The sequence below is a fragment of the Actinomyces sp. S4-C9 genome, from assembly GCF_000758775.1.
Taxonomy (GTDB): domain Bacteria; phylum Actinomycetota; class Actinomycetes; order Actinomycetales; family Actinomycetaceae; genus Gleimia; species Gleimia europaea.
Genome location: NZ_JRMU01000001.1, coordinates 173,014 through 230,621 on the forward strand (window position 1 = coordinate 173,014; position 57,608 = coordinate 230,621).

Consider the following 57,608-nt stretch of genomic DNA (forward strand, 5'->3'; position numbering starts at 1 on the left):
TGCTTCGGATAGCCCACTCCAGGCTTCGTCTCTACGTTGTTAAACCAGACGTACTCCATGCCCTCACGGTTAGTCCACGCCTGCTTACAAGTAACCGAACATGTGTGACACCCGATGCATTTATCGAGGTTCATCACCATTGCGATCTGAGCCATAACCTTCATTAGAAGTCCACCTCCGTGGTGCGGCGACGAATAAGAGTTACTTCATCGCGCTGGTTACCAGTTGGGCCAATGTAGTTAAACCCGTACGTCATCTGCGCGTGACCACCAGCCATATGAGTTGGTTTTAATAGGATCCGCGTCAGCGAGTTGTGAATACCACCGCGGATACCTGACTTTTGTGAAACCGGTGTTCCCGCAACCCGCTCTTGCGCATGATGCATATACACCGTTCCCTCGGGCATCCTGTGCGATACCACCGCACGAGCCGCCACGGCACCATTGCGGTTGTACGCCTCAATCCAGTCGTTGTCCTTAACGCCAATCTTCTGCGCATCCGCAGGCGACATCCAAATGGTTTGACCCCCTCGCCCAAGCGTCAACATGTGTAGGTTGTCGTAGTACTGCGAGTGGATCGCCCACTTGTTGTGCGGCGTCAAGTAGCGCACAGCAACCTGAGCTACCCCCTCGTCCTTGGAAAGCTCTCCCACAACCGCATCACCATAAATGCGTGCGAGGTCAAGCGGCGGACGATAAACAGGCAAAGACTCACCGATGTCAATCATCCAGTCGTGGTCAAGGTAGTAGTGCATGCGTCCGGTAAACGTGTGGAACGGCTTGCGATGCTCAATGTTGATAACGAACGCCGAGTATCGCCTACCCCCATGCTCCGAACCTGACCATTCGGGTGACGTAACCACAGAACGCGGCTGGATCGTAATCTCGCGGAAAGTGAGGCGCTTTTCCTCATCACCCAAAGCGAGCTGCGAAAGCTCCTGGCCTGTCTGCTTCTCATACTGGCGGAATCCCTGCACAGCCATACGTCCGTTAGTGGTTCCCGACATTTGCATAACAGCATCTGCGGCCTTAACCGGCGTGTCCAACAGAGGACGCCCCGCGCCAACCCCGCTCGTTGCGGTTCCGTTCATGCGTCGCAGAACATCGACTTCCTCATCAGGCTTCAACGTGATGCCTTTTATCGGCAAGCCAAGTTTTTCAACGTTCGGGCCGAGCGTGGTGAACTTTTCGTAAATCTGCGTGTAATCACGCTCCACCGGAACGAACTTAGGCAACGTCTTACCCGGAATCAGCTCGCGCTCCCCCAACGCCTCAACGATGCCGTGCGGCAACGCAAGCTCGTCAGGCGAATCATGCGCGATTGGAGCCATCACCACGTCGTTTTGTGTCTTGAGGTGCGTCTTAGCCATCTCGGATACAAGATAGGCGAGATCCTTGAACAGTTCGAAGTCCGAACGAGCCTCCCATGGCGGCTCCACCGCCTTATTGAACGAGTGTAAGAACGGATGCATGTCCGTAGACGAAATATCGTACTTCTCGTACCAAGTTGCCGCCGGTAGGACGATGTCCGAGAACAACGTTGTGGACGTATTACGGAAGTCCGCGGTGAACATCAGATCCAGCTTGCCGATGCCCGGATTATCACGCCACTTCATCAGCTTCGGACGCTTACCCTCCGCAAGCTCTGGTGCCGATACTGCGTTGTCCGCACCGATCATGTGGCGCGCAAAATACTCCGCACCCTTCGCAGACGAACCAAGCAGATTCGTTCTCCAGTTCGCAAGGATCCTCGTAAAGTTACGAGGATTATCCGGATCCGTACACGCGAAGTTCAACCGGCCAGCTTTGAGCTCTTGCACCACGTATTCGCCCGGAACCATTCCGGTCTCGTTCGCACTTCTACCAATCTCAATAGAAGACCGGTCAAACTGCGGGTAAGACGGCATCCAACCACGCTGCGATGCTTCCACGAGCGTGTCTGCGTTTGTGAGCCCCTTCCAATCCGCTAGCGGAGAACCCACCTGGCCGGCGAGTGAACCGTCGTAACGCCACTGATCCGTTAGCAGGTACCAGAATCCGGTTGAGATCATTTGGCGAGGCGGGCGCGACCAGTCAAGTCCCATCGCGTACTGCTGCCAGCCTGCGATTGGACGAACCTTTTCTTGACCCACATAGTGCGCCCAGCCGCCGCCATTAACTCCCTGCGTTGCACACATGGAGGTGAGAGCAAGGAAAGTGCGGTAGATCGTGTCAGAGTGGAAGAAGTGGTTTGTGCCCGCACCCATCACAATCATGGAGCGGCCCTTTGAGTCGATAGCGTTTTGTGCGAACTCTCGGGCAACACGGATCGCTGCGTTCATCGGCACACCCGTGTGTTCCTCTTGCCATGCGGGGGTGCCCGGCGTTGAGGCATCCTCGTAATCCGTTGGCCATTGCCCAGGCAGGCCGTCCCTCCTCACCGCATACTCTGCCAAGAGCAGATCGTAAACCGTGGTTACAAGCTCCTCGCCCACCTTGAATGCGGGCACCCCGCGGCGAACCAATCCTGCCCCGATTGCCATGGTCTCAGATTGTGTTGCGGGAAGGTCAAAACGAGGAAGCACAACCTCAACCCCCTTGGCATCACTTCTACTAAACGCAGACATTGCCGGATTCACACCGTCGAGTGCCAGGTTCCATTTTCCGTCCTCACCTCCCCAACGATCCGCAACCGTTCCACCCGGATCCTTAATCGTCCCATCCTCGTCGAGAACGAGCGGACGGTGCTCTGAGTGCGGCCTGCTCTTAATGTCGCCCGCGAGCGCATCCGGCAGGTCCACAGCCGTGAGGAATTTGCCGGGCACAAGCCCCTTCTCGGTTTGCTGAAGTTTCACGAGGAACGGGGAGTCCGTGTAGCGCTTCATGTAATCTAAGAAGAACGGCTCTTGCCGCTTAACGTGAAACTCTGAAAGGATCACGTGCCCCATTGACTGCGCGAGGGCACCATCCGTGCCCGGATTTACCCGCAACCACTCGTCGCCAAACTTCGTGTTATCCGCGTAGTCAGGAGAAACAGCTACCACTTTCTGACCGTGGTAGCGAGCCTCCGTCATGAAGTGCGCGTCGGGCGTGCGCGTGAGAGGAATGTTTGACCCCCACATGATCAGATACTGCGCGTTGAACCAGTCGCCGGCCTCGGGCACGTCCGTCTGATCTCCAAACACTTGCGGCGAGGCGGGCGGAAGGTCTGCATACCAGTCGTAGAACGAGAGCATCACACCGCCGAGCAACTCGTAAAAGCGCGACCCTGCACCATACGATATCATCGACATTGCGGGGATAACTGAGAACCCGGCCATGCGGTCCGGACCGTACTCTTTAATTGTGTACACGTGTGCTGCCGCGAGGATCTCGTTAACTTCATCCCAGCCCACGCGAACCATGCCGCCTTTGCCACGCTGCGACTTGTAAGCCTTCGCTTTCGCTTCGTCCTCAACAATCGCACCCCACGCCTCAACTGGATCTTTACCCGAAGCGCGCTGCTCGCGATACATGTCTAGCAAAACGCCTCGAATATGCGGGTAGCGAATGCGCGTTGGCGAATACTCATACCAAGAGAACGCCGCGCCACGAGGGCATCCGCGCGGCTCATACTCAGGCATATCCGGGCCGGTAGACGGGTAGTCTACTGCCTGCGACTCCCAGGTGATCACGCCGTCCTTCACGTATATTTTCCAGGAACACGAGCCCGTGCAGTTCACGCCGTGTGTCGAACGCACAATCTTGTCATAGGACCAGCGCTGGCGGTAGAACGAGTCTGCGTCGCGTCCTCCCTCTAGGAAAATCTGGCGTGCGTCACCTGAAACTTCGCCGCGGCGCAACTTTGAGCCGAGCGCGAACACGCCGGAAGCAGATTCGCGATAGCCCTGCTTAGTTGAATCAGTCATGATTTCCTCCAAATCGGGGCCGTTTAACCTGGGAACGGCGCGTTCTTGCGTGCGTAACGCATCCAACAAATCACGGAACAGAAGATGCAGTAGATGGCCGCAGCGAAGAAGAACGTGGAGGCCGCCATCATCGACAGGCATACACCTACAAGGAACGGGCCAAGCGCTGCCACTGCCGCGGTGAACCCAATCGCGCCGCCTGCCTGGCGCTTCGGCATGATCATCGGCATCTGCTTGAACGTACCCGCATTGCCGATACCTGCAAAGAAGAACATGATCAGCATCGCCCACAAGAAGCCTTTGAAATCTGCCGAAGAGGACGGGTTGATCAAGTAGAAACCAGTAACCAGCAGGGTAACGGCCATTCCAACGCCCGAAACGAATGTCCAAATGCCACCACCAAAGCGGTCACACAAAGGCCCCCACGCGACGCGAACAAGCGAGCCGATCAGCGGGCCGAGAAACGCATATGTTGCACCCTGCACTGCGAGCCCCAGGCTCGACTGGGCACCGTAGTTGTTATTGATTAGGAGGCCGAACTGAGCGGATGCACCCGAGAAAATGCCGAACGTCATCACGTAAAGGAGCGTCATGTACCACGTGTTCGAGTTCGAAAAGATGTCGAGCTGTTCGCGAACATTTGCTTTTACGGGCACGTCCTTCAACATCGCGAAAGACAAGATCGCTGCGAGTATCGCCCAGGGGACAAAGAAAATTGCGGGATTCGAAACCCAAATCGGGTTACCCGCCGAATCGGTTTGCGGCGCGATCCACGTCATTCCAAACAACGCTGACCCCATGAGGACGGGAGCGGCGAGTTGGATAATGGACATGCCCAGGTTACCGATGCCCGCTTGCAAATTGAGCGCGGTTCCCGCTAAACGCTTTGGGAAGAAGTAGCCGGTTGAAGGCATATAACCCGAGAAAGAACCGCCACCGATACCGCACATGAACGATAAAACTAATAGCCACCAAAACGGCGTAGACACGTCTTGGACGGCAAAGAACCAGCCAAACATCGGGATGGTGAACAGTAATGACGAAATACCTACCAGCTTGCGCGTACCAATCATGGGCGGCAAGAACGTGTAGATGAGGCGGATAAGACCACCCGAAAGGCCCGGCATCGCGGCGAGCCAGTACAGTTGGGCCGGCGTTAGTTGAAACCCGATCTCGTTTAGTTTTGGAGCAAGCGCCGACACGAGGAACCACACGCTAAATGCGAGGATCATCGAATAGGTGGAGATTACGAGGGTTGTCCACGCAATTTTTGAGCTCCACTGATCTGGGTTTTCAGGATTCCAATTTTTTAATACGCGCCCGGAGGCGTCGAGTTTTGCGACCTCGTCGGCCATGATTCTCCCCTAACCGGTGTGCCACCGTTGGCATTGCGTTTGCGTAATTTGAAACTAACACCGCGGGAATACTTTTAAAGGGTTTAGACAGTTTAACTGGCGAAAATGCACGAAAACCGCGAAACGACGCGGCTTTGTAAGAATCTGGCTTTGAGACAAATTAGGTCAATGTTTCCGCTAAAGCACCCAATTAGAAAAGACTCATTGCGTTAAAATGGAAAATACCGGTTTTAAATAGGAGGCGTTGTGACTGATTTGAAACTCCCCGGCATCACCGCTGCGGTTATCACCGTTGATTCGCGCGTGGTTTCCGGCGTTAAAGAACCGAAAGGCGCTCAGACTGCCGTTTCGATTATGGAAGATGCCGGGATCGAAGTTGTGCGCGAGGTTATTATCGACGACCTCGCCGCTCCTCTACGCGGCGAGTTTGACCGCGCTCTCGAAGCTGGTGCCCGTTTAATCATCACTATCGGCTCAACGGGGATTTCTGCGCGCAACATTGTTCCCGAAACGACGCTGGCAGTATGCGACGTTGAACTTCCCGGAATTGCAGAGCAGATTCGTCAAGAAGGCCTAAAGAACACGCCGCTTGCCGTGCTTTCACGCGCCGTGGTTGGAGTAACATCCAGAACTTCAAAAGGAGCAGTTATCGTGAACTGTCCCTCCTCTTCGGGCGGTGTGAAGGATGCGCTCGCAGTTCTGCTCCCACTACTGCGTTACATTTACGAGCAGTTAGACCAGACGGAAGCCTAAACGCACAGCCATTTCTTTCGCATCGGCCGGCGTGTCCACGTCCATACAGTACCGGTTTACGTCGGGAACAGTCGCGGGCCTAATCGCAGAGAAACCGCGCCGAATCGACGTGTCGCGCGAGGCTGGGAGGCCTCGCAACGCCCCAAGGCGGTAGCAACCATGCAGGAACTGAGGCCACGCTTCCGGGTCTGCCGAGACGGGAACGACAGCCTGAGCCTCAGAAATCTTGCTACATAGTTTTTCCCAAAGCCGGGGCGAAAGCGGCGCATCGCACGTCATCAGCGCAACTACCGCAGTATCCGGCAAATCCTTGAGGGTGGCAATGCCCGCACCGATACCGGCGAGAGGACCTCCGTGGGGCGGGTCTTCCAGTGTTAGCTCCACACCGTCTCGCACGTCCAACCGGCTCGGCGCGATCACAATGATCCGGCCTTCGAAACCGGTGCTGTCGATTTCTGCTAGTGCAATATCTATGAGGCGGGAAGGACCTATCTTATAGTCGGGCTTGGACACTTTCCCGAGGCGCTTGGCAGTGCCTCCGGCGAGGATGAGTACGGCGTGCGGGAGTCTTTTTTGCACCTGACTATCACGCGACTCCAAAGGTGGCGCACAGGCAGCCATCCAGCCTCCTCCAGCAAAGCATCAAACAAACGAGCTGCACGCAGAGTATCACCTGAAGGCAACATCACAGCCCGCCGTATTTACCTCTATTGTCCGCCCTCGCCTGAAGTCGAACCTTCCCCTCCTACGCCTCCTGCTGCAATAGGCGAACCGTGCACGTCCCGCATCCAGCAAACGGCGTCATCTCAACTTCCACGCCCTCACTAGCACTATTCGAAGACAGCAATTCTTCGATCATTCCCCCATGGATCTGGCAAATCGCCTCTGGAATAACCCCATCAGCCGGCAACAACGGGCATCGATGCAAGCTCACCACATCGCCCTTGACCGTCGGAGCAAAACCCAACTCAGCCATATGCGCAATCACTGTATCCAGCGGGGAATCAGCTTTGAAGACCTCGCCCGATTCGAGCAACAGCCGCGCCCAAGCGCGCCCCCACTCGCGCGCAAACTCCCAATTCGAATCCTCACCGTGCAACGCAATCCCAGCGTTCACAAGCGAAATAAAATGCTTCGTAATCGCATCTGTCGTAGGTACCAGAGGAATATACAGCAGTCGCGGTCTACCACTACCCGAATAACCCGGCGCCCTCTCGCTACGCACCAGCCCCTTGGCTAAAAGCACATCCAAGTGCTCACGTACCGTATTGACGTGAATCCCTAATTCTTTTGAGATCTTCGCTGCCGAAAGCCCCTCTGGCCTCGAAACCACTAAATCAAGTACGCGCGATTGCTGAGGAGTAAGCGACTTTGATGTCTCAACCAACTCACTCGCTGGCCTCGGCCCCCCAGCACTCACAAGAACCACCTCAAAACGCGAACACGGACAACCTCAGTCTAAACAACACAGCACCGTACACCAACAGGAACACCACCTCCTCAAAATATTAAACCGGCATTTTCCGTTTTAACTGTTAGACTTACTTTCGCGGTACTGACCGCGCAGTTCAACCAAAGTTTTGAAGCGGCAAACGCGCTTCATCACCAGCGAAATGGAGAAACAATGACAAACTCCCTGCCCGTCACCGAGAAAAACGCCTGCCACTGCGGATGCGGATCGCAAGATCTACCCGTCCTGGACGTACTATCCATCCCCGCCCCAATCCGCCACGCCGCGATCCTCGGCACTCTAAAATTCCTACCCAGCGGCGCATCCTTTGCTATCAAAGCCCACCACAACCCAACGCCGCTACTAGCCCAACTAAGAACGGAATTCGCTAACGAGGTAGACGCGGAATACCTCCAGGAAGGGCCAGAAAACTGGATCGTCAAACTCACCAAAGTTAGCTAGAACCTACAGTGGGAAGAACCAATGTGACCCGAGTACTAAGAGATCAAACAGCAATCATCTGGCTAGTTGCGGCCATCATCATCGCGATCGGGCGCAAATGGGTACCCGACTCGGCGTGGCTCATGGTCCACCTAGTGCTACTCGGAGCCCTCAGCCACTCCGTGATGGTTTGGTCCGAACACTTCACCAAAACTCTGCTCCGCGCTGCCAAAATTGAGCACCAGACGGGCCGCTACGGGCTATTCATACTCGGGTCACTTACCGTTTTCATCTGCATGCCCCTCAACTTTTGGGCCGGCGTGGTTGGGGGCGCCACCCTGGTTACCATTGCCGTAACCTGGCACCTCATCACCATCCTGCGCCTCTATCGGCGCGCGCTACCCTCCCGGTTCCGCGACGTCACCCACTACTACATGGCCTCCGCCATCTTCCTGCCCCTCGGCGCAGGTTTTGGTGCAATCCTCGCATTCGGCCTCGAGGACACATGGCATTCACGCCTTCTCGCCGCACACATAATCTGCAATCTATTCGGCTGGATTGGTCTCACTGTAATCGGCACACTCGTCACATTCTGGCCCACCCTCCTGCGAGCGCGCATAGACGAACGCGCCGAAAAACTAGCCGCAACAGCCCTCCCGATCCTTATCGTCGCCATCACAATCGGCACAGTCGGAGCGCTCTTTGGCACACGCCTGCTCATGCTCGCTGGCCTCCTCGCATACCTAACGGGCCTCATCTGGGCCGGCCGCGCCATGATCCACCCCCTCAAGAAACGTGGAATCACCGAGTTTGCACCCGCATCCGTCGCGGCCGCACTCACCTGGGCAATCATCGGCATGACCTACATGAGCGTTACGCTCGCATCCTCATGGGAATCCTTCGCTGACTCCGTCTTCAAAATCGCGACAATCTTCGCCATCGGATTTGCCCTGCAAATGCTATTCGGAGCCCTCACCCACCTATTCCCACTCGCCATCGGAGGCGGCCCCGCCGGCTCACGAGCCGCCCTAACCGAACTCACGCGTCTATCCACCTGGAGGCTCACCGTCACAAACCTTGGCCTAGTCCTCCTCTTACTTCCCCTCCCGAAATGGCTGCACACAGCCGTTGCCGCCCTAGTTGTAACAGCCCTAGCCACATTCCTCCCGCTCCTCTTCCGCAGCCTTCTGGCCGCCACCCGCGCCAAACGCACCCAAGCAACCGAGGGCGACAACCCTACAGTTCCGGCCACCTCGCCCACCCGCCCCACCCCCACCCTCATCAATCCCGGACAGCTCGTTGGCGCCGCACTCTGCCTAACCATCGCCCTCAGCATTGGCGTGGCGATCGACCCGGCTGCACTCAAACTCGCACCCAACCAAACCACTGTCACCTCCGCCACGCCAGCCGCCGCAACCGGAGAAACCACGCAAGTCACCGTAATCGCCAAAGACATGCGTTTCACACCCTCTACAATCGACGTGCCCGCTGGAAATCAGTTGCTCATCACCGTAGTGAATGAAGACACCGTTCACTCACACGACCTCGTGGTTCAAAATGCACGCACCAAACGCCTCCAACCCGGCGAAACCGAAACCCTAGATGCCGGCATCATCACCACCACAACCGAAGGCTGGTGCTCTGTTGCCGGACACCGCCAAATGGGCATGACCCTCACCATCAACGCAATCGGAGCGAGCGAATCCGCCGTGAGCGCAAAAGGCCACTCAAACCACCACAGCGCAAAGATCATGCCCGACCCCGACGCCCTCCTTAGCCAAATCATCGACCCGAAACTACCGCCCGCAACCGATCAAACCATTCACCAACTGACCTTCGACGTCAGCGAAGGCCCCCTCGAAGTTGCGCCCGGAATCTGGCAACAACGCTGGACTTTCAACGGAAGAAGCGTTGGCCCCACGCTGCGCGGCAAAATCGGGGATACCTTTGAAATTACACTCATCAACAGTGGAACAATGGGCCACTCCATCGACTTCCACGCAGGAGAGCTCGCCCCCGACGAGCCCATGCGCACCATCGCTCCCGGTGAAAAACTCATTTACAAGTTCACCGCCCAACGCGCCGGCATCTGGCTCTACCACTGCGCCACCCACCCCATGGCCACCCATATCGCCGCAGGCATGCACGGCGCAGTCATTATCGAACCCGACCACCTCGAACCAGTCGAACACGAATACGTGTTCACACAATCCGAGATATACCTCGGCGACACATTCGACAGCAAAGAAAGCGCAACCGAAGTAAATGCCGACAAAGTACTCGCCGAATCACCCGATTTAATGGCATTCAACGGCATTGCTGACCAGTACGTTCAAGCACCTATCGAAGTGCCTGCGGGCGAACGCGTGCGCATCTGGCTCATGGACGCCGGCCCCACCCGCGCTTTCCCGTTCCACATCGTAGGCACCCAATTCGACACCACCTGGACAGAGGGAGCCTACCAACTAAAACGCGGTCAAGACCCCTTCGGCTACACGGGTGGAGGCGCACAAGTGCTACCCCTCCTAGCAGCGCAAGGCGGCTTCGTCGAGCTCACCTTCCCCGAACCTGGACACTACAGTGCCGTGAATCACGCCATGATCGATGGCGAAAAGGGCGCTCGCGCCATCTTCAAGGTAGTTGAACCATGAAACCGGACCTCGTAAACCTACGCCTTGCATTACTTGCCCTCGCGGGTGCCTCCCTGTTAGGAGGCCTTAACGCTGGGCTCGTAGCCCTCGGAGTGTGGGCACCCGTTCGCGCGCCCCGCTTCGCCGACATTCACGGCATCGTCATGAGCCTCGGTTTCATGGGTACCGTCATCGCCCTCGAACGAGCACAAAGCCTACGCCAAACCTGGGCATACCTCGCCCCCGCCACCATTGGGGCCGGATCAATCGCCCTCATCCTCGGTTACACTGCACTTGGACAACTCCTCCTAATCCAAGGCACCGCACTATTTGTCCTCACCTACATTGCCCTCTGGAAACGCGCACCACTACCCCTACTCGTAATCCAGATAGCCTCAGCTCTTATGGTCATGCTCGCCTCTACATTCTGGGTTCTCTACTCCATCGAGGAACTCATTCCCCTGCTTGTCAGCTACATCGTGCTCACCATCGCATCCGAACGAGTCGAACTTGCCGCCCTCACTATGAAAGGCGCCAGCCATATCCTCGCGATCTTCACCCTCCCCCTCACCCTGCTACCCATCGGCACACTCATATGGCCATACGCCGTGCGCCCATTTGGAGCCACCCTCACGCTTCTAGCCATCTGGCTACTCAAAGCCGACATCGTAAGAAAAACCATTCGCACCACCGGCCTATACCGCTACAACGCTGCCGCCCTAGCTACGGGCTACATCTGGCTCATCGCCGCCGGCCTCACCTGGATCTGCGTTGGAAAAATCACTAGCGGAGCCACCTATGACCTCACCATTCACGCGACATTCATAGGCTTCGGCATGTCCATGATCATGGCGCACGCGCCAGTCATCTTCCCCGCCGTCATCGCCAGACCCCTCCCATATCACCCAGTGCTCTGGGCCCCCTTAGCCCTTCTACAACTAGGCCTCATCATCCGATTCGCCGGCTACCTCACAGCCAACAGCGCTGCCTGGCACCTGGGGGCCATCATCAATATCGCCGCTATCCTCCTATTCGCAATCACCAGCGTCAGCCTCGTTGTCCTTGCGGGTCGCATCAAACTTCAACACGGCGCCAAAACGCAAACCTCGCGCCCACATAATCCAACCCACACCGCAAAACGCTAGGTGGAGGAAGCCAAGCTCAATTCTCGCAAAATAGTGGCTTAAATGGAGAGATGTTGCATAAAAAGAGCTCACAACTAGACTCTGCCACCATATTTTGAACAATAGAAGTATGGAAAATAGCGAAAATCGAGACACGCAACATACGAAACCAGAGATAACAGATACACAACCAGCGGAAAATACAACCACCGCAACCTCTGAACTTGCGGCGCTACTCTCCGAAGAAGAACACATCAACGCGGCAGACCTGCAAGAAAAGCCCGTTGAACTAATCTCTGAAACTGAAGATCAATCCATCAGCTGGCCGGTAGTTATACCCGCCATGCTACTCATCCTCGCAATCGTAGTTTGGGGCCTCGGCAAACCAGCCAACTTTGAAGCCACCGCAAACAACATGCTCACCTGGGTACTAACCAACCTCGGCTGGGCATTCGTACTCTTCTCAACCATCTTCGTCATCTTCATCATCGTCATCGCCGCCTCCAAATTCGGCAAGATCCGCCTTGGAGCCGCAGACGAGCAACCCGAATTCTCCAACGCATCATGGATCGCCATGATGTTCGCAGCCGGCATGGGCATCGGCCTCATGTTCTACGGAGCGTCCGAACCCCTCGCCTTCTACCGCGACGGCGTACCAAACCACGCCCCGCACGAAGTAGGCACAGCCATGGCATCCGCCATGTTCCACTGGACCCTCCACCCCTGGGCCATGTACGCCATCGTCGGCCTGGCCATCGCCTACTCCACCTACCGGATCGGCAGGCGCCAGCTCATCTCATCCGCGTTCACCCCACTGATCGGTGAACGCCACGCCAACGGAGCCATCGGCAAAACCATCGATGCCCTCTCCATCTTCGCAACCGTATTCGGAACCGCATGTTCACTGGGCCTCGGCGCCCTCCAAATCCGCGCCGGCCTAGAAGTTGCCGGCCTCGTCGAAGATCCCGGCACCGGCCTCATCATCACAATCATCGCAGTGCTAACCCTTGCCTTCCTCCTCTCCGCAATGTCTGGAGTTGGCCGAGGCATTCGCTACCTGTCTAACGTCAATATGATCCTCGCGGCCCTACTAGCACTCGCAGTGTTCGTGCTCGGCCCCACCATTGCGCAGTTGAACCTACTGCCCGGCTCCATCGGCGCATACCTATCCCAGTTCTTCGAAATGGCAGGCCGCACCGCAGCCTCCGCAGACGGCACCGCCGGCCCCTGGCTATCCGGATGGACCATCTTCTACTGGGCATGGTGGATCTCCTGGTCCCCCTTCGTGGGCATGTTCATCGCCCGCATCTCCCGTGGACGCACCATCCGCGAATTCTGCATGGGCGTAATGCTCGTGCCAGCCGGCCTATCGACCGTCTGGTTCGCAATCTTCGGCGGCAGCGCCATCTTCCTCGAATCCAAAGGCCAATCAATCTGGGGTGACGGCAGCGCAGAAAGCCAGCTGTTCAACCTGCTTCACCAGCTACCCGGAGGCTTCTTCTTCGGTATCATCGCCGTACTCCTCCTAGGCACCTTCTTCATCACCTCAGCCGACTCGGCCTCCACCGTCATGGCATCCATTTCACAAGGAGGGCGCTCCTCCGCCTCCCCGTGGCTAGCAGGCATCTGGGGCCTACTCACGGCCTCCATTGGCCTGACCCTGCTGGTCTCCGGAGGCGACGGAGCCCTTTCAAACATCCAATCCGTAACCATCGTTGCGGCCACGCCATTCCTGTTCGTGGTTGTAGCGCTCATGTTCGCCATCGTTAAGGACCTTCGCAACGACGTGGTCTACCTAGATCAGCGCTCGCAAGAAGCGTTCCAACGCCAGCTCGCTATTGAGCGCCGCCACCGCCGCGAGCGCGAAGAGATTCGCCGCCGCAACAAGGCCATCCGTCACGCCGTAGGCGCAGACAGGGCTCGCAAGGACAGATAACAACGCGGCGATAGTCAACGACAAGGGCGCGGGAGTTACCTCCCGCGCCCTTAATCATTCAGAACCTAACGAATCCCCTTAGCGAACCTTTGAATCTCGCGTTGAGCCTCGCGCTTATCCTGCGCTTCGCGAAGCGCCTGCCGCTTATCCCACTGCTGCTTACCCCGACCAAGACCAATCAAGAGTTTTGCTCGGCCCTCAATGAAATAAAGCTCCAGCGGCACAATCGTGTACCCCTTCGCCTGAGCCTTCATGCCCCAGCTCAAAATCTCACTGCGATGCATCAACAGTTTGCGCTTACGCGTCGGCGCATGGTTATTCCAAGTACCCTGAAAATACTCCGGGATATTCGCCTGCCTCAGCCAAGCCTCGCCCTCATAAATCTCAACCCAAGCCTCAGTAAGCGAAGCTCTGCCCATACGCAGCGCCTTCACTTCCGTGCCCGTCAGTACAAGGCCAGCCTCAAGCCTGTCCTCGATGAAGTAATCATGCGTCGCGCGCTTATTGCGAGCAATTACCTTCTTAGCATCCGCCTGCGCCTTAGCTTTTTGCGCAGGCGTCAACTTCTGCTGCCCAGACTTTGCCATAACAGCCTTCCTCAAAATCAGACCCACTTGCAACGGGGTCTGCCATATTACAGGTAATTCGCCGGATCAACATTGGTACCGTTAAGAACCACTTCATAGTGCAAGTGGCAACCCGTAGAGGCACCCGTGCTACCCACGTAGCCAACTACCTGACCGCGCGAAACCGTTTGTCCAACCGAAACCGCGACGCTTTGCAAATGCAGGTAGTACGTCTGATACGAATTTCCACCAATCAAACCGTAGTTCAGCGACAAATAATTACCGCCCGTCGGCGACCACGTCACCAAGCTGACCACACCATTAGCCGTAGCAAGCGCCGGCGTTCCACACGGAGCCGCAATATCGGTACCCTCATGCAAACGCCACGTTTGGTAAACCGGATGCCACCTATAGCCAAACGGCGACGCCAACGGATAGCGCTGTCCCAACGGATAACTCAACACACCAGAAGTTTGCACCCCTCCGCCAGTAGCCGGCGGCGGCGTTTGGTTCTGCTCCCACTCGAGCTGCTTGCGACGGTTCTCCTCATCAATGCGCGCGATGTTCTGGCGGGCAACCTCATACTCACGTTCCGAGGCCGCTAGCTGACGCTTAGCCTCTTCCCGCACCTTCGAAACATCATCCGCCCGCTTCGCTTCCGTCTGCTCCAGGGACTGTAGCTCGCCAAGCTTGTTTTCTGCGAGTGTCTTCGACTCAGACGCAATCCGCTCCGCGTTCTCCGCCTTCGCCTGAAGCTTGCCGATACGATCCGTGAGAGCCTCCTGACGCGCCGAACGGTTACGCTCCACTGCCAAACTATCCTGAGCGGCAAGCAGCGCGCGAGACTGGGCAACAGCCATCGTCTCGGCCCCAGCTGCCCTCCTCGTAATATCCGCCGTAGACTTCGACGTCATCGCAATCATCAACGGTGAAGCTGCAAAATCTCCAGAACGATACACTTCGCGGACCATCAGCGAAATACCCTGCCGAGACTGCGTTGACTCCGAACCAGCCTTCGCGATCTCCTCGTCAATACGCGCCCTATCTTCCTTAGCCACGTTCAGGCGATCCGTCACCTGTTCCAACTCGCGCTGAGCGCTCGCATACTGGGCCTGAGCCTTATCCAACTCATCCTTAGCTACCGGCAGATCCTTACGAACATCTTCCAGCTTGCGGTACATCTCCTTCAGATCATCATCGAGACCCGCAATTTGCTCTTCAAGATCCGAGCTTTCACTCGCAGCCTGATCGCGCTTATTAACCCAATCATCACGCTCCGCAGCCACAGCGGACACGCCAGAAAGCGCCAACACCGCGCTAGTGAAAGCCGCAATCGCAAATCCAAAACTACGTCGCATGACCTACTCCTTACGCCTTCGTGTACTTTGCCAACGACACTGCCGAAGCAATAACTGCCAACAAAATAGCCATCACAATCAGGCCCGGAGCCACAATCAAAAGCTCCCTCGTACCCACAAACCTCGTCCATGAGAACGTACTTGCAAGCCACGAATTCACAAACAGATGTAATCCACCCCAAAGCGCTGCCACCGCACCAATCGCGCCCAGCAGAGCAGCCAGCGCACCTTCAATCATGAACGGCAATTGAATAGTAAGACTCGACGCGCCAACGTAACGCATGATCGTCGTTTCCTTCTCACGCGACATTGCCGAAAGACGAATCGTGGTGGTAATCAGCAAAATCGCCGCGACCGTCATAATTCCAGCCAGACCCAGCGACAGATACTTCGCGTTATCAATTACCGCGAACAGCGGCTCCACAATCTCACGCTGATCCTTTACCTCCGCAACGCCCGGAGCACCCGAGAACTCCTCCTCAAGCAGGCGATACTGCTGCGGATCCACCAGCTTCACACGGAAAGACACCCACATCATGTCCTCCGTCAGCCAATGCGTAAACGGCGTGCCCTCGTAAAGCTCCAAGAAATTCTGGTACGTGTCTTCCTTCGACTCGTAGTAATACTCCGACACGTAACTAGACAGTTCAGCAGACTCCAACTTCGCACGGACGGCCTCAACCTCCTGCTCGGTGGCCTCCTGCTGATTACACGACGCCACCAGGTCATCCTTCGCACACATGTGGATCGACACCTCAATCTTGTCGTACCACTGCGACTTCATCGTGGAAACCTGCATCTGTGCCAGCGCCGCAATACCCACAAACAATAGGGACACGAACGTCACCAGTACAACGGAAATCGCCATCGCCTTATTACGCGACAGGCCCTTACCGACCTCAGAAAAAATAAAACGCGCTCTCATTTACTACCCCTGCGTCCCGTATACGCCGCCCTTTTGATCACGAATCACGTGACCATCCGCAAGCTCAATCACGCGCTTACGCATCTGATCCACAATATCGGCGTCGTGTGTTGCCATCACCACGGTTGTTCCCGTCGCATTAATACGCGTAAGCAAGCGCATAATGCCCAGCGACGTCTCTGGATCCAAGTTACCCGTAGGCTCATCAGCTAGTAGCAACTGCGGGCGGTTTACCATTGCGCGCGCAATCGCAACGCGTTGCTCCTCACCGCCCGAAAGCTCCCAGCGCATGCGGCGTTCCTTGCCATCCAGACCCACAAGCTCCAAAATCTCTGGAACCTGCGTCTCAATCTGGTGGCGCGGCTGGCCCAGCACCTGCATAGCAAACGCCACGTTCTCATACACGTTCTTGTTCTCAAGCAACTTGAAGTCTTGGAAGACCATGCCGATCTGGCGACGCAAATGCGGTACCTTCCACCGCGACAACTCGCCCACATTCTGACCGAGCACCCACACATCCCCAGACGTTGGACGCTCCTCACGGAGCACCAGCTGCAAGAACGTGGACTTACCCGAGCCGGACTTACCTACCAAGAACGCGAACTCTCCGCGCTCGATCTCAAGGCTCACATCATCAATCGCGGGCATAGCACCGCGAGTATAAACCTTTGTTACCTTGTCAAAACGAATCATTAGTTCACCTACTGCTCTTGGCCGGCCTCAGAATCTTTACGCCACCGAATACCAGCATTAATGAAATCGTCGATCTCACCGTCGAACACGGCCGCCGTGTTGCCATTTTCGTGACCAGTTCGAAGATCCTTCACCATTTGATACGGCTGGAGGACGTAGCTTCGCATCTGATCACCCCATGAGGCCTTCACATCCCCCGCGAGCTCCTTGCGAGCCGCCTGCTCCTGCTCGTGACGCAGTTGCAGCAAACGCGACTGCAAAACCCTAAGCGCCGCCGCGCGGTTTTGAATCTGCGACTTCTCATTCTGCATCGATACGACAATGCCCGTCGGAATGTGCGTCATGCGCACAGCCGAATCCGTTGTGTTAACCGACTGGCCACCCGGACCCGACGAGCGGAACACATCCACCTTCAAATCCGAATCCGGAATATCAATGTGGTCCGTCGACTCAATCAGTGGAATAACCTCCACCGCGGCAAACGAAGTCTGGCGCCTACCCTGATTATCAAACGGACTAATGCGAACCAGGCGGTGCGTGCCCGCCTCCACCGATAACGTGCCGTAAGCATACGGGGCATTCACCTCGAACGTGGCGGACTTAATTCCCGCCTCTTCCGCATATGAAGTGTCCATCACCGTGGTCGGGTACTCGTTGCGTTCCGCCCAACGCAAATACATGCGTAGCAGCATCTGCGCGAAATCCGCGGCATCCACGCCGCCCGCGCCCGACCGGATAGTGACCACCGCTGCGCGCTCGTCATAATCTCCCGACAGCAGAGTCCTTACCTCAAGATCCGACAAGTCCCGCTGGATCTTCTCTAGCGAAGCTGCCGCCTCTTCAAGGAGAAGCTCGCGATCCTCGCCTTCTTCTTCACCCGCCAGCTCAACAATCGCCTCGAGGTCATCAATGCGCTCCCCCATTTTCGTAACGCGCGCAAGCTCAGACTGCACGTGCGACAAGCTAGACGTCACCTGCTGCGCCTTCTCTGGGTCATCCCACAAATCAGGTGCCGCCGCCTGCTTCGACAGGTCCGCGATCTGCTCACGCAACTGATCCGGGTGCGTAACCGCCACGATATTCGCGAAAGTTAAGCGCAAACTCTCAATTTCCTCGGGGAACTCAATACTCACGCCTCCACCTTATGGCATTAATGCAATTTCGCCGACGCCACCACACGGACAGTCAAAGGTTGATTAATGAAATCCAGCACGCTACCAAACACGGGCATCGCCGGATTCATCGCGAGCTCCACGCGAACCTCTCCCCCGCTCGCCGTTGCGCTTTCCAGCCATGCGGCTCTGCCCACGTCGCAAGAGGTTGTGCGCAATTGGTTGAACGTGGCCGTTGCGCGGTCGGGCACGCTGGACTGAATAACCTCGGCAAAGCCGTCCTCGTAATAACTGGAAGCAGACGCTACCCCCGCTACCGATAGCGCCACCCAATCTGCGCACGAAAGCAACTGCCTGCGCTGCACGTGCACCGTCGTTGCCGCAATCGATGCCAGCACCAGCGCCACCACCAGCAGTGATAAGCCGAGCACCAACAGCGTGATTCGCCCATCCTCGCCGCCCGCGCCTTCAGCTGTCCCAGGTGCGGGCTTTCCTAGCCTCACACGCCCTTGTGTCATCCGCACTACCTCACCAGCTCGATCCGATTCACCGGCACCTGCGCGCTTGAAATTATTGGAACAGTTGGATTCAAAACTCTTGCCATGGCGTCCGGAATCAAGGGCAACGCCACTTGCGTGCGAACCTCAATGTTCACGAACTTAGCCTGACTGCACGGCGTTGGGTCACACACCACTTTGAGACTGTGGCTACCGCTCACGCCATAGTCGGTGAAAATCTGATTCACCTGCCGCTCCACGTGCACGTGCGCTGCCGGATCATTCGCCAGCAAACGGCCGCTCTCGCGCGTGGCAGCGTCCGAGGCGAACACCGCAGCTTGCAGTGCCGCAACCGTGAAGATGAAATATGCGACCGGGATCAAGATGATCACCAACATCGCCACAAACTCCACGGTTGCCTCCCCTGCGTCCTCCCCGCGCGGCGATATCTTGCGCAACTTTGCAGTTACATGATGGGGCGAGGCCGCCGAACACACCGCTTCGAGCTGAGCTGTTTCACCGTTGCAATGCCAAAACCTACGGAACACGCTCGCGTTCCTTCCACGAAGACGCCGATACATGCAACGTGTTTGCAAAACCGAATGGGCCTAGCAAGGGTAACGTTGCATCCACCTCGACGCGCACTACCGGCTGCCCATCCACGGCCGTTTCAAACACACGAACATCGCGCGAAACATCACTTCCGAGGGCAGTGTTCAGCAACTGCGAAGTACGATCCGCGCCCTCGGCCAGCGTTGCCCCCAACAGTGACGCCCTCCTTGCCCCCTCCGATGCCGCATCTACCGCAACATTGCGGGTGTGCAGAGCAAATGCCAACTGCAACAAACCGAGAACCACGAACACGACCAGCACCTGAACGAGCACGTGCCCCACAATCTGCGAGCCGTCCTCCCCCTGCGCATTCTCGTGGATTCTTCTCATGGCTACGGGCCGGTAACACCCGCGATCGCGGTTTGGAACAAGTTCGACAACGTGGGTGAAGCAATTGCCCAAATCGCGGTAACTAGGCCAGCAGTCATGAGCGTCACGAGCACCCAACCGGGAACGTCGCCACGCTCTGATTCTTCGTCTGTGAACCACAGGTAAATGAAAGCGAGGATTGTATTCATGGGATTTTCCTTTCAAGATTTCTAGAAGCGGAGTGCAACTAGACCTGGATAGAGAGCAAAAACTACTGTCACGGGCAAAATGATGAAAACCACGGGGAAGAGCATTGCTACCTCGCGTTTTCCGCCCGATTCCATTAGAGCTCGGCGAGCCTCATCGCGAAGATCTCTGGCCTGCTCGCGAAGCGTTGTTGCCAGCGGGGCACCTCGCTCCATGGACGCGACGAGGGTGTCAAGCAGGCGGCCAAGCTGAGGTGAACGCGTGGTGCGGCGCATCTTTCCAAGTGCCCTCGTCACTGACGCTCCATTATCAATGTCCTCAAGCGTCGCACCCAACTGCGTGGCAAGTTCAGGGCCGACGATTTGCTGCACTCTACGCAGCGCTGCTGGCACAGACTCGCCGGCTGACACCGAGAGGGCAAGCAGCTCGGCCGCATCCGCAACTTGGCTAGATACTTTTCGCGAAATCGCGTTCACCCGCACCGTCAAAATACGGTCAAACACCATGGCGCCGGCAACGAAACCTATCAGCATCATTACGATCCACTGCAATATCGACACCGGCCTAGCCGCCGCGATTGCAAACGTCACGAGCGTCATGGCCGTCACGCCTGCTATACCAGCTAAGAACTGTTGCAGACGGAAACGCTCTAGCGTCGTTTTTGACGAGAGGGCATCCAAGCGGTCCGTCACCGACACCGCGGTCGAACCAAGCTTTTCCCACAGCGGGGAAATCCAACCAAGCTTTGGACGCGCCCTACGATCATCACGCCCAGACGCGAGAACTCGAACCACCAGGCGTTCACGCGAAGCCGCCACCGCGCGCGCCGTCATCAGCACGCCCAGACCGAACATGCACCCAGTCAAAAACGCCCAAGACAGCATCTACACACCATCCAACCGGCCAATGAGCCTCATCAGCCCATACGCGATCAAACACACCAGGCCGCCACCAAACAGCACCAGAAGACCCACTGGCTTCGTGTATGCAGAAGCCGCATCGAGCCTCGTTGAAATCATCACCAGCACAACCCAAGGGGCAGCCACTGCCAGCCTCGCCGCGTTCACCGTCCAAGACTGGCGCGCAAGTAACTCACCGCGAACCCGCACGTCATCGCGTAGCACCGCCGACAAGTCGCGCAACAAATGGCCCAGCTCAGAACCGCCCACCTCGCGCGCCAACTTCAGCACCTCGAACAGGCGTGTAGCTCCCGGATCTGACAGGTCGCACTGCACTCCCTCAAGCGCGTCGATAAACCTGCCACTCGCCCGGTACTCGCGCGCAAATCTTTCAAAGTACGGGCGCGTTACCTCCGGACCGTTGTGAGCCAACTGCACCACCGACTCCGGGAGAGTTACGCCCGCGCGGATGGAGGCCAGCACCGAATCCACCACGTCTGGCCACGCTTTACGCACCACGTCCGCATGCCGTTCAATGCGCGCATACAACCAGGCCGGAGCCAACGAAGAAGCCGCCAGCGCCACCGCCAGCGCCACCGGCCACGCCCTCGTAAGCCCAATAACCAGTAGGAATACAACTAGTGGAACCGCAACAAGGACAGCGCCAAACACGTTTGTTTCAGATTCGGACAGGCCCGCTCTAGCTCCCAATGCGGCAAGTTTTGAACGTGATCTTTCTTTGCGTTTTGGCATGGGTGTGCTGATAGACCAGTAGATAAGGAGGATGCCCAGGGCAAAGGAGGCTCCAAGAATCATGCTCACGCGAACGCCTCCTGGAACTGGTTCGTTGCAGGCGATAGTTTCTTAGAAACCAGATCACTCCCGTTCCATTCGAAAAGTGTGGCCGCTGAGATAACGCTTCCGTTAGCACCTTCAACGCGCACGATCTCTTGCACGTGACGCCTGCCGTCCCCATCTCGCACCACGTGTACAACCAAATCGATAGAGCTACCAACCGTCGGAATCACGAACGCGGAAGTAACATTCTCACCCGCGAGTAACGGCAACAGGCAAAGTTTGCGTAGCGCCTCGCGAGCCGTGTTTGCGTGAATAGTTGAAAGCCCTGGAATACCGGCATTCAAAGAGAGGAGCATGTCGAGCGCTTCAGCGCCACGCACCTCACCCACCACGATCCGATCTGGACGCATACGAAGCGACTCGCGCACCAGGTCTCGAAGCTTCACCTCGCCGTGGCCCTCAATGTTGGCCGAGCGGGTTTGCATCGCAACACAGTCTCGGTTGGGCAGGTTGAGTTCGAATACTTCCTCACACGTGATGACGCGCTCTCGCGGCGGGATTTCTCTGGCGAGTGCGCGCGCAAGCGTTGTCTTGCCCGCCTGGGTTGCCCCAGCGACCAGCACGGTGGCGCCATCTTGGACAGACTCGGACAGAAACCGCGCGGCCTCTTGCGTGAGGGAACCAGCTTCTACCAAATCCCACAGCGAACGGTCCAGGTGCAGATGCTTACGGATGTTGAGCGACCATTCGCGACCCGCAACTGGAGGGATCACCACGTGCAGCCTCTCCCCACCCGGGAGCATTGCATCCACAAATGGAGCAGACAGGTCCAGCCGCCTACCAGAATGGTGCAGCATCCGTTCAACGAGGTCCTTCACGTCCTCGGAACTTAATATCACGGGTGTCAGCTCAGACTGTCCGCGTCTTGCCACAAACACTTTTGACGGCGAGTTTACGTAGAGCTCTTCAACCTCGGGATCATCAAGATACTTTTGGAGCGGGCCGTAACCGCCAATATCGGCCATAAGAGCGGTAGTTACGGCTTGGCGTTCTTCTTCATCATCAACGGTGTAAACATCAAACGAGCGGTCCACAATGCTACGAAGCATCTGCGAGTTCGTAACCGGGTCAAAACCGGCGTCAGCAACCGCCCGGCGTACCCACTCACCCCGTGCTCCCTGCGACATTGCGGCCATGCGTCCTCCACCTGTTTTGGTAGACATAAAGTACCTGATAGCCAACGGTAAATACACATGCCCGATCAAAATGTGGATAACTGGGTGTTAGGGCCTTACGGTAGTATTTGTGAGTTCTCAAATTTCCCCTCTCGTTCTTGCCGCACACGCAACCGCAGCAATGCCCGACCTCAAGATCGTTGGTTTGACCGAGCCGTACGACAATGACGGATCGATGGCACGCCAGGGCGTGGTTGACACGCAGGGTAATCGTTGGGTGATTTGCACACCTCTGACTGACCAAGCAGGGGCAGATATTCAAGCCCAATCAACACTGCTACGCATTCTGCACCGCTCTTACGAGAAGGGCTTCTTACCGTTTGATGCTCCTGTTCCCGTGGCAAACAAGAACAGCGCGGACGTGCGCGTGATCGTGCACCCTCAAATGCGGGGCAAGCCGGGTTCTTGGGAAGACATGGAAGACTCCCAAATGCTTGTGCGTTCCATGGCTAAATCCATCGCGGCCCTGCACAACCTGCCCGCTGAGGCTATTGAGTTCACCGGGTTGCCCGTTTATTCAGCCGCAGAAGTACAAGCGCGGCTACGTCGCCTACTTGAGGAGGGCGTGGCAGCCAGCACGCTGCCTCCAAATCTGTTTGAGCGTTGGGACAACGCACTGAACGATGAGAGCTTGTTCCGATTTGAGTGCGTTCCCGTGCACGGAGATTTGGGGCCCGATTCTTTCCTCTGTTCGGCCAACACGGTTTCTTCAGTTTCCGCATTCGCTTCAGCCCATCTGGGCGATCCCGCTGAAGACCTGGCATGGATCCTGTCTGCATCTGTGCAGACGCAAGACGAGTTCTCGACTGCATACCGTGATTCACGCAAAGGCGAGTCGGACCTGCATATTTTGACGCGCGCCAGCCTGTGGGCAGAACTTGCCCTATTACGATGGCTGTTGCACGGCAAGCGGACCGACGACGAAGCCGTGATTACTGACGCCAAGCAGATGCTGAAAGATTTAGCGAACGAAGTTGGCGATGACGCTTTGGTGCCTGGGCACGCTCATAGCGCCCAGGAGGACACCCCGTTCGACCTGCGGGTAATTGACGAGGTGTTGCCAGCTACCACGCAGGTCGATCCGAACGCTCCTACGGTTAATCTCAGTACTATTTTGAATCGCGAGGATGAGGACTAAAACTGTTTACAAGCTGGTCCCATTGCTGCTCGAAGTTGTAATCTCCGAGGAGTTTTTCCAGGTCCTCTAGACGGAGTATCCGCTCGCTCGGCTTCGTGCCTGGGCCTCCGAGGAAGACCAAAACAGCATCTACTTGCGACTGGTCCACGCCCTTTTGTTTAGCCAGAGCTCGCCGGTAGATCTCAAGCTGCGTGGCGTACTGGCGCAGATACGGGTTTTTAGCTCCTAGTTTAGGTGGAGCACCGGTCTTCCAGTCAAGGACCACCCATTTGCCATCGCGGTTAAGGACCGCGTCGTAACGACCACGGATAGTTATCCCGCTCTTGGTGTAGGCAAAATCCGCCTCAACAGCGTGAACGCCTTCGGGGTCGTCCCCCAGCACTTCCCTGGCACGCTTAGTGAGTTGCTCGAGCAACTTTTTCTCAGCTCCAGTCAGACTCTGCATGTCGCCACTGTCACCAGTGTCCGCTACCGAATCGATATCTGTTAGCGGCTTGTTAGTTGTGGGCTCAAGAGCATCGTCGAGTTGACCTGCTTTGGCCAGCCACTGCTCAGCCCAGTTGTGGAATGCCGTTCCAATTTGGGTGGCCTTGCTTGGCTCATGCGGGATGGGCCGACGAACCTGCATCGCGTAGCGGTAAGGATCGTCCAGTAGTCCAAACGCTTGCGTGGCATTCAGCCGGTCTATTTCGATCACAGGAGCCGGAGTGCGAGGGCTATTTTGTCGTGCGATTGCGTCTCGCACTGAGTGAACAAGTGTTGCAATTTCACCGTTATTGCCGCCCGCTCCGCTTTCGACAGTTTTTAGGAGATCGTCAATCAGCGCATCAAAATCAGTGTTCTCATCTGACTCTTGATCGTACATTTCCATAGCCCGATTCACGGCTTGTGCCGCGCCGGTAATGAGCTGCCGCGATTTAGAAGGCATGACCGGGAAAACAGCCTGATCCGCGAGGCTTTCTTCTGGCTTAGCGGCATCTTCTAGCTTCAACACCACCGGCTGCGGGATCTCTTCTCCAGCCTCAGCTGCGAGGTCTTCTACAGTAACTGGAATGGCCAGCGGCTCTGAAGCTCCGGATTTACCCTTCACCATTTGCATGAGGTAACGCGAAGGCGCCAACTGGGTTTGACCCGCATACCAGGAGCCCGACAGCACAAGCTCATCTGATGCTCGCGTCCAAGCGACATACGCGAGGCGGCGAGCCTCAGCCAGTTCATGCAGGCTTAGCTGCAGACGATATTCGTCGAAGGTTTCCTCTACTCCAACAACATCTAGGCCCGTCATCTCGGGAAGGGTAGGCAAAATTACCCTGCCCTCATGAGTACTATCGAGGCGCAGACTGTACGGGATCTCTCCCAGCTCCGACGTCCAGCCACTGGATGGTTGGATAGCGGGCAACGGTCCGTTTAAATCAACGGTTTGTTTAAGCGCAGCATTTCGGGCATCGACAACGCCGGGGAAATCTGATTCTGTTAGGCCAACCACTACAACCTTGTCCCATTCCAAACCTTTTGCTTGGTGAATGGTTAGCAGTAGCACTACCCCTTCATCGGGTTCGCTAACAGGCGCTTCCAACCTCTCTTCTGTCTCGAGGGTAGTGTCTATCCATTCCAAAAAATTCTTCACCGAAGCATACGGAGTCTCGGATTCGTAATTGGCAGCGAAATCAATGAACGCGTCTATTGCGACTTCACCCTGGTTGTCGAACGGATCAGACGCAATGTCCAGGTCGAGGTCAAAAATCTTAACCACCTTCGAGATGAGTGTGGTTATGCCGGCATCCATGTGTTCGCGGACAAGGTCGAGGTGTCTAGCTAGGAGGCTCACACGACTATGCGCTTCAGAGCTGAACCCTTGTGCACCACGCTTTTTCCATCCAACCGTTGGAGGTGTCAGGACCGCGTCGAGCAAAAACTCAACGCGCAGATCCGCGCCCGCATTCGGTTTGTCAGTGTTGGCCTTCGCTCTGTCCACGTCACTAACAATGGTTTCGGGATATCCAGCATCAGATATTCGCTGTTTGCCTTGTTCTCTAGCCCAGTCCCACAGGATCTTTATATCTGCAGAAGACAGGTCAAGGTTTGCAACCAGACGCATCACAGCCGCACCATTGTCAGGCACTGCGAGGGAGCGCAGGACAGCAACAATGTCAGTTACCGCCGGCTCTGTTAGAAGGCCCCCAACACCCACAATCCGCGCGTTCACGCCCAGCTTTTGAAGCTGAGCATAAAGGGGGGCAAAGAACTTTCGTTTACGCGACAAGATCGCAATCGATGGCTGTTTCTGACCGGCCGGCACGTTTTCTTGCCAGCGCTTAACAAGACGCGCAACCATTTCGAACTCCTCGTCGCGCGTGGATGGGAACATGTACTTCACTACGCCGCGCCCCGGGTGTTTTGGATTGGCACGCAGGCTTTGCATTTCGATTTGGCTTGCCAAATCCATGTGCGCAAAGGCTTCTTCTCGTGCTTGGGTTTCAACCTTGTCGGCACTAGAAACCACGTTTGCGGCTTCCAAAATGGCAGGCCAGTTACGCCAGGCATCGCGAAGCTCGAGCACGTTACCTCGGCTCAGAGTGTCAAAATAGGGCAAGAACATTGACAGCGACGCCGCTGACGCTCCGCGCCAGCCATAGATTGCCTGATTTGGGTCCCCGACCGCAGTAGCGGCCGTATCTCTAAACAGGTTGGAGAACAGCTGGAGCTGGCCAACCGAAGTGTCCTGGAATTCATCCAATAGAACAGCGCGGTATTGGTCACTCAGTTCAGCGACGATGGTCGGGTTCGCGTCAATGATTTGGCGTGCCAGTGCTAACTGATCCGTAAAATCAATCAGGTCGTGTTCACGCTTGTAATCCCAATATCGCTGTACCAGAGGCATCAGTAGCGCTTTGTCTTCCATGCGCGTCACAAAACTCTTTGCCGGGGCTGGAAGTGCCGTGCGTTGTCTTCCAGTGGCGCCCGTCCCCGGACCCGCAGATTTAATGGCTGCCGCAACACGTTCAAAATCTTGTGCGGCCCGGGCAGGAACAACTTGATGCTCGGTCAGGCTTTGCGAAAGAGACAGTATGGCATCTCGCATGGTCGAGGCCTTCGCTCCCTGTGGTAGCGGTCCGGTGTATTCCTGCAAAAGACGTTCAACTACCTGCCACGCCCGGGCTTCGCTGAGTTGGATTACGGACGGGCTTACCCCGATTTGGAGGCCGTACTCGCTAACTAGATTCTTTGCAAACGAGTTGTAAGTAGCAACGGTTGGTTCCAAGCCGATCGTGTCTGCTTCCCCAAGTAGCCCTGCTTTTCGCATCAAATCAAGCTGCCGCAGGATGCGTTCGGTGAAATTCGCAGTTGCTTTACGCGTGAAAGTGAGGCCAAGAATCGAATCAGGCTCAAGGCCGTCACGATACATGAGGTAGAGGGCACGCAGCGACATCACTTCGGTTTTTCCAGACCCGGCGCCGGCAACCACGAGAGTGGGAACGCTGTCAGCTTCAACTACTTTGGCCTGGTCCGGCGAAAGCATGATCTTCTTCTGTCCCGGTTCAAGCTGGGCATTAAGAGTTTCTACAAACTCCATTGCGTTGAGTGTCACTACAGGGTCCTCCTTCCTTCATCTTGGGCTGGGCAAATGTTTTTCACCGGACAACTTCGACATATATTCGCATTCGGTGTTGCTAGGAAGGTATTTCCTGCCGCTATTTCCGCAGCAAGTTTTATGGCCTCTGCCAGTTGCTCTCGCTGGTCTGAAACAACCGGGTCACTATCCTTGCGTTCACCCTTGTTAAAGAGGGAATGTTGGATGTACTTGTCTGGAGATTTTTCCCTAAGTGCTAGTAAACGCGCCTTCTGCACGTTCTCACCGCGAGCATTCAGCGCGAACTGATAAGCTGCCAGTTGCAGGTGGTTCTGCGTTTCTTTTTGTGATGGGACTCTGCCCGTCTTGATGTCTGTAACGACTACACCATCTTCAGTGTGTTCGAGCCTGTCGATTCGGCCCGCGATGCGCAGTTTGGTTCCACCAATATCAACAACTTGCGCAAACGGGTGCTCGATGTCGACCGTCTTGCCCTTCCAAGCTTCGAGGTAGTCGGCAAGCTTCTTGACCTTCTCTAATGTGCTTTCATATTCAGCCATGCCGAGGGAAGTCTCTCGGTCGAAATACTCGTCATCCCAGAGCTCATCCAAGTGCGATTTAAGTTCTTCAAAGTCTGCTTCGGGCCATTCTTCTGCCAATTTGTGGACCAGATTTCCTGTCAAGATCGCCTCACTTGCAGGCACTGAACCACCGTGGCGAGTCAAGAACCATTTGGCAGGACAATCAATCAGGGTTTCAATTTGTGAGGGCGAAAGCGTAACCATCTGCTTAGACTCATCTGCCGTGGAAGTGAGCCCACCGACACCATTCCACACGCGCGGATTAGCATGGTCTATGCCCGCTAAAGCAAGTAGTGCGAGGAGGGTTGCATACAGGTGGGCATCGTCTTCTACTAGGCGTTGCGCTAGCTTTTGGCGTAGCGTGCCCACCAGTGATCGCGTATCGATGCCTGAGGGCACCGGGGTTACCGGAAGGTGGTATCCGTCAATCAGAGGGGTTCCTACCCATTTAGCTAAGCGGTAGACGAATTGAGAGGGAACGTCATCCTCATTTTGCACCGCCGATACGTGCAAGGCGGATTTGGCTCTCGAAACCGCCGCTGCGAGCTGGCGATACTCCTCGGTTAACCTAGCCTTCCTTCTCGCCCTTCCCGTATTCCATGATTTTTGATTTGCCCACTCCTGCGGGCTCAGGGAGCGCAACTGTGCGATGTCGCCAGCCTGACTCAGCTGGTCACGAAGAGCTAAGTTGGGCCAAGTGCCATCTTGCATTGAGGCCAAGTAAACGACGTCCCACTCCTGCCCCACGGCCTCAGATACCGTCAAGATCTGCACGCCAATTGGCCGCTTGCCTGTCTGTGCAAGAGTGTCTGTGGGCAAACGCTGCGAAAGGAACTCACTGGAGAAGTGCTCCGCACTCGCTCCCGGATTACGTTGTTGCCACACGTCCGCGCTTCTAAACAGCGACACGACTGCGTCCAAGCGCTCATCAAACACGGCCGAGTCAGTGCCCGGCTGAATAGCGCGCTGACGCCATTCCTCAGTGACATCTGCTAGTTCCCAAAGCTCCCACAGGGCAATCTGCGGGCTTTCACTACGGACCTTACGCCCAAGTTTTAGCAGGTCGAATGCCTTTGTGACATCATCTAGTACTTCTGCCAGGCCAACTTTGCGGACGTATTCTTTCAACGCCTGAACCTCGGGCTTATCAGAAGCGAGGTCCTCACACATTTGCAGGACCGACTTTACGTCCGCATCAATACGCGCCCGGTACACATCGCTCAGTTTGCGTAGCTTGGCTGTATGAGCGTTTACTAGTGGGCTTCTAAGTAGCCGGTCAAAAAGCTCGAAATCAGTAGGGCCAAACGGATCTGAGCTGAGCAGCAAAAGCAAGATCGAGGTAGTCTGATTTGCCGCATACACCGTTGCGCGGCTTCGAATGGTGCTCTCAATACCATTACGCATCAAACTGAAATGCAGGCGCTTCACATCCGCACTATTGCGAGTGATAACGACCTGCCGATCCAGTGGCACGGATCTGCTGATACCGGGACCACGCCCCAATTGGTAGCGCGTAATCATGCGAGCAATCGCATTGGCCTCCTGCGCAGCAGAACCGTAGGTATTAACTGAAAGACCAGAGCTATCCTCTCTAGAATCAACCGCGCCCATTAGGCGATGGCGCGCATCATGGCGGACAGTGGTCTGCTCCGAAACTCGTTGCACGACAGCTCTAAGTGTCTGGTTTCCTCTGTGCGTAGGTCCAAGGTAAAAGCTCTTTGCCCCTAGTCGATCTGCAAAGCGAACATCGAGATGCGGCTCGCCACCGCGATACACCGAGACTGCGACATCAGAGTCTGCGGTCACCACAATCCGTGTTCCGACCGCGTGTAGCGCTTCGAGCAAGCTTAGCGTTGCCCGCGTACAATCCTGCAGGTCATCGACCACTACCGCCGCGGGCACGTCCAGGTTGGCCACCACTCCCTCACTGCCAGCGTCCTCATGCCAACGGGTTATGATCTGTGCCGCCCGCTCTTGCAGTTCGGCAGATTCAAAGTGGCTCACAGTATCACCGGATTCACGCAAGGACTGCTCCTGCCAGATCTGCATGAGGCGCCCGGTTGCCACCCAAATTCCGCGCTCTAAATCGCGGCCCACGCTCTCTAGTTTGTGACCGTCCCAGCCGGCCTCACGTGCCCTGGCCATGAGGTTGCGAATCTGCATGCGAAACTCGGGCATCCCCAAAGCGTCATTCAAAGATTCTGGCCACTCCACCAGCTGAGCTTCGATGGCTTCGGCCAGTGCCAAGTCTTCCTGCGCGCCCGTCAGCAACTGCGGGGCCGGCTGCGGGTCCTTACGTTCTACATACCACTTCGACACGAACGAATACGCGAGCGCAACCGGCGTGCGTACAGGCCGCACAATTCCAGGCAGAGCATGCTCCCCCGCGCTTTGCAACAGATCTACACGCAACCTGTCCGGTGCCAGAATAAACACATCACCGCCCAACTTTTTACGCAACTGGTGCGCAACTTCGAGAGCCACTGACGTGCGGCCAGAGCCTGGGCAACCGCGGATAACTGCCGGCCCGTCATGGCTGACCACTTGATGAACCACTTCTTCGTTCGCCTGGTCAAGCACTCCGAAATCGGCGGGACGGCCAAGAGCAAGCCGCACCTCGCTACAAGTTTGCGCGCGATTTGTTGTCATGGTTGTATTCCACCACAGGGGTCGGACAAAAGTTTTGAAAGTGGCATCGAGCATCGCGAAAGCGCCTCGTTATGCCTACGATAGGAACAAACGACGATAGGAAAACTATGATCATTCAGATTGGAATTACGGGCGTTACACGCGAGCTTTCTTTCGAAGTGAAGATGAGTGAGGACGAGCTTTTCAGCAAAGTTCGCGAAGCACTGGAGGGAAAGACGAACCTTGAGTTCACCGACGCGAAAGAACGCCGCGTCATCATTCCAAGCGACAAGCTCGGTTACGTCCTCGTAGCTGAATCCAAGCGCGGACCGGTGGGCTTCACCGTATAGCAACGCCAATCAAGAACGGTCGGACCAAAGCAGGGTCCGACCGTTTTTGATGCAAGAGTTCTCACGCGTGAGACCAACCGGCCTCCGCCTCATCTAGGCGTGCAAGTGCACGGCGGAGAGGCGCTCCTTGTGAGCCTTGGAAACACGATCCATCAGCTCATCCGCATCGGTTCCCGAAATGATCTCCGGGTTGGTGAACAAGAACGCGCGCACCAGAGAAAGGGCTTCGCCCCCAACTCGCCTGGTCCACAAAGATAGGCGTGCCTCGAGCTGTTTATCTGCCGCGACGGCCGGCTCAAGACGTTCTCGAACCCAATCGCCGTGGCCAAAATCGTTTACGTCTTTCGCGTATTCTTCCTGCCCCTGCAGGTGCGCGATTTCGCGTAGCGCGTCCGTAAAAATACCGATAGCAACATAGGTCTTCGTCATGCGCTCCCACCACGTTGTTGGGCGCAGGCGCGCATCAATATCATCCAAAAGACCCTCGTATGGCGCGATGGCCTCGGCAATATCTATGTCGGAGTGCTCGGCAACTTTACATACGTACTTGAAGTTCTCCCACGCTTTACCCGACATGTTCGCCATGTCCACGTGCTCCCAAGCTTTTGGCGCTTGGTCACCATCCTTTGCAAGACGAGTTTGCGCCGCAATCGCCGCGTAAGCTCCGATGCCCAACAAGTTCTTATAAGAATCGTTACTAGCAGTCAAAGTAGCCTCCAAAGCCTTAGCCCCTTTGCGAAGTTTCCATTCCATACTACGTTGAGGACCTGGAAAGTAACCGGTTTGGGACGAGTTTTACACCGCCTCACACCGCTTAGTGATCAACGGCACTAAACGCGCGCGCCACAAAAATACTGCTACTCTGAAGAAGAACATGCCGTTCGCACCGGAATGGTTTTTGGCACGCAAAAGATTTTTCTTTAATGAATTGCGCGAGCGGTACCACACCTACTTTCACTTTGTTGAGGCTCCCAGGGCGTGCAGGCGAGCTCCAAAGTGAGAAAGACTCACGCTACTTTGCTTGATAAAACTGAAGAAACTAAAACCTACTCTGCCGGCGTTGTGAACCTTGAAGGCGTTGCCCTTCCAGAAAACACAGATGAAGCAAAAGCTGACATCGAAGGCGACGTCACCAAAGAAGAACTAGCGCAAAAAACATTTGCCGATTTTGGCGTGGCCGCAGATTTCGCGGAGGCACTGGCCAAGAAGGACATTACCTACCCGTTCCCTATCCAGGCTCTGACATTACCCGTCGCTTTAGGCAAGCGCGACATCATCGGCCAAGCGAAGACAGGAACCGGTAAGACCCTCGGCTTTGGCCTGCCCCTCCTCATGCACGTTGTTCGCCCCGACGACCCGGACTACGCGAACAAAGTGCACTTCCCGGACCTTCCCCAGGCCCTCGTAATCCTGCCCACGCGCGAACTGTGTAAGCAGGTGACTCGTGACCTCCGCGAGGCGGCCGCTAACACCTCCATTCGCGTAACCGAAATCTACGGCGGTGCAGCCTTTGATCCCCAGATCGAGCAGCTCAAGAGCGGCACCGACGTCATTGTGGGAACGCCCGGACGCCTCATTGACCTTTTGAAACGCAAGGTTCTAAAGCTCACTAACGTGCACACGCTGGTGCTTGACGAAGCCGACGAAATGCTGGATCTAGGATTTCTACCCGACGTAGAAATTCTCATGTCGCGCGTTCCTGCGGACAGGCACGTCATGCTTTTCTCAGCCACTATGCCCGGCGAGGTGGTGGCACTGGCTCGCCGCTACATGCGTCAACCAACCCACATTCGCGCCCAGGATCCTGAGGATTCCTCTCCCACTGTTGCCAGTGTCAAACAAGTGATCTACAGGTGCCACGCCCTCAATAAACTCGAGGTTGTCTCGCGCATCCTGCAGGCACGCGGGCGCGGCCTCACCATCATTTTCACGCGTACTAAGCGCACCGCGGCATCAGTATCGCGGGACCTTGCATCGCGCGGCTTCGCCACCGCGGAGCTACACGGGGACCTCGGCCAGGGGGCTCGTGAGCAATCCATGCGCGCCTTCCGAAAAGGCAAGGTTGATGTGCTCGTAGCAACCGACGTGGCTGCGCGCGGCATTGACGTTGACGACGTCACGCACGTGATCAACTACCAGTGCCCCGAAGATGAAAAGACCTACGTACACCGCATCGGCCGCACCGGCCGCGCGGGTGCATCCGGCACTGCTGTTACGTTCGTGGACTGGGACGACGTACCGCGCTGGCGCCTCATCTCTAACGCGCTGGGCCTAGGCGTGCCCGAACCACTGGAGACCTACCACACCTCCGAGCACCTCTACACCGACCTTGACATCCCCACGGACGTCACCGGCAGACTTCCCCGCAGTGAGCGCACGCGCGCCGGGCTTGAGGCAGAAGAGTTCGTTGATGTTTCTGGCAAGGGCGAGCGCGCCCGCGGACGGGGAACCCGCAGGTCCGGCTCACGTGGGAGAAGCGGACAAAAGCGTGAGCGTAAACGCACTCGTCGCGGCGGCGCCGCCTCTCACAACTCGGGTGAACGCAAATCAAGCCGAAGCAAATCGGCCGATTCTGCGCGGGGCAAAGCCAGGAAAAACCAAGCTCCCCGCCGCAGGCGCACCCGCACGCGCAAGAACTCAGCCGAGTAAGCGAACCGCAGCAAAACGCCTGCCACCGATACTTAAGGCCGCTAGGGCCACAGAATCGAGAGCCTTCCCTGGCTCTCGATTTCTTGTATCACCTCAACAGGCGTGGTGTTCTCCCCCAACCGGTTGGGCTTACCCGTGCCGTGATAGTCGGAAGAACCCGTCACCAGCAGATCGCGCTCGCGGGCCACCTGTAGCAAGAACTCCTGATCTTCGACCGGATTGTCGCGATGGCGTACTTCGAGGCCGGCCAGACCGGCCTCGGCCATGTTGTAAATCACCTCGATGGGAAGCACCTTTTGGCGGGCGCGAGCCCGCGGATGTGCAATCACAGGGACACCGCCCGCAGCCCGCACTTTCTGTACGGCGACAACGGGGTCCTCCGCCCACAAAAATTGGTAGTAGGGGCCGCGCGGGTGTAGCACCTGCGCGAACGCCTCATCTCGCGAGCTAAACGAACCCGCCCTGATCAGCGCGTCTGCAATATGTGGGCGTCCTACCACGCGCACGTCTCCGCCTGCTCCCTCAACCACGTCTTCCCAGGTGATCGGGTAGTCCTGCGAGATCTTTTCAACCATGATCTTCGCGCGGTCCCGGCGGGACCGCAGCACCTTCTGGCTGGCTTCAACCAGCGCGGGATCTTGCGGATCATGCAGGTAGCTCAACAGGTGAACCGTTATTCCCTGCCAGGCGCAAGACATTTCCATACCGCGAAGCAGAGCAACACCGGCTGCGTGAACTTCGCGCGCAGCTTCGCTACTGCCGGTGGTGACATCGTGATCGGTAAGCCCCACCATGTCCAGCCCCGCATCGGCGGCCCTGCGCATCAGTTGCGCGGGCGTGTCCGTCCCATCCGAATGGTTTGAATGAGTGTGCGGATCAATCTTCAACATGTCTCCAGCTTAAGCGGCCCTCTAGCGGGATGACTATTGCCCAGCAAAGTTAGACAATAGGCACATGAGTGAAAAAGAATCAGTAGAACAATCCATGGCTGCGCGCGGCAACAATCGTTCCCGCCGCCCCAACTCGCAAGCATTCAAAGACTTCATAGGCACTAACTGGGGGCCGCGTTCATCCGAATTGCCGTCCCGAGCAGAGGTTGCCGACTATTTGCAGGCGCGTCACGACCTCGTTGGCGAAGCTTTTAAAGGTGAGCGCCTAGTTATCCCCGCCGGCGGATTGAAGGTCCGCAGCAATGACACGGACTACAGATTCCGCGCCCATTCCTCGTTTGCGCACATGACGGGCCTAACGGGAGAGCTTGAACCCGACTCGGTTGTAGTGCTTGAACCCACCGAAGATGGATCCGCGCACACGCATGAGGCTGTTCTTTACTTCAAACCGCGCGCCTCACGCTCATCCGAGGAGTTCTACGCGGACTCGCGCTACGGCGAATTCTGGGTTGGGGCGCGACCCTCATTGGAAGAGATGGAGGCGCTCACCGGCCTTAAGGTACGCCATATTGATACATTGCGCGACTCGCTCTCAAAGGACGCTGGACAGGTTTCCTTACGCGTTGTACGCGAGGCCGACGTCAACGTGACCGCCCTGGTTGACGAGATCCGCCAGCAGGTGGGCCTCCCCCACGGCAACGACGCGCAGGCAATCGATGATGCCCTCCAGCAACAGCTCTCTGAAATCCGTTTGAAGAAGGACGCGTGGGAGCTTCGCGAAATGCAAAAGGCTGTCGACGCCACTAAGGAAGGCTTCGAAGAAATCATCAAGCAACTTCCTCGTGCATCTAACCATCCACGCGGTGAACGCGTTGTGGAGGGAGCATTTGGTGCTCGCGCCCGCGAGCTGGGCAACGGTCTGGGCTATGACACGATCGCAGCGTCGGGTAACCACGCAAACACGTTGCACTGGATTGATAACGACGGTGAGGTTAAAGACGGCGATCTGATCCTGGTTGACGCCGGTATTGAGCTTGACTCGCTTTACACCGCTGATATCACGCGAACCATGCCCGTTAGCGGCAAGTTCACGCCGGTGCAGGCTAGGGTTTACAACGCTGTACTGGATGCGTGCGAGGCTGCACTGGCCGTAGCGAACAAGCCCGGCGCTCGCTTCCGCCACGTGCACGAAGCCGCGATGGAGGTCATTGCCCAGCGCTTGGAAGAGTGGGGCATCCTGCCTGTTCCAGCTGCAGAATCGCTGAAAGTAGAGTCCCAACTTCACCGCCGTTGGATGCCGCACGGAACCAGCCACCACCTCGGTTTGGACGTGCACGACTGCGCGCAGGCAAGGCGCGAAATGTACCTGGATGCAGTGCTGGAGCCCGGCATGGTGTTCACCATCGAACCCGGCCTTTACTTCCGCGCTGATGACCTCGCAATTCCCGAAGAATACCGCGGTATTGGCGTGCGTATTGAAGATGATGTTGTTGTGAATGAGGACGGCTCTGTCACTCGCATTTCGGAGGACATCCCCCGCACGGTAGCTGACGTTGAGGCCTGGATCGAGCGGGTACAAAACTCCTAGAACCCTCGATAACGTCTGCTCAAAAAGACTTCAGGCAAATAAAAATTGCGGCCAAGCGGCCGCAATTTTTATTGTCCTCTACCCGGCTTACCGGTTCGGGTTATCATTTGACTCACCCGGCTGGCCTGCAGGGTCACTCGATTCCGATTCGGGCACCTCGCCGTAAGCAGGCTCTGCCGCATCTGCCACGCCTGCGCTTTCAGGCGCTACCGGTGCTGGCGTCGCCGACTCTGGGCCGCCGACACCAGACTGCATGCGCGCCTGGTGGGCTTCACGCTCGCTTGGGCTGAGACGCACGCCGTACTTAGGTTGCTCTCCGGGGCGTGAGCCGAAGGCGCTCGGCTTAGACAAGTCCTCGACAGGACGGGTCGGCTGGGGATCACGAGTCAGGTTGCCCGGGGTGCCTCGCAAAACTTGGCGGAACTCACCGGCTCCCTCTTTCGCTAAAATTGCGTAACGCGCGGCAACCACTTGCGTTGCAGACGTGAAATCACGCTTGCCCCGGCTCAGCGCATACGGCACCGACGCTAGTGACATTCCAAACACGGCGCCCATCGCCATACCAACGATAACGATCGCAAGCGAAGCGTTGGGAGACCAAAGCGCAGAAAACAAGCCAATAAAAAGACCCAGCCAAATGCCCGAGAGGAAGCCATCCCACAAGACTTTGCCCCAAGTCAGACGGCCTGTGATGCGCTCTACGAGCTGCAGGTCCGTGCCCACGATCGCGAGGCCGCGCACGTCAAAAGCCTGGTCAGAAAGGTGATCAACCGCCGCCTGTGCCTCCGCATACGTGCGGTAAGAGGCCACCTCCGTGCCCTGCGCAGGAGTTGGCAAGCCAGTAGCAGAAATTGCTTCAATACGTTTCATACCTTCACTTTTGCAGATTAATCTGCATGTTGCCTCATCAAGTGCCAACTTTTCACTATGAGATGAACCCTTTGGCATTTGTCGGCCTGCTAGCGCCTCAAAGCGATGCCGGAAAGCTCATGATGGCTAGGTCGCGGCAGTCAGAACCCGGGTTTATTAGAAGACCTGGGAGGCGAGTGTGTCGCTTCCCATCGCGCGGCCGGCGCCGCTTTTGGCCGCGCTCAGCTACCCTTGAAGTGTGAGCACTTCAGACCACAAACTTGCCCCGCGCGGCACGCGTGTATTCGTAGGAAAAGTTGCCGGAACCGGCGTTTTTGACCCCATCGGAGACCAGGTGGGGCGCATTTATGATGTGGTTTCCATCATGCGTGTGAACCGCGCGCCCGACGTGGTGGGCTTCGTTGTGGAGGTTTCAAACCGACGCCGCGTGTTTGTTCCAATTTCGCGCGTCACCGCCATCGAACCGGGTGCGGTTATCACCACGGGCCTGCTGAACATGCGTCGTTTTACCCAGCGCGAGGCCGAAACGCTCATCATCTCCCAATTGTTTGACCGCGTGGTATCCATGCGCGATGGTTCAGGCGAGGTCCGTATTCGCGACGTGGGCATGGAGCAGCGCCTGCCTCGCGAATGGCGAGTAACGGAACTATTCGTAGAACGCGTTACCAAATCAACGTTTGGTTTTAAACGCGCTGGCGAAAGCATGCTGGTGTCCGTTTCCGACGTGACGAAACTGTCCACACAGGTTGGTGTGCAGGACGCCACCAGCCTGATTGCGTCCACGCATGACATGAAGGCAGCAGACCTCGCTGACATTATTCGCGACCTTCCCGAAGAACGCATGTACGAGGTAGCCTCACAGCTTTCCGATGAGCGCCTCGCTGACGTGTTGGAAGAGCTCCCCGAGGATGACTCGGTGTCGATCCTCGAACGGCTCCAGGCGAAGCAAGCCGCAGATGTGCTCGACGTGATGCAGCCGGATGACGCCGCCGACCTCATCTCTGAACTAGCGCCCCTAACCGCGCAAAACCTGCTGAACCTCATGGAGCCTGAAGAGGCCGAGGACGTGCGCCGACTCATGCGCTATGACGATGACACTGCCGGTGGCCTTATGACCACCGAGCCCGTGATTTTGCCGCCGGACGCAACCGTGGCCCAGATGCTGGCAAACGTGCGAAACAAAGACATTCCACCCGCCCTCGCCGCCATGGTTATTGTTGCGAGGCCGCCGCTAGAAACTCCTACGGGCAAGTTCATTGGCGTGGTACATATTCAGCGGGCACTACGCGAACCACCGCAATCACTACTCGGAACTATCGTCGATACTGACATCGAAACAGTTGATCCGCAGCGTTCCATCCGGTCGATCACCAAAACGCTTGCAATGTACAACCTGACGGCCGTTCCGGTAGTGGATGAGCACGGGCACGTACTGGGCGCTATTTCGGTTGACGACGTGCTCGATAACCTATTGCCAGAAGACTGGCGCGATCTGGACGACGAGTTTTAAGGGGGTTTGAATGGCTGAGCGACTAGATACTCCGCTAACCAGGCGACGTTGGCTACCGCGTATCAACCTTGAATCCGAGGGCGTAGGGCGCGTAGCTGAAGCTATCGCCCGCTTCTCTGGTACCCCGCAGTTCCTCATCTACCTAACTATCTTCGTGTTCGCGTGGCTGGGGTGGAACACGTTTGCTCCGGCTCACCTGCAGTTCGACAAGGCCGAGCTCGGGTTCACTGCCCTCACATTGATGCTGTCCCTGCAGGCCTCCTATGCGGCTCCTCTGATTTTGCTTGCGCAGAACCGCCAAGATGACCGCGACCGCGTTACTGCCGAACAAGACAGGCACCGCGCCGAGCGCAACCTTGCCGACACCGAGTACCTCACGCGCGAGATCGCGGGATTACGTCAGGCCTTGGGCGACGTTGCTACCCGCGACTTTGTGCGCTCTGAGATACGCGACCTGCTAGAAGAGATTTTTGAACACGACCTTGCTCGCGATAAGTTGCGCGAGACACAAGAAAGCGACGAGGTTAAAGAAGCTGACGCGGATCAGTAGCCGCTCACTCAAGTTATAACCGTTGCCCGCGGTGGTATGCGGGAATAACGGGCGGCGCTCAAACGCACGCGCGAATGACTACCCGCGACCCTTAAAATCAACTCCGCGACTTGCTAACTACTCTTCGGATGGATCTGCATCCGGCTGGCTAAAGCTGGCAAGCGCATCTACAACGGTCTGAGCGAAAATCTTCGCGCCGTCATCATCTGGATGCACGTAGTCAGAAGCCAGCAGGTCAGTGTGATCGCGAATCGCGGCGTTCCAGTCCGCTACCCGTGCAACATCGGAATGCTTCTGAGCGAACTCGCGAATGAGGCTCGCCGACGGTTCAACCCAAGTGGTTCGCGCGGGCCCAAAACCAGTTACGAGAACGAGGCGCCGATCCGGCCCGATGGTTTTTAGCATGTCATCAAGCTGGCCTGGATCCACCGGTCCGTTGGTGGCCAGAGCAACCACCACGTACGTGCGCAGTGATCCGTCCTCGGCAGCGGCATGCATGCGGCCAATGCCCTGGTACACCCAGCGCGACACCTCTGCATCAATCTGCACGCCCGGTAGCAATTCTTGAAGGTGCGCGGCCGAAGCCACCGTCACGGAGTCGCCGTAAACCACTGTGTTCTCCCCCGTAGCAGGGTTCAACGTCGGCTCCGGCTCTTCTGTGGGAGCCTGTGTTGGGACCTCCGTGGGCGCCTCCGTAGGTTGAGAGCCACCTTGCAACGCATGCTGGCCACGCTCCACAGCAATCTGCGCCTGCGTTTTCTCGGGCGCCGAAAGTAAGAAACCAAGTACGGTGCCAACCACCACAACAGCGACGAGGCCGGGCGCCATGATCCGGCGGTAGCTTTGCCACTGCGGAGCCTTCGGCATTGGCGTGGAAGGGTCGATCAAGTCCCACGAGGGGCCGAGCCACCGCTTAATAGTTGCGCCAATCCCCTCTTGCCGCATGGGAACCTCAACGTATCGATACGAGAGGGTAGCGGCCAACACCGACCCGGCAATAACGATCAGCGCAATCAGTATCACGGGTGCGGCCGGCAGCATCTTGCCGGCGATTACCCACAGCGGCCAATGCCACAGGTAGATCCCATATGAGCGCTCCCCCAGCCACACCAGGGGGCGCGCGTCCAACAGGTTTGCGAGGAGGTGGCCGGGCCCGCCCGCCTCGTCAATCTGCGGGAGGAATCCCTGAATCAAACCCAGGGTAGCCACCACCGCGATGAGCGTGCCCCACGGGTACACCCACGCGCGGTCATCGGGGATGAGGAACCAGGTACTCACGATGATGGCAAGGCAAATCCATGCGAGGAGGCCGCGCAACCACTTTTGCCACCCGGCCACAACCTTGTCCGGCATGCCCATCGGGTCGGTTGCCACCATTGCGAGGGCCGCGCCGAGCATCAGGCCAAAAGCGTGCGAATCCGTACCCTGGTAGGCGCGCGTGAACTCGGTTGTATCTGAAACCCAAAAGGCCATCAAACCGGCCGAAATTACCGCGAGCGTCAAGGGCACCGCAGGGCGCCACTTGGGGGGCAAGAACAAAATGCCCACCACCGCTAGCGGCCACAAAAGATAAAACTGCTGTTCCACAGCCAAGGACCACACGTTTGTCCATAAATGTGGCTGTGTCTGGTTGAAATAGGAAACGCCCTGCGAGATTTCCACCCAGTTGTATGAGAATGTGAGGACGCCTACGAACTGCGGCAAAATGCCCACCAGCAGATCGCGATTCAAAAGGCCGGCCACGATCAGGGTTATCACCGACATCAGCCCCACTGCGGGGAGCAGGCGGCGAATGCGGCGCAACCAGAACGACTTCAAGTTGATGCCGCCAAACCGCTGATTTTCGCGGATTAGGAGGGCAGTAATCAAAAATCCAGAGAGGACGAAGAACACGTCTACGCCCAAGAAACCACCAATCGCCACTCCTGGAATCAGGTGGTAAGCGAGCACTGCAGCGGCCGCGAGCGCGCGTAGCCCGTCCAGTCCGCGAACTCGCCGAGCGGGGGTGCGCGCCTCGGGTCGGCGTGGAGCTTGCAACTCCTGCTTGCCCATTACGGCCGACGCTTGTTTGCGCACTGGCTCACCATTCACCTATTGCAACCCGCCTCGTAAATTAATAGCCCCGAGATTTTCTTGCCTCTTAGACTAACCCCGTAAGGCATCCCATCCATGGACCGACTAGTATGGCGTGTATGAGTATCCTTACAGAAGAACAGGTGCGCGAAGCGCTCAGTTCCGTCATCGACCCTGAAATTCAGCGGCCAATCACCGAGCTGAACATGGTGGGAGATATCGAAATTGACGACGGCAATGTGATCGTCAACATTTTGCTCACCACCGCGGGTTGTCCGCTTAAGCACACCATTAACGAGCAAGTTGAGAAGACCCTTTCTGCCCTCGAAGGCGTGACCGGTGTGCGCGTCATCATGGGCGCCATGAATGAGGAGCAGCGCAAAGCTCTACGCGAACAGCTAAACGGCGTCGTTGAGGAACGCGAGATTCCATTCGCCCAGCCCGGCTCTCTAACGCGCGTCATTGCGGTGACCTCGGGGAAGGGCGGAGTTGGAAAGTCTTCCGTAACCGCGAACCTCGCAGCGGCAATGGCAAAGCAAGGTTTGAAGGTTGGCGTGGTTGACGCCGACATTTATGGTTTTTCAATTCCTCGCATGATGGGCGTTGAACACGAACCGCAGGTTATTGACGGCATGATCATTCCGCCTATTGCTAACGGCGTTAAGGTCATGTCGATCGGCATGTTTGTGCCGGATGGCCAGGCAGTTGTGTGGCGCGGCCCTATGTTGCACCGCGCAATCCAACAGTTCCTTGCAGACGTGTTCTGGGGCGACCTAGATGTGCTTCTGCTTGACCTTCCGCCGGGCACGGGCGACGTTGCCATCTCTATCCCGCAGCTTCTGCCCACGGCTGAGATCCTAGTTGTAACCACGCCACAGCTGGCCGCAGCTGAGGTTGCCGAGCGCGCCGGATCCATCGCGGGTCAAACTCGCCAGCGCGTTGTTGGCGTAGTGGAGAACATGTCTTACCTGCCCCAGCCTGACGGCACGCACCTGAACCTATTTGGTGAGGGCGGTGGATCTACCGTTGCGGCGCGCCTATCCAGTGCTCTTGGCTACGAGGTGCCACTGCTAGCACAGATTCCGCTAGATGTGGACCTGCGCGAAGGCGGAGACGAGGGCAAGCCCGTTGCCCTGTCCGAATCGCCCGCATCGACCGTGCTGAATGGCCTTGCCGCAAAGCTTGGCAAGCATGCACGCGGCCTTGCAGGGCGCCAGCTGGGTGTAACCCCCAAATAAGACCGGCCCTAGATAAGCAAAGGTGGTGGAGCAGTTCAGATGAACTGCTCCACCACCTTTATCCAAACTATTTCCATACTTATTTGCGGTGCTTTAACGTCTTCGCCCTTGTCTTCATGGTTGGCGAGGACGACGTGCGGATCCGCCTGGGTTTGACCGGCGCCGCAGGTGCGGGAGTCGGCCTAGCCTGAGTAAGCTGAACCCCCTCGGCCTTCGTTGCCGATTGCGCTGGCATCTTGCCGGTACCACTCGATTTAGGAGCGGACGGTCTAGATGAGGGCGGCATCGGGGAAAGCGGATTCATGAGCTTCTTCCACTCATCCATCTCCTCTTGCACGGCCTCGCGAATCAAACGACGCGGATCATACTGGCGCGGATCGAGCTTTGACAGATCAACCTGCTTGAAGTCATCCCCCATCTGATCATCCAGCGTAGCCCGCCACTTCGTGAGTTGTAAGCGCGTGCTCTTCACAATGCGCGTCACGCCCTTTGCCACCGCCGGCATCCTCGAGGGGCCCACAACCAGCATGATGACCACAAGGATCACCAAGAATTCACCGCCACTGATTGAAAAACCCATAACCCCATTCTAATCGTCCACGAAACTATTAGCCCAAGACGATAAACTATACGCAACTGCGCAAAATTTTTCGGGAAAGGGGCGCATCATCGCTACCGATAAGGCACTCAGCTGGTCCTACTGCGAGGAATTCGTACCCGAGGGCGAGGTTTTAATGGCCACGCGCCTCCAGGCCGAAGAGCTCGGATGCACGCCCATCTCACCTGGCACCGGAGCAACCCTGCGCTCCCTCGTTGCCGCGTGCGGCGCCAAAGCAGTAGCTGAAATCGGCACGGGCACGGGCGTTTCCGGACTGTGGCTACTATCCGGCATGAGCGAAGACGCCGTCCTCACCAGCATTGACTTTGACGCGGAACACCATCGCGTTGCCCGCGCCGCATTTGCCGCGGCGGGAATGAGGCCACCGCGCACCAGGCTCATTACCGGGCGCGCACTCGATGTGCTCCCCCGCATGGCCTCACGTACCTACGACCTCATGTTCCTAGACGGAGCCGTTAGCGAAACCCCCGAATACGTTGAGCACGCAACGCGTATGCTCCGCCCCGGTGGTCTCATGATCATTGCGCACGCCCTCTGGCACGACCAGGTAGCAGACCCAGCCAGGCGCGAACCAGACACGGTTGCCATGCGCCAGCTGGCCAAAGATATTGCGGACTCCAGCAACTGGGTCACCCAGATCCTCCCCGTAGGCGATGGGCTGCTCGTGGCCATCCGCCGATAAACAAAGCCAAACAAAAATGGTGCCGGCAGATGGCCGGCACCATTTTTGTAAACGCTAAGAAATCGCCTCTTGAAGTTCCTTCGCAAGCACCTTCGCTTCATCAGGCGTGAGCTCAACAACCAGGCGCCCACCACCCTCAGAAGGAATACGCATCACGATTCCGCGCCCCTCCTTGGACGCCTCCATAGGGCCATCTCCAGTACGAGGTTTCATTGCAGCCACGTGTAAATTCCTTCCCCTCGTCTACGGGCGATCACGATTTAAGCCGCCCTATACCCCTTTTATTCTATCGCGACACGTGAGTTTCGGCATGACAGAGCGCAAAACTGCCCGCATTCACACCACTACTGGTCACATTCACATGCGCTGATCGCGCGAGCGTTTGATGTCGTCAGCGAGGAAATCTTCTATCACTGCCATGGCTTGCTCGGGTGTATCCACAAGGTGGATCAAATCCATATCGTCCTCGTGAATCATTCCCTCTTTCACCATCACGTTTTGTAACCAATCCAGCAGACCGCCCCAGTAGGAGCTATCAACCAGCACTATTGGGAAACGGCGAATCTTCTCGGTCTGTACCAGCGTGAGCGCTTCAAACAGCTCATCAAATGTGCCAAAACCACCCGGCATCACCACAAAACCTTGCGAGTACTTCACAAACATGAGTTTGCGCGTAAAGAAGTAGCGGAAGTTCACGCCCAGATCAACCCACTTGTTCATGCCCTGCTCGTGGGGTAGCTCAATGCCGAGGCCAACCGAAACTCCGCCCGCCTCAACCGCGCCCCTATTCGCAGCCTCCATGATTCCCGGGCCACCGCCCGTAATCACAGCTAGGCCCCGTTCGGCAAGCATCCGGCCCATCTTGTGCGCAAGCGCGTAATCCTCACTCTCGTGATGTGTGCGCGCCGAACCGAACACTGAAATCGCAGGGCCCACCTCTGAAAGCGCGCCAAACCCCTCCACAAGCTCGGACTGGATACGAAGCACGCGCCACGGGTCCGAATGGATCCAATCCGCATCAGACTGCGGCTTCAGCAAATACGCATCGGTGGTCTCTTTGGGCACCTGCCTACCCCTGTACAGGAGCGGGCCGCGCCGGTAAGTTGGACGTTTCGTTTTTGGGCTCACTTTTTCTCCACAATCAGTGCAACATTCTGGCAACCTCGGACAAAGTGCCCGAAATCGATGGATAAACCGTGTATGCCGAAGACAGCTGATCAACCGTCATACGGTGTGTCACCGCGAGCGTCAGCGGGAAAATCTGTTCTGATGCGCGCTCGCAAACAATCACCCCACCCGTGATCACACCCGTGTCAGCTTCGGCAAAAATCTTCACAAAACCATCGCGAACACCCTGCATTTTTGCCCGCGGATTACGCGCAATAGGTAGCTGTGCGATCTTGATGTTCATGTGATTCGACCTCGCCTGATCTTCGGTCATACCAACCGTGGCAACCTCGGGCAAGGTGAAAATAGTGGAACCAACGAGGGACACATCTAGGGGCGTCACTGCATCTCCAAGGGCGTGCCACATCGCTATGCGTCCCATTTGCGCGGCCACCGAAGCCAGCGGGAACACGCCCGTACAATCCCCTGCCGCATACACGTGCGAGGCAGAGGTGCGCGAGACCCGGTCCACCTCAATGTGGCCGCGCTCAGTCAGGCGAACCCCGGCTTCCTCCAAGCCAATCCCCTTCGTGGACGGCACTGAACCCACCGCGATCAGCACGTGGGAGCCACTTAGAACCTCGCCCGATTCCAGCTCAACTTCAACGCCCTGTCCGGTGCGCCTAGCGGCCTTGGCACGCGCATGACCTTTGATCACCATTCCGCGCCTCTCAAACACGTCTTCGATCAAGCGAGCCGCGTCCTCATCCGCATTCGGTAGCACGCGATCGCGCGAGGACACCAGCGTCACCTTGGTGCCAAGCACCTGGTAGGCGCCCGCAAGCTCCGCGCCCGTCACGCCCGAGCCGATTACAATCAAATGCTCTGGCGGCTCCTTCATGCCGTACAGCTGTACCCAGTTCAAGATTCTCTCGCCATCAAATGGCGAGCCGGGCAATGCGCGCGGGCGCGCCCCCGTGGCGATCAGCACCACGTCGGCACGTAGCGTCATCTCGATCTGATCCCTAGCGGCCTCTTCCCACCCCTTCGACACGAACACCTCGCGAGTGCCATCGGGAAGTAGCGAAGCCCCGATCTTGCCCACGCCATCAACCACGTTCACGCCCAGGACCTCCAGGCCCGCGCGAATGTCACGGGACTGGGCGCTTGCCAAAGCGCGCACGCGCTCATTAATCCTCATCAAATCAGCCGTGGGGCTGTCCGTTCCCACGCCGATACCGAGTTCTTCCGCCTGCTCTGTTTGTGTCAACCACTGTGCGGTAGCAATGAGCGTCTTAGACGGCACCACATCCGTCAACACTGCCGCGCCACCCAAGCCCTGGGCTTCCACCAGCGTGACTTTGGCACCAAGTCGAACCGCGACCGTCGCGGCCTCATATCCACCCGGACCGCCGCCAATAATTACAACCTCCGAGCCCTCTCTAACCGGCGACGCTGCCGGCTCAGCCCCCGGGCGGTGCGAACCTGAATCTGCGGCCTGCTCGACGCTAGTCATACGATCAATCCCTCACTAAAATTAATAGGTTGCTTCCCCATTGTTACCTATCAAGTGGTTCACCATCACAATTTTCCAGTAAAATAGATGGTTATGAATGAAACCAGCCAAAACAATGAACTAGACGTTAATGACCCTTTTGGAAAAGCTGAAGAAGCAGCGAAATATATCGCGGATCGCACCGGCGTAAAGCAGCACGACATCGCCCTTGTCCTCGGATCCGGATGGGGCGGAGCAGCCGAACTTATCGGCAAAACCGTAGCTGAAATTCCCGCCCACGAAGTTCCCGGCTTTTCCAAGCCAGCAGTTGAAGGCCACGTGGGTCTAACCCGCTCCATCGAACTTCCCAGCGGCAAGCACGCCCTGGTCCTTGGATCACGCACGCACTACTACGAAGGACGCGGCGTACGCGCCGTGGCCCACGGTATCCGCACCGCCGCGGCAACCGGCGCGAAAATCGCGGTACTCACCAACGGGTGTGGCGGCCTACATCCCGAATGGACACCGGGCCAGCCCGTCCTCATCAGCGATCACATCAACCTCACAGCGGCTTCGCCCCTAGAAGGTGCAACCTTCGTTGACCTGACCGACCTGTACTCGCAAAGGCTTCGCGACCTCGCCCACGAAATTGACCCGACCATTCCCGAAGGCGTCTACTGCCAGTTCCGCGGGCCTCACTATGAAACCCCCGCAGAAGTGCAAATGGCGAAGGTTCTAGGCGCCGACCTGGTTGGAATGTCTACCACCCTTGAAGCTATCGCCGCGCGCGAGGCAGGGATGGAAGTACTCGGCATTTCCCTCGTTACCAACCCGGCGGCAGGCATCTCAAAAACTCCCCTGTCACACGAGGAAGTAATCCAAGCCGGACAAGCCGCGGGCCCGCGCATCTCGGACCTGCTTGCCAACATTGTCCGCAACCTTTAATAGCGCCCGACCGGGCGCCCCAGCGCATGCGCTGTTACCGGAAGGAAACCCATGGCGACATTCAATGAACGCCTAATCCAACAGTGGATCGACGACGATCCGGACGAGAAATCGAGAGCCGAAATAGAGGCCCTCCTCGCCATCTACAAGGCCGGCGGGGAAGGAAGCGGCGAAGCTGAAGCTGAGCTGACCGACCGCTTCGACGGCACCCTCGAATTCGGCACGGCTGGCCTGCGCGGCAAACTTGGGGCCGGCCCCAACCGCATGAACCGCGCAGTGGTTATCCGCGCGGCCGCCGGCCTCGTCGCCTTCCTCAAAGAAAAAGTTGGAGACGACTTCACCCTGGTTGTGGGCTACGACGCCCGCTACCAATCCGACCAGTTCGCAAAAGACACGGCCGGCATCGCCACTGCGGCCGGCGGGAAGGTCTACCTGTTCGACCAGCACCTGCCCACACCCGTCACTGCTTTTGCACTCCGCCACCTAAACGCGGACGCGGCCGTCATGGTCACGGCATCACACAACCCGCCCCAAGACAACGGCTACAAGGTCTACCTGGGCGGACGCGCCGTCAATGATTCAGGCCAAGGCGCGCAGATCGTACCTCCGTTCGACGCGCAAATTTTTGACCAGATCAAGGCCGTAAAGTCGATCAAGGCCGTGCCGATTGCCGAGGACGGCCACGAAACCCTGGGCAAGGACATCCTGAACGAGTACCTGACTCGGGCCGCATCGCTAGTTCCCGCAGGGGCAAAAGACCTGCGCATCGTCCTGACCTCCATGCACGGCGTGGGTGGCGACACTTGCCTCGAAGCACTTCACCGCGCCGGTTTCGAGGACGTGCACATCGTCAAAGAACAGCACGATCCAGATCCGGACTTCCCCACCGTTGCGTTCCCGAACCCGGAGGAACCCGGCGCTCTGGATCTGTCCTACGAACTCGCACGCAAGGTTGATGCGGACCTCATCCTCGCCAACGATCCGGATGCAGACCGCATGTCGGCCGCCATCAAGGATCCGCGTGCCGAAGGCGGCTGGCGTCAGCTGGCCGGCGATGAGGTAGGCACGCTCCTGGGCGAAAAAGCAGTTCGCGAGCACGCCGGAACCGACGCGGTGGTGGCCAACTCCATCGTGTCTTCCCGCCTGCTGTCCCAGATTGCCGCGCACTACAACGTGGCCTACAAGGCGACACTGACCGGCTTCAAGTGGATCTCGCGCGTGCCCGGCGTTGTATTTGGCTACGAGGAGGCCCTGGGTTACTGCGTTGACCCCGGCTTTGTGCGCGACAAAGACGGTATCACCGCATGCCTAGAGCTCGCCCAGATGGCAGCTGAGCGCAAGGCCGCAGGCTCGTCGCTACTGCAGGCGCTGAACGACCTCGCACGCCGCCACGGCCTTTACGCAACCGCTCCCCTGTCCATCCGCGTATCGGACCTCTCCCTCATTCCGAAGGGCATGGAGAACCTGCGCGGAGGCAGCCTCAAGGAGCTTGCCGGCTCCCCGTTGGCGTCCGTGACCGACCTGTCAGAAGGATCCCCGGAGCTTCCACCTACAAACGGCCTCGTGTTCCTATCCGAGCGCGGCGACCGCGTTGTGGCCCGCCCGTCCGGCACGGAACCAAAGCTCAAGTGCTACCTCGAAACCATTGTTGCGGTTCCCGAGGGCGCCAGCATGGATGATATTCGAGACGAGGCCGATCGACGCCTCGAACTCATGAAGAAAGACATGCGCGACGCGCTCGGCATTTAGCAGCTAAACGCCAGTAGATGCGCACAAGATTGGGCCGGGCATTACACATGCCCGGCCCAAAATTCTTGTTAGCTCAGATTAGTCATCCATGCCCGCGAGGATAACCTTCGACGAAGACAAGCCAAGGCGGGAAGCACCGGCCGCGACCATCTCCAGCGCGGTCTTGGTATCGCGGATACCACCCGAAGCCTTAACACCCAGGCGATCGCCCACGGTATCGCGCATCAGCTTCACTGCGTGGACCGAGGCGCCACCGGCCGGGTGAAAGCCCGTGGAGGTCTTCACGTAGTCAGCGCCCGCAGCCTCGGACGCCTTGCAGCAAGCCACGATCTCCTCATCCGTCAGCGCGGCAGACTCGATGATCACCTTCAACAGCGCACCCTCGCTGGCTTCGCGAACAGCGCGAATGTCGGCCTCTACCTCGTCAAACTTGCCTTCCTTAACAAGCTTCAAGTTCACAACCATGTCGATCTCCTGCGCGCCCAGCTCAACCGACTGGCGAGCCTCCGCGGCCTTGACCTCAGGCATGTGCGCGCCCGATGGGAAACCACAAACCACAGCGACCTTCAGGCCCTCAGGAACCTCAATCGGCAACTGGTTTGGCGAGACGCAAACCGAGAAAGTACCCAGCTGCGCACCTTCCTCGATCAATGCCTCGACGTCCTTCGCTGTCGACTCGGGCTTCAACAGGGTGTGATCGATCATTTTTGCAAGTTCTGCACGCTTCATTTTCTTTTACATTCCTTCCGGTATCACAGCAACGAGTACGCGCTGCCAATTACCAAACGCGCGCTCGCGTGTGCGAGAGCGGGAGCGAGCAACAAAATCGCTCCACTCCATCGTCCAATATTTGCCCTCAGCGGGCTCAAAAATCTCTATCTGATCGCCCCTCATAGAGGCGGTAATCACGTGGCGGGGAATCACATCTGCAAAGCACCACGGTTCTTTTACCTTCAGTGTTCCCCCGCCCGTGAAGAATGCGACGTCCTCGTCCCGTTTAAGGGCCGACAACGCCAGATCCTCAATGCCTGGTATCCATGCGTATCGCCGATACTTTAGGCCTGTAGCACGGCTCAGCAGGCTCGTCATCGCCCACGGAGACGTGCCCAAACTTCTTGGCCAGGGCATTCCCATGCGCGAGGCGATGCGGTGAACGCGTTCCTGTTGCAAAGCTGCCTCGGCCGCGTTCATGTCCGCATACTTCTTGACGGAAGGCACGTGTTTTGAAGCCACCTGGAGGGCGGCCGCAATGCCACACGTCGTATCCGTAGCCTGCCTATGCATCGGTTAGCTAATCCGATCAAGCACCACGGAGGCGCGCTCAGCCGGCTTCTCATCACCGATGTCGTAGCCGCCTTCCAGCGTCTGCAGTGCGCGCTCGAAACGCTGTGGCGTTGCCGTGTGCAGCGTCATGAGGGGTTGACCCTTAACCACCCTGTCGCCCGGCTTTGCGTGAAGCTCGATACCTGCAACGGCCTGAACCTCCTCGCCGGCGCGAGCGCGACCCGCGCCAAGACGCCAAGACGCCACGCCCACTGAAAGCGCATCGAGGCGGGTTAGGTACCCATCCCGCTCGGCAACAACATCGTGCGTGTCCTTTGCAACCGGGAGCGGAGCATCCGGATCGCCACCCTGAGCGGTGATCATTTCCCTCCAGCGGTCCATTGCACGCCCATCCTTCAAAGCGGCCTCAATATCCGCATCAGGCTTTCCAGCAGCGGTGAGCATTTCGCGAGCAAGCTCAACGGTCAGCTCAACAACATCCGCCGGGCCACCGCCCGCAAGAACCTCAACGGACTCACGCACTTCCAGGGCATTACCAACCGTAAGACCAAGCGGAGTGGACATGTCCGTGAGGAGTGCGGAGGTCTTGACGCCATGATCGGTACCAAGATCAACCATTGTGCGGGCAAGCTCGCGTGCCTTGTCAAGATCCTTCATGAACGCACCCGAACCGACCTTCACGTCCAAAACGAGTGAGTCGGTGCCCTCCGCAATCTTCTTCGACATGATCGAACTGGAAATAAGCGGAATGCAATCCACGGTAGAAGTGATGTCGCGAAGCGCGTACAGCTTCTTATCCGCGGGGGCAAGGCCTGAACCAGCTGCACAAATCACGCAACCGGGGCCGGCTAGCATGTCAATGACTTCCTGGTTGGATAGGTTTGCCCTCCAACCGGGAATCGACTCGAGCTTATCGAGAGTGCCACCGGTGTGCCCGAGGCCGCGGCCAGAAAGCTGCGGGACAGCCACGTCAAATGCAGCTACCAACGGAGCGAGCGGAAGAGTGATCTTGTCACCAACACCGCCCGTAGAGTGCTTATCAGCGGTGCGGCGCGGAAGCGAGCTGAAGTCCATGCGCTCACCGGAGTTGATCATTGCGAGAGTCCAGCGTCCAATCTCGGCGCGCGTCATTCCGTTTAGGAAGATCGCCATCGCCATGGCAGCCATCTGTTCTTCACCCACGTCACCGCGAGTGTACGCATCGATGATCCAATCAATTTCTTCGGGGGTTAGTTCCCCACCGTCACGCTTGTGACGGATAACGTCTACAGCGTCAAAAGTTTTCTTCATGCTATGACCTTTCAACTTCGTCGAGGTCGTCTGGGCCGAATGCGTCCGGGAGGACTTCGGCCATCGTCTGGATACCCCGAGGCATCTTCATAAGAAGCTGCTTGCCTCCGTGCTCGTACAGGATTTGCCGGCATCTGCCACACGGCACGATGTGGTCGCCATCCTGGTTGACGCACGTGAACGCGACGAGGCGGCCTCCACCTCCGTTAATTAGGTCGGAAATCAGGCCGCATTCAGCGCAAAGCGTTACGCCAAGGCCCGCGTTCTCCACGTTGCAACCAGTGATGATCCGCCCGTCATCAACAAGCGCGGCAGCACCAACCCGATAGTTCGAGTAGGGAGCGTAAGCTCTGCTGTTTGCAGCTACGGCCGCCTCGTACAGTTTGGTCCAGACTTCTTCATTAATTTCAGTCATGGTGTTCCTTAGGGGTCTCTGTTAGCCCCCAAAAAACTTGGGGGCTAACGGTTAGTTGATTCCGGTTTACGGGTACGGTTTCCCCTCAGCGGCAGGCGCCCGGACTACTCCGACGAAGCCAGCAACCGCGAGGATCGTAATCACGTACGGGATCATGAGCAAGAACTCGGATGGAACGTTTGATCCAACTGCCTGCATGATGGCACCCAGGTTAGTGGCAAAACCGAACAGGAGGGCTGCACCGAATGCGCCCTTCGGATTCCAACGGCCAAGGATCATCGCCGCGAGGGCAATAAAGCCGTTGCCAGCAGCCATGTCCTTAGAGAACGCGAGGCCCTGACCGATCGTGAAGAATGCGCCACCCAGGCCGGCAAGAGCACCGCCCAGTAGCACGTTCATCCAGCGCGTGCGGTTAACCTTAATACCCACGGTGTCAGCGGCACGCGGGTGTTCACCACAAGCCCTCATGCGCAGTCCCCAACGGGAGTTGAAGACCATGAACTGCAGGATGATTACCGTGAGGAACATCAGGTAAACGAGGATCGACTGGTTGAACAGGATCGGGCCGATTACCGGGATGTCCGCAAGTACGGGGATCTTCAAGTTCGGCAGTCGGTTCACCGAGTTCAAAGTCTCCGCGTTGTACTTCAGTACCGTGGAGTAAAGGAACGAGGTTAGACCAACCACGAGCATGTTCAGCACAACACCCACAATGATGTGATCGGTGCGGAAGTTGATGGTGAACAGTGCGAGCAGCACGGCAACTAGAGCACCCGCGATTGGCGCACCAATGAGGCCGAAGTACGGATTGCCCGCAACGGAAGCCACAACCGCGCCAAGGAAAGCACCGAATAGGAGCTGACCTTCAATCGCGATGTTAATAACGCCGGAACGTTCGTTGACTACACCTGATAGCGCACCGAATACGAGCGGCGTAGCAAACGCTAGAGCGCCGGTCAGCAACGACACGGCCGGCAGATGTGCGTCCTTGCCCGCAATCGTGGAGAGCAAGAATGCGATCACGAAAGGTACGGCAACAGCCACAAGTAGCCAGCCGTTTACGTGCTTGCGTTCCTTAGCCAAGTACCAGATGTATCCAGTTACGGGTACTGCGATTAATGCCATGATCCACGAGGTCAAACCGGCTGGCAAAGTGGTATCCGGAATGGTGAACCATGAGGTTGCGCCAGACCACGAGACCGTTGAGTCTCCCCTGGTGGTGAACGCGATGATTACCGTGAGGACTGCCATTGCGGTTGCGGCGATCGGATCGCGCAACTGCATCTTCAGGCGAATGTCATCGCCTGCCTTCTTATGCTGAACTACGTTTTCAGTGCTCACTTTGCGGCCTCCTTCTTAGCTCCAACCGAGGCGCGCGCAGCCACCTTTCGCTTATTGCGGTAGTACTGAACTGCTTCAGATGCCGCAATCAACAAAACGATGATCGCCTGCGTGACCTGAACAATGTCCACAGGAATTCCAGCGGCTGCCTGCATGGTGGAACCGCCTGCAGCGAGCGCGCCAAACAGGATGCCGGCGAGGACGGTGCCGAGCGGTGTCGATTTACCAAGTAGCGCAACCGTGATTGCGTCGAAGCCGTATGAACCGGCCGTAGCGCTGGTAAGGAACTTCTCAGTGCCCAGTACGGGAGCCGTACCGGCAAGACCGGCGAGGCCACCCGAAATCACAAGCGTCAAGAAGATAACGCGCGGAACGGAAATGCCGGCGGTTCGCGCTGCGTTTGGATTTGCACCAGCGGCGCGAAGCTCGAAACCAAACGTGGAGCGCTCCAGGAGCCACCATACGAATACGGCAGCCAGAATCGCGATAATAAATGAAAGGTCAAGACGGTAGCTTGAGCCGAGCAGGCTCGGGTACGTGGCCGTGTCGGCAACGTACATTGACTTACCTGCCGAGCCGTCCCCCTTCATGAACTCCTGGCTCAGAGTCCACGAGAGGAACAGCAGAGCAATGGAGTTCAACATGATGGTCACGATAACTTCGTTTGCGCCAACCTTTGCTTTCAAGAAGCCCGGGATTGCGCCCCACAGAGCACCACCCAAAACAGCGCACACTACCGCAACAATGAGGTGCAGAACAATCGGAAGGTGCAGGTGCATGCCCACAACCGTGCCCACAAAAGCACCCATGATCAGCTGGCCCTGCACACCGATGTTGAACAGGCCCGCGCGGAACGAAACCGCGATTGCAAGACCGGCAATGATCAGTGGGACCGAACGGGTTAGCGTCTCAAGAAGAGGTTTAATGCCAACCGCGAAGGAATCTGCCTGATAGTTGTATATAGAACCTCTAAACAGCGACGAGAAGAAGCTCTGGAACGTAGATCCAGCCGCTTGGAAGAAGTCCGACGGCTGCGCAAAAAGATAACCGGCAGCGGTTTGGACGTCCTCGTTGAAGATCACAACGATCAACGCGCCGAGCACCAGTGCAACTGCAATAGCACCTAGAATCACGGCCGTATTGATAGAGAACAGGCGCTGCGTCAGTCGGCTACCGAAAGGAACCTTGTCAGATTCTGCTTTCTTTCCTGCCGGCTTTTCAACTTCGCGCTCTTGCTCGGAGATCTCGCCGGGGCGTTTTTGCTCAGTCGGCTGCGGATTTGTTTCCTGACTCATTCGCCAGCCTCCTCAATCTTCGTTGTATGAGCCTGCGCCTGCGCCTCTTCAAGAGGCACACCAGCCATCATGAGGCCAAGCACAGAACGCGGCGTATCCGCCGGAACAATGCCCACGATCTTGCCGCGGTACATAACCGCAATACGATCAGCAAGCGCATCCACCTCGTCCAGCTCGGTAGAAATCACCAGGACAGCGGTGTCATTGTCGCGCTCTTGCACGATGCGCTCGTACACAAACTCGATGGAACCAACATCGAGGCCGCGAGTTGGCTGTGACGCCACAAGGGCCTCTAGATCGCGCGAGAGTTCCCGCGCCAAGATAGCCTTCTGCGCGTTACCGCCAGAAAGCGTAGAAATCGGATCGTGGATGGACGTTACGCGCACGTCAAACATGTCGCGTAGCTTCTCCGCATGTTTTTCCACCACCGCGGGCAACATATTGATGCCCTTGGCAAAAGGTGCCCGATCGTAAACGTCTAGGATCATGTTCTCTGCGATAGAGAACGAGGCGATCATGCCGTTTGTTGACCGGTCTTCCGGGACGTATCCAAGGCCCTTCTTCTGCAAGCGTTCCTTGATGGTGAATGCGGCAAGATCTTCACCGCTGATCTTAATGGAGCCAGAGTTTGGCTCAATATCACCGAGGATCGCTTTGGCAAGCTCAGTTTGGCCGTTGCCCTGCACGCCCGCTACACAGACGATTTCGCCCTTGTGAACGTCCAGGCTTACCCGGTCGAGCAGGATGTTCCCCTCTTCGCTTACAACCGACAGATCCGAAACGGATAGTCCCACTTCGCCCAGCTTTGCCTCGTTCTTATCAACGTCAAGCTTCACGGGGCGGCCAACCATCTGGGAGGCCAATTCGGTTTCCGTGGACTGCGGGGATGCCTCACCAACAACCTTGCCGCGCCTAATCACCGTGATTCGGTCTGCAACCGCTCGCACCTCACGTAGCTTGTGGGTAATGAACACGATTGAAGTGCCCAATTCCTTGAGCTGAACCATGATGTCCATGAGCTCATCGGTTTCTTGCGGCGTGAGCACTGCGGTGGGCTCATCCAAAATCAGAACCTTGGCCTCGCGCGACAGCGCCTTAATGATCTCCACGCGCTGCTGCGCGCCAACTGAGAGATCTTCAATGCGCGCATCCGGGTCGATATCAAAACCGAAACGAGCCGAGAGCTCGTTAACCAGTTTGCGTGCCTTCGTCTTATTTATAATGCCAAGCGCTCCAGTGGGCTCGTAACCGAGGGCTACGGATTCCGCCACTGTAAAAACAGGGACCAGCATAAAGTGCTGGTGCACCATACCAATGCCAGCTGCGACCGCATCTCCGGGGCCGCTGAAATGAACCGGCTTATTATCAATCAGGATCTCACCGCCATCTGGCTGGTAGAGACCGTAAAGGACATTCATCAAAGTTGACTTGCCCGCACCATTTTCACCAAGAAGAGCGTGAATCTCCCCAGGCTCGACGGTGATGTTTATGTTGTCGTTAGCGACGAGCGGACCGAAAACCTTGGTGATGCCTCGAAGTTCGAGTTTCACAATGTTTTCCTTCGTTTCAAAGCGCCCATAAAGCCAGGTAAGGCCCGGATGCCGAGAAGGGCGCCCGGGCCTTACCTACTTGTATTGGTCAGCTCTGTAAATTACGGCTGGTTCTTGGTCTCAACCTTGATCTTGCCAGAAATGATGTCCTGCTTAATCTGCTCAATCTCATCCTTGAGCTCTGCAGGAACCTTCGAATCGAAGTCGTGGAACGGTGAGATCGAAACGCCGCCGTTCTCGAGATCGCCAACGTACTGCTCCGAAGTCCAGTTGCCATCAGCAACAGACTTGATCGTGTCAAACACAGCCTGGCCGATCTCCTTCATCACCGAGGTGAGGATGTACTGGCCCTGTTCCGGCTGGGTGAGGTAACCGTCAGCGTCAACCCAGATAACGGAAACGCCGTCAGATTCGGAAGCAGCGGTGAGCGCACCAGCGCCAACCGGACCAGCTACTGGCATGATAATGTCAGCGCCCTGGTTAATCAGCTGCTGAGCGGTGTTCTTGCCCTTAGCGACATCAGAGAAGTCACCGGTGTAGGAGCCTTCCTGGCTCTCCATGTCCCAGCCAAGAAGCTTCACATCGGTCGAGTGGACCTCGTTGTACTTCATCATGCCGCCTTCGAAGCCATCAGCGAAGATAGCCGTCGAAGGAATCTTCATGCCAAGGAAGGTACCGATCTTACCGGTCTGGGTCATACCCGATGCGAGGTAGCCAGCGAGATAGCCGGCCTCAGCCGTGTTGAACACAAGTGCGCGAGCGTTCTCCGGCTGGTTCTCGAAGGTCGAGTCAACTAGAGCGAACTTAACGTCCGGGTGCTCAACAGCCTTAGCCTCAAGCTGAGCGGCCATCTTGAAGCCAACACCAATGATGAGGTCACAGCCCTCATCGATCATCGTGGAGATGTTCGGATCAAAGTCAGCATCCGAGTTAGACTCAGCGGTCTTCACCTCAACGCCGAGTTCCTTCTCAGCGCGCTTCAAACCTTCATAGCCCGACTGGTTAAACGACTTGTCGTCAAAGCCGCCCTCGTCAGAAACCATGCAAGCCTTGACGTTGCTTGCACCCTGCGCGCCGCCGGTCTCGCCGCTTGCGTCTTCGTTACCGCCCTGATCCGGGGCCGAACCGCAAGCTGCCAGCATCAATGCTGCTGCAGCAGCAACCGCAGATACCTTAATCGTTTTCTTCACAGTTCCTCCTGTGGAAATTTCTAAAAGTATGACGAGTCTCCCCCCAAAGAAATAGCCGGGGTCCGCTCGCGTGCACGTAACAGTATAACCGATCCAGCCGGCACCCAAAACTTTCTCACAAGATCGTAAGCTAACAGTTACATTTGCCGGTTTTCCTGCACCCAACACACGCTTTTGCGGCCAAAACAGAACAAAAAAGCGGATTGGGAGACCCCGTCTCCCAA

50 protein-coding genes (1 of these 50 running past the window's edge) are annotated in these 57,608 nt (G+C 57.2%); 15 read left to right on the forward strand and 35 right to left on the reverse strand.

Features of this window, described 5'->3' with window-relative positions; all coding sequences use genetic code 11:
- The 3 genes in view from narH to HMPREF1628_RS00770 are tightly spaced (at most 23 nt apart) and all read right to left on the reverse strand, a layout consistent with a single transcriptional unit that may run on beyond the window.
- Positions 1-164: the start of a nitrate reductase subunit beta gene (gene narH, locus HMPREF1628_RS00760; RefSeq protein WP_034506556.1), read on the reverse strand. Its footprint begins 1,366 nt before the window's first position; only the first 164 of its 1,530 coding nucleotides appear in the window; it begins with the start codon at positions 162-164; its stop codon lies beyond the left edge, outside the window.
- Entirely contained in the window at positions 164-3,886 is a 3,723-nt protein-coding gene (locus HMPREF1628_RS00765; protein WP_034506558.1) for a nitrate reductase subunit alpha, read from the reverse strand. The genes narH and HMPREF1628_RS00765 overlap by 1 nt, the downstream gene beginning before the upstream one ends.
- A 23-nt stretch (positions 3,887-3,909) precedes the next feature.
- On the reverse strand, positions 3,910-5,241 hold the full coding sequence (locus HMPREF1628_RS00770; RefSeq protein ID WP_034506561.1) for a nitrate/nitrite transporter: 1,332 nt from the start codon (positions 5,239-5,241) through the stop codon (positions 3,910-3,912).
- 246 nt (positions 5,242-5,487) lie between these two features.
- Between HMPREF1628_RS00770 and HMPREF1628_RS00775 the strand changes: the two genes are divergently transcribed.
- Positions 5,488-5,994, forward strand: coding sequence for a MogA/MoaB family molybdenum cofactor biosynthesis protein (locus tag HMPREF1628_RS00775; RefSeq protein ID WP_034506563.1), 507 nt, complete (start codon positions 5,488-5,490; stop codon positions 5,992-5,994).
- Here the strand turns inward: HMPREF1628_RS00775 and mobA are convergent.
- Together mobA and HMPREF1628_RS00785 are read right to left on the reverse strand one after the other, a co-directional pair.
- Positions 5,974-6,615: a molybdenum cofactor guanylyltransferase gene (gene mobA / locus HMPREF1628_RS00780; RefSeq protein ID WP_052038729.1), complete on the reverse strand. Its 642-nt coding sequence runs from the start codon at positions 6,613-6,615 to the stop codon at positions 5,974-5,976. The two genes, HMPREF1628_RS00775 and mobA, sit on opposite strands and share 21 nt — an antisense overlap.
- Before the next feature lie 124 nt (positions 6,616-6,739).
- Positions 6,740-7,414, reverse strand: a complete 675-nt coding sequence (locus tag HMPREF1628_RS00785) for a helix-turn-helix transcriptional regulator (protein ID WP_034506566.1) — start codon at positions 7,412-7,414, stop codon at positions 6,740-6,742.
- A gap of 204 nt (positions 7,415-7,618) precedes the next feature.
- Between HMPREF1628_RS00785 and HMPREF1628_RS00790 the strand changes: the two genes are divergently transcribed.
- The 4 genes from HMPREF1628_RS00790 (at position 7,619) to HMPREF1628_RS00805 (ending at position 13,575) form a co-directional block, all read left to right on the forward strand.
- A complete protein-coding gene (locus HMPREF1628_RS00790; RefSeq protein WP_034506570.1) occupies positions 7,619-7,906 on the forward strand; it encodes a DUF2249 domain-containing protein in 288 nt (95 codons plus the stop codon).
- Between the two features lie 23 nt (positions 7,907-7,929).
- Entirely contained in the window at positions 7,930-10,536 is a 2,607-nt protein-coding gene (locus HMPREF1628_RS00795) for a multicopper oxidase domain-containing protein (RefSeq protein WP_052038730.1), read from the forward strand.
- On the forward strand, positions 10,533-11,660 hold the full coding sequence (locus tag HMPREF1628_RS00800; RefSeq protein WP_198030373.1) for a hypothetical protein: 1,128 nt from the start codon (positions 10,533-10,535) through the stop codon (positions 11,658-11,660). Before HMPREF1628_RS00795 ends, HMPREF1628_RS00800 begins: the two co-directional genes overlap by 4 nt.
- Positions 11,661-11,769: 109 nt before the next feature.
- Positions 11,770-13,575, forward strand: a complete 1,806-nt coding sequence (locus tag HMPREF1628_RS00805) for a BCCT family transporter (protein WP_034506574.1) — start codon at positions 11,770-11,772, stop codon at positions 13,573-13,575.
- Positions 13,576-13,640: 65 nt separating this feature from the next.
- On the opposite strand, the gene smpB is transcribed toward HMPREF1628_RS00805, so the two are convergent.
- Genes smpB through HMPREF1628_RS00865 form a run of 12 tightly spaced genes read right to left on the reverse strand, consistent with a single transcriptional unit; the run spans position 13,641 to position 22,774 of the window.
- The gene (gene smpB, locus HMPREF1628_RS00810) at positions 13,641-14,162 is read right to left on the reverse strand and encodes an SsrA-binding protein SmpB (protein ID WP_034506576.1); all 522 of its coding nucleotides are present in this window, start codon (positions 14,160-14,162) and stop codon (positions 13,641-13,643) included.
- 47 nt (positions 14,163-14,209) lie between these two features.
- Positions 14,210-15,499 carry a M23 family metallopeptidase gene (locus HMPREF1628_RS00815; RefSeq protein ID WP_052038731.1) on the reverse strand — a complete coding sequence of 430 codons (1,290 nt, stop codon included), beginning with the start codon at positions 15,497-15,499 and terminating at the stop codon, positions 14,210-14,212.
- 10 nt (positions 15,500-15,509) lie between these two features.
- Positions 15,510-16,424 (reverse strand): permease-like cell division protein FtsX, encoded by a 915-nt coding sequence (ftsX, locus tag HMPREF1628_RS00820; protein WP_034506578.1) that lies wholly within the window; start codon positions 16,422-16,424, stop codon positions 15,510-15,512.
- Between the two features lie 3 nt (positions 16,425-16,427).
- Positions 16,428-17,117: a cell division ATP-binding protein FtsE gene (ftsE, locus tag HMPREF1628_RS00825; protein ID WP_034506580.1), complete on the reverse strand. Its 690-nt coding sequence runs from the start codon at positions 17,115-17,117 to the stop codon at positions 16,428-16,430.
- Between the two features lie 8 nt (positions 17,118-17,125).
- Positions 17,126-18,250 carry a peptide chain release factor 2 gene (gene prfB / locus HMPREF1628_RS00830; RefSeq protein ID WP_034506582.1) on the reverse strand — a complete coding sequence of 375 codons (1,125 nt, stop codon included), beginning with the start codon at positions 18,248-18,250 and terminating at the stop codon, positions 17,126-17,128.
- A 17-nt stretch (positions 18,251-18,267) separates the two neighbouring features.
- Positions 18,268-18,747, reverse strand: a complete 480-nt coding sequence (locus tag HMPREF1628_RS00835) for a hypothetical protein (protein WP_034506584.1) — start codon at positions 18,745-18,747, stop codon at positions 18,268-18,270.
- Positions 18,748-18,752: 5 nt separating this feature from the next.
- Positions 18,753-19,274 (reverse strand): hypothetical protein, encoded by a 522-nt coding sequence (locus tag HMPREF1628_RS00840; protein WP_034506586.1) that lies wholly within the window; start codon positions 19,272-19,274, stop codon positions 18,753-18,755.
- Positions 19,264-19,668, reverse strand: coding sequence for a TadE/TadG family type IV pilus assembly protein (locus HMPREF1628_RS00845; protein ID WP_052038732.1), 405 nt, complete (start codon positions 19,666-19,668; stop codon positions 19,264-19,266). The genes HMPREF1628_RS00840 and HMPREF1628_RS00845 overlap by 11 nt, the downstream gene beginning before the upstream one ends.
- A gap of 2 nt (positions 19,669-19,670) precedes the next feature.
- Positions 19,671-19,856, reverse strand: a complete 186-nt coding sequence (locus HMPREF1628_RS00850) for a hypothetical protein (protein WP_034506588.1) — start codon at positions 19,854-19,856, stop codon at positions 19,671-19,673.
- Between the two features lie 21 nt (positions 19,857-19,877).
- A complete protein-coding gene (locus HMPREF1628_RS00855; RefSeq protein ID WP_198030374.1) occupies positions 19,878-20,708 on the reverse strand; it encodes a type II secretion system F family protein in 831 nt (276 codons plus the stop codon).
- 30 nt (positions 20,709-20,738) lie between these two features.
- Complete coding sequence (locus tag HMPREF1628_RS00860; RefSeq protein WP_034506590.1) at positions 20,739-21,569, reverse strand: type II secretion system F family protein; 831 nt, start codon at positions 21,567-21,569, stop codon at positions 20,739-20,741.
- A gap of 2 nt (positions 21,570-21,571) precedes the next feature.
- Entirely contained in the window at positions 21,572-22,774 is a 1,203-nt protein-coding gene (locus HMPREF1628_RS00865) for a CpaF family protein (RefSeq protein WP_232219342.1), read from the reverse strand.
- Between the two features lie 82 nt (positions 22,775-22,856).
- On the opposite strand from HMPREF1628_RS00865, the gene HMPREF1628_RS00870 reads away from it, so the two are divergent.
- Positions 22,857-23,924, forward strand: a complete 1,068-nt coding sequence (locus tag HMPREF1628_RS00870; RefSeq protein ID WP_052038734.1) for a phosphotransferase — start codon at positions 22,857-22,859, stop codon at positions 23,922-23,924.
- On the opposite strand, the gene HMPREF1628_RS00875 is transcribed toward HMPREF1628_RS00870, so the two are convergent.
- Together HMPREF1628_RS00875 and HMPREF1628_RS00880 are read right to left on the reverse strand one after the other, a co-directional pair.
- Positions 23,896-27,513 carry an ATP-dependent DNA helicase gene (locus HMPREF1628_RS00875; protein WP_034506594.1) on the reverse strand — a complete coding sequence of 1,206 codons (3,618 nt, stop codon included), beginning with the start codon at positions 27,511-27,513 and terminating at the stop codon, positions 23,896-23,898. The genes HMPREF1628_RS00870 and HMPREF1628_RS00875 overlap by 29 nt on opposite strands.
- Positions 27,513-30,725 carry a PD-(D/E)XK nuclease family protein gene (locus tag HMPREF1628_RS00880; protein ID WP_034506596.1) on the reverse strand — a complete coding sequence of 1,071 codons (3,213 nt, stop codon included), beginning with the start codon at positions 30,723-30,725 and terminating at the stop codon, positions 27,513-27,515. Before HMPREF1628_RS00880 ends, HMPREF1628_RS00875 begins: the two co-directional genes overlap by 1 nt.
- A 107-nt stretch (positions 30,726-30,832) precedes the next feature.
- On the opposite strand from HMPREF1628_RS00880, the gene HMPREF1628_RS00885 reads away from it, so the two are divergent.
- On the forward strand, positions 30,833-31,054 hold the full coding sequence (locus tag HMPREF1628_RS00885; RefSeq protein ID WP_034506599.1) for a DUF3107 domain-containing protein: 222 nt from the start codon (positions 30,833-30,835) through the stop codon (positions 31,052-31,054).
- 93 nt (positions 31,055-31,147) lie between these two features.
- On the opposite strand, the gene HMPREF1628_RS00890 is transcribed toward HMPREF1628_RS00885, so the two are convergent.
- A complete protein-coding gene (locus HMPREF1628_RS00890) occupies positions 31,148-31,762 on the reverse strand; it encodes a ferritin-like fold-containing protein (RefSeq protein WP_034506601.1) in 615 nt (204 codons plus the stop codon).
- A gap of 288 nt (positions 31,763-32,050) precedes the next feature.
- On the opposite strand from HMPREF1628_RS00890, the gene HMPREF1628_RS00895 reads away from it, so the two are divergent.
- Entirely contained in the window at positions 32,051-33,703 is a 1,653-nt protein-coding gene (locus HMPREF1628_RS00895) for a DEAD/DEAH box helicase (protein ID WP_034506755.1), read from the forward strand.
- A 41-nt stretch (positions 33,704-33,744) separates the two neighbouring features.
- Here HMPREF1628_RS00895 and HMPREF1628_RS00900 read toward each other — a convergent pair whose 3' ends face one another.
- The gene (locus HMPREF1628_RS00900; RefSeq protein ID WP_034506603.1) at positions 33,745-34,593 is read right to left on the reverse strand and encodes a PHP domain-containing protein; all 849 of its coding nucleotides are present in this window, start codon (positions 34,591-34,593) and stop codon (positions 33,745-33,747) included.
- Between the two features lie 64 nt (positions 34,594-34,657).
- On the opposite strand from HMPREF1628_RS00900, the gene HMPREF1628_RS00905 reads away from it, so the two are divergent.
- Positions 34,658-36,181, forward strand: coding sequence for an aminopeptidase P family protein (locus HMPREF1628_RS00905; RefSeq protein WP_034506608.1), 1,524 nt, complete (start codon positions 34,658-34,660; stop codon positions 36,179-36,181).
- Positions 36,182-36,268: 87 nt separating this feature from the next.
- Here the strand turns inward: HMPREF1628_RS00905 and HMPREF1628_RS00910 are convergent, their stop codons facing one another.
- Positions 36,269-37,051 (reverse strand): general stress protein, encoded by a 783-nt coding sequence (locus HMPREF1628_RS00910; protein WP_052038736.1) that lies wholly within the window; start codon positions 37,049-37,051, stop codon positions 36,269-36,271.
- A 238-nt stretch (positions 37,052-37,289) separates the two neighbouring features.
- Between HMPREF1628_RS00910 and HMPREF1628_RS00915 the strand changes: the two genes are divergently transcribed.
- Positions 37,290-38,561, forward strand: coding sequence for a magnesium transporter MgtE N-terminal domain-containing protein (locus tag HMPREF1628_RS00915; protein WP_034506612.1), 1,272 nt, complete (start codon positions 37,290-37,292; stop codon positions 38,559-38,561).
- A 10-nt stretch (positions 38,562-38,571) separates the two neighbouring features.
- Complete coding sequence (locus HMPREF1628_RS00920) at positions 38,572-39,111, forward strand: DUF1003 domain-containing protein (protein ID WP_034506615.1); 540 nt, start codon at positions 38,572-38,574, stop codon at positions 39,109-39,111.
- 117 nt (positions 39,112-39,228) lie between these two features.
- Here the strand turns inward: HMPREF1628_RS00920 and HMPREF1628_RS00925 are convergent, their stop codons facing one another.
- Positions 39,229-41,202: an acyltransferase family protein gene (locus HMPREF1628_RS00925; RefSeq protein ID WP_052038737.1), complete on the reverse strand. Its 1,974-nt coding sequence runs from the start codon at positions 41,200-41,202 to the stop codon at positions 39,229-39,231.
- Positions 41,203-41,294: 92 nt separating this feature from the next.
- On the opposite strand from HMPREF1628_RS00925, the gene HMPREF1628_RS00930 reads away from it, so the two are divergent.
- Positions 41,295-42,422, forward strand: coding sequence for an Mrp/NBP35 family ATP-binding protein (locus HMPREF1628_RS00930; protein ID WP_442853073.1), 1,128 nt, complete (start codon positions 41,295-41,297; stop codon positions 42,420-42,422).
- 79 nt (positions 42,423-42,501) lie between these two features.
- On the opposite strand, the gene HMPREF1628_RS08555 is transcribed toward HMPREF1628_RS00930, so the two are convergent.
- A complete protein-coding gene (locus tag HMPREF1628_RS08555; protein WP_052038738.1) occupies positions 42,502-43,002 on the reverse strand; it encodes a twin-arginine translocase TatA/TatE family subunit in 501 nt (166 codons plus the stop codon).
- A 154-nt stretch (positions 43,003-43,156) separates the two neighbouring features.
- Between HMPREF1628_RS08555 and HMPREF1628_RS00940 the strand changes: the two genes are divergently transcribed.
- Complete coding sequence (locus tag HMPREF1628_RS00940; protein ID WP_232219343.1) at positions 43,157-43,723, forward strand: O-methyltransferase; 567 nt, start codon at positions 43,157-43,159, stop codon at positions 43,721-43,723.
- A 54-nt stretch (positions 43,724-43,777) separates the two neighbouring features.
- Here HMPREF1628_RS00940 and HMPREF1628_RS08800 read toward each other — a convergent pair whose 3' ends face one another.
- The 3 genes from HMPREF1628_RS08800 to HMPREF1628_RS00950 form a co-directional block, all read right to left on the reverse strand.
- A complete protein-coding gene (locus HMPREF1628_RS08800; protein WP_070617939.1) occupies positions 43,778-43,945 on the reverse strand; it encodes a DUF3117 domain-containing protein in 168 nt (55 codons plus the stop codon).
- 135 nt (positions 43,946-44,080) lie between these two features.
- Positions 44,081-44,851 carry a TIGR00730 family Rossman fold protein gene (locus HMPREF1628_RS00945; RefSeq protein WP_034506623.1) on the reverse strand — a complete coding sequence of 257 codons (771 nt, stop codon included), beginning with the start codon at positions 44,849-44,851 and terminating at the stop codon, positions 44,081-44,083.
- A gap of 13 nt (positions 44,852-44,864) precedes the next feature.
- Positions 44,865-46,346 carry an NAD(P)H-quinone dehydrogenase gene (locus HMPREF1628_RS00950; protein WP_034506627.1) on the reverse strand — a complete coding sequence of 494 codons (1,482 nt, stop codon included), beginning with the start codon at positions 46,344-46,346 and terminating at the stop codon, positions 44,865-44,867.
- A 93-nt stretch (positions 46,347-46,439) separates the two neighbouring features.
- On the opposite strand from HMPREF1628_RS00950, the gene HMPREF1628_RS00955 reads away from it, so the two are divergent.
- Positions 46,440-47,270 (forward strand): purine-nucleoside phosphorylase, encoded by an 831-nt coding sequence (locus HMPREF1628_RS00955; RefSeq protein WP_034506771.1) that lies wholly within the window; start codon positions 46,440-46,442, stop codon positions 47,268-47,270.
- Positions 47,271-47,321: 51 nt separating this feature from the next.
- On the forward strand, positions 47,322-49,019 hold the full coding sequence (locus HMPREF1628_RS00960; RefSeq protein WP_034506630.1) for a phospho-sugar mutase: 1,698 nt from the start codon (positions 47,322-47,324) through the stop codon (positions 49,017-49,019).
- Between the two features lie 78 nt (positions 49,020-49,097).
- Here HMPREF1628_RS00960 and deoC read toward each other — a convergent pair whose 3' ends face one another.
- The 8 genes from deoC to HMPREF1628_RS01000 form a co-directional block, all read right to left on the reverse strand.
- Complete coding sequence (deoC, locus tag HMPREF1628_RS00965; protein ID WP_034506632.1) at positions 49,098-49,748, reverse strand: deoxyribose-phosphate aldolase; 651 nt, start codon at positions 49,746-49,748, stop codon at positions 49,098-49,100.
- Positions 49,749-49,754: 6 nt separating this feature from the next.
- On the reverse strand, positions 49,755-50,303 hold the full coding sequence (locus HMPREF1628_RS00970; RefSeq protein WP_034506637.1) for a hypothetical protein: 549 nt from the start codon (positions 50,301-50,303) through the stop codon (positions 49,755-49,757).
- Between the two features lie 3 nt (positions 50,304-50,306).
- On the reverse strand, positions 50,307-51,593 hold the full coding sequence (locus HMPREF1628_RS00975; RefSeq protein ID WP_034506639.1) for a thymidine phosphorylase: 1,287 nt from the start codon (positions 51,591-51,593) through the stop codon (positions 50,307-50,309).
- 1 nt (position 51,594) lies between these two features.
- Positions 51,595-52,008, reverse strand: a complete 414-nt coding sequence (locus tag HMPREF1628_RS00980; protein ID WP_034506641.1) for a cytidine deaminase — start codon at positions 52,006-52,008, stop codon at positions 51,595-51,597.
- Positions 52,009-52,074: 66 nt separating this feature from the next.
- Positions 52,075-53,349 (reverse strand): ABC transporter permease, encoded by a 1,275-nt coding sequence (locus tag HMPREF1628_RS00985; RefSeq protein WP_034506644.1) that lies wholly within the window; start codon positions 53,347-53,349, stop codon positions 52,075-52,077.
- The gene (locus tag HMPREF1628_RS00990) at positions 53,346-54,644 is read right to left on the reverse strand and encodes an ABC transporter permease (protein ID WP_034506647.1); all 1,299 of its coding nucleotides are present in this window, start codon (positions 54,642-54,644) and stop codon (positions 53,346-53,348) included. The genes HMPREF1628_RS00985 and HMPREF1628_RS00990 overlap by 4 nt, the downstream gene beginning before the upstream one ends.
- Positions 54,641-56,194, reverse strand: coding sequence for an ABC transporter ATP-binding protein (locus HMPREF1628_RS00995; RefSeq protein ID WP_034506650.1), 1,554 nt, complete (start codon positions 56,192-56,194; stop codon positions 54,641-54,643). Before HMPREF1628_RS00995 ends, HMPREF1628_RS00990 begins: the two co-directional genes overlap by 4 nt.
- A 101-nt stretch (positions 56,195-56,295) precedes the next feature.
- The gene (locus HMPREF1628_RS01000; protein WP_034506655.1) at positions 56,296-57,384 is read right to left on the reverse strand and encodes a BMP family lipoprotein; all 1,089 of its coding nucleotides are present in this window, start codon (positions 57,382-57,384) and stop codon (positions 56,296-56,298) included.
- Positions 57,385-57,608 lie beyond the last annotated feature (224 nt).

Coding starts and splice junctions, on each gene's coding strand:
- HMPREF1628_RS00765 (WP_034506558.1), bottom strand. CDS start 3,886: ATGACTGATTCAACTAAGCAGGGCTATCGCGAATCTGCTTCCGGCGTG.
- HMPREF1628_RS00770 (WP_034506561.1), bottom strand. CDS start 5,241: ATGGCCGACGAGGTCGCAAAACTCGACGCCTCCGGGCGCGTATTAAAA.
- mobA (WP_052038729.1), bottom strand. CDS start 6,615: ATGGCTGCCTGTGCGCCACCTTTGGAGTCGCGTGATAGTCAGGTGCAA.
- HMPREF1628_RS00790 (WP_034506570.1), top strand. CDS start 7,619: ATGACAAACTCCCTGCCCGTCACCGAGAAAAACGCCTGCCACTGCGGA.
- HMPREF1628_RS00800 (WP_198030373.1), top strand. CDS start 10,533: ATGAAACCGGACCTCGTAAACCTACGCCTTGCATTACTTGCCCTCGCG.
- HMPREF1628_RS00805 (WP_034506574.1), top strand. CDS start 11,770: ATGGAAAATAGCGAAAATCGAGACACGCAACATACGAAACCAGAGATA.
- smpB (WP_034506576.1), bottom strand. CDS start 14,162: ATGGCAAAGTCTGGGCAGCAGAAGTTGACGCCTGCGCAAAAAGCTAAG.
- HMPREF1628_RS00815 (WP_052038731.1), bottom strand. CDS start 15,499: ATGCGACGTAGTTTTGGATTTGCGATTGCGGCTTTCACTAGCGCGGTG.
- ftsX (WP_034506578.1), bottom strand. CDS start 16,424: ATGAGAGCGCGTTTTATTTTTTCTGAGGTCGGTAAGGGCCTGTCGCGT.
- ftsE (WP_034506580.1), bottom strand. CDS start 17,117: ATGATTCGTTTTGACAAGGTAACAAAGGTTTATACTCGCGGTGCTATG.
- HMPREF1628_RS00835 (WP_034506584.1), bottom strand. CDS start 18,747: ATGACACAAGGGCGTGTGAGGCTAGGAAAGCCCGCACCTGGGACAGCT.
- HMPREF1628_RS00845 (WP_052038732.1), bottom strand. CDS start 19,668: ATGAGAAGAATCCACGAGAATGCGCAGGGGGAGGACGGCTCGCAGATT.
- HMPREF1628_RS00850 (WP_034506588.1), bottom strand. CDS start 19,856: ATGAATACAATCCTCGCTTTCATTTACCTGTGGTTCACAGACGAAGAA.
- HMPREF1628_RS00855 (WP_198030374.1), bottom strand. CDS start 20,708: ATGTTCGGTCTGGGCGTGCTGATGACGGCGCGCGCGGTGGCGGCTTCG.
- HMPREF1628_RS00860 (WP_034506590.1), bottom strand. CDS start 21,569: ATGATTCTTGGAGCCTCCTTTGCCCTGGGCATCCTCCTTATCTACTGG.
- HMPREF1628_RS00865 (WP_232219342.1), bottom strand. CDS start 22,774: ATGTCTACCAAAACAGGTGGAGGACGCATGGCCGCAATGTCGCAGGGA.
- HMPREF1628_RS00880 (WP_034506596.1), bottom strand. CDS start 30,725: ATGACAACAAATCGCGCGCAAACTTGTAGCGAGGTGCGGCTTGCTCTT.
- HMPREF1628_RS00885 (WP_034506599.1), top strand. CDS start 30,833: ATGATCATTCAGATTGGAATTACGGGCGTTACACGCGAGCTTTCTTTC.
- HMPREF1628_RS00900 (WP_034506603.1), bottom strand. CDS start 34,593: ATGTTGAAGATTGATCCGCACACTCATTCAAACCATTCGGATGGGACG.
- HMPREF1628_RS00905 (WP_034506608.1), top strand. CDS start 34,658: ATGAGTGAAAAAGAATCAGTAGAACAATCCATGGCTGCGCGCGGCAAC.
- HMPREF1628_RS00910 (WP_052038736.1), bottom strand. CDS start 37,051: ATGAAACGTATTGAAGCAATTTCTGCTACTGGCTTGCCAACTCCTGCG.
- HMPREF1628_RS00920 (WP_034506615.1), top strand. CDS start 38,572: ATGGCTGAGCGACTAGATACTCCGCTAACCAGGCGACGTTGGCTACCG.
- HMPREF1628_RS00930 (WP_442853073.1), top strand. CDS start 41,295: ATGGCGTGTATGAGTATCCTTACAGAAGAACAGGTGCGCGAAGCGCTC.
- HMPREF1628_RS08555 (WP_052038738.1), bottom strand. CDS start 43,002: ATGGGTTTTTCAATCAGTGGCGGTGAATTCTTGGTGATCCTTGTGGTC.
- HMPREF1628_RS00940 (WP_232219343.1), top strand. CDS start 43,157: ATGGCCACGCGCCTCCAGGCCGAAGAGCTCGGATGCACGCCCATCTCA.
- HMPREF1628_RS00950 (WP_034506627.1), bottom strand. CDS start 46,346: ATGACTAGCGTCGAGCAGGCCGCAGATTCAGGTTCGCACCGCCCGGGG.
- HMPREF1628_RS00955 (WP_034506771.1), top strand. CDS start 46,440: ATGAATGAAACCAGCCAAAACAATGAACTAGACGTTAATGACCCTTTT.
- HMPREF1628_RS00960 (WP_034506630.1), top strand. CDS start 47,322: ATGGCGACATTCAATGAACGCCTAATCCAACAGTGGATCGACGACGAT.
- deoC (WP_034506632.1), bottom strand. CDS start 49,748: ATGAAGCGTGCAGAACTTGCAAAAATGATCGATCACACCCTGTTGAAG.
- HMPREF1628_RS00970 (WP_034506637.1), bottom strand. CDS start 50,303: ATGCATAGGCAGGCTACGGATACGACGTGTGGCATTGCGGCCGCCCTC.
- HMPREF1628_RS00975 (WP_034506639.1), bottom strand. CDS start 51,593: ATGAAGAAAACTTTTGACGCTGTAGACGTTATCCGTCACAAGCGTGAC.
- HMPREF1628_RS00980 (WP_034506641.1), bottom strand. CDS start 52,008: ATGACTGAAATTAATGAAGAAGTCTGGACCAAACTGTACGAGGCGGCC.
- HMPREF1628_RS00990 (WP_034506647.1), bottom strand. CDS start 54,644: ATGAGTCAGGAAACAAATCCGCAGCCGACTGAGCAAAAACGCCCCGGC.